Source organism: Qipengyuania sp. NPDC077563, from assembly GCF_044901345.1.
Lineage (GTDB): Bacteria > Pseudomonadota > Alphaproteobacteria > Sphingomonadales > Sphingomonadaceae > Qipengyuania > Qipengyuania aestuarii.
In genome coordinates this window covers 959,448-1,014,334 of sequence record NZ_JBJDPC010000001.1, presented here as the reverse complement: position 1 = coordinate 1,014,334, position 54,887 = coordinate 959,448, and the positions used below count along the sequence as shown (strand labels likewise).

Annotated in this window: 55 protein-coding genes (2 of these 55 cut by a window edge); 29 read left to right on the top strand and 26 right to left on the bottom strand. The window is 62.3% G+C overall.

Annotated features, from left to right (window positions below):
* Together ACI2I1_RS04900 and ACI2I1_RS04895 are read left to right on the top strand one after the other, a co-directional pair.
* Positions 1-2,056, top strand: the 3' portion of a protein-coding gene (locus tag ACI2I1_RS04900) for a [protein-PII] uridylyltransferase (protein WP_404678138.1). Its footprint begins 704 nt before the window's first position; only the last 2,056 of its 2,760 coding nucleotides appear in the window; its start codon lies off the left edge, out of view; the stop codon is at positions 2,054-2,056.
* A gap of 84 nt (positions 2,057-2,140) precedes the next feature.
* Positions 2,141-4,894, top strand: a complete 2,754-nt coding sequence (locus ACI2I1_RS04895; protein ID WP_404678137.1) for a TonB-dependent receptor — start codon at positions 2,141-2,143, stop codon at positions 4,892-4,894.
* A 79-nt stretch (positions 4,895-4,973) separates the two neighbouring features.
* Here the strand turns inward: ACI2I1_RS04895 and ACI2I1_RS04890 are convergent, their stop codons facing one another.
* Complete coding sequence (locus ACI2I1_RS04890) at positions 4,974-5,636, bottom strand: YggS family pyridoxal phosphate-dependent enzyme (protein ID WP_404678136.1); 663 nt, start codon at positions 5,634-5,636, stop codon at positions 4,974-4,976.
* Here ACI2I1_RS04890 and ACI2I1_RS04885 point away from each other — a divergent pair.
* The 5 genes from ACI2I1_RS04885 to ACI2I1_RS04865 all read left to right on the top strand — a co-directional run bounded on the left by ACI2I1_RS04885 (position 5,635) and on the right by ACI2I1_RS04865 (position 13,192).
* Positions 5,635-6,198: a thiamine phosphate synthase gene (locus ACI2I1_RS04885; RefSeq protein WP_404678135.1), complete on the top strand. Its 564-nt coding sequence runs from the start codon at positions 5,635-5,637 to the stop codon at positions 6,196-6,198. The two genes, ACI2I1_RS04890 and ACI2I1_RS04885, sit on opposite strands and share 2 nt — an antisense overlap.
* Positions 6,199-6,253: 55 nt before the next feature.
* Positions 6,254-8,599, top strand: a complete 2,346-nt coding sequence (locus ACI2I1_RS04880) for a DNA translocase FtsK 4TM domain-containing protein (RefSeq protein ID WP_404678134.1) — start codon at positions 6,254-6,256, stop codon at positions 8,597-8,599.
* 9 nt (positions 8,600-8,608) lie between these two features.
* A complete protein-coding gene (locus ACI2I1_RS04875; RefSeq protein ID WP_404678133.1) occupies positions 8,609-10,159 on the top strand; it encodes a DUF389 domain-containing protein in 1,551 nt (516 codons plus the stop codon).
* Positions 10,160-10,237: 78 nt separating this feature from the next.
* On the top strand, positions 10,238-11,356 hold the full coding sequence (gene ald, locus ACI2I1_RS04870) for an alanine dehydrogenase (RefSeq protein WP_221542527.1): 1,119 nt from the start codon (positions 10,238-10,240) through the stop codon (positions 11,354-11,356).
* 144 nt (positions 11,357-11,500) lie between these two features.
* Positions 11,501-13,192 carry a diguanylate cyclase gene (locus ACI2I1_RS04865; protein ID WP_404678132.1) on the top strand — a complete coding sequence of 564 codons (1,692 nt, stop codon included), beginning with the start codon at positions 11,501-11,503 and terminating at the stop codon, positions 13,190-13,192.
* A gap of 19 nt (positions 13,193-13,211) precedes the next feature.
* On the opposite strand, the gene ACI2I1_RS04860 is transcribed toward ACI2I1_RS04865, so the two are convergent.
* Entirely contained in the window at positions 13,212-13,604 is a 393-nt protein-coding gene (locus tag ACI2I1_RS04860; RefSeq protein ID WP_404678131.1) for an acyl-CoA thioesterase, read from the bottom strand.
* The gene (locus ACI2I1_RS04855) at positions 13,601-15,724 is read right to left on the bottom strand and encodes a S9 family peptidase (protein WP_404678344.1); all 2,124 of its coding nucleotides are present in this window, start codon (positions 15,722-15,724) and stop codon (positions 13,601-13,603) included. The genes ACI2I1_RS04860 and ACI2I1_RS04855 overlap by 4 nt, the downstream gene beginning before the upstream one ends.
* A 182-nt stretch (positions 15,725-15,906) precedes the next feature.
* On the opposite strand from ACI2I1_RS04855, the gene ACI2I1_RS04850 reads away from it, so the two are divergent.
* The 4 genes from ACI2I1_RS04850 (at position 15,907) to ACI2I1_RS04835 (ending at position 20,902) form a co-directional block, all read left to right on the top strand.
* Complete coding sequence (locus tag ACI2I1_RS04850; RefSeq protein WP_404678130.1) at positions 15,907-17,712, top strand: aminopeptidase P family protein; 1,806 nt, start codon at positions 15,907-15,909, stop codon at positions 17,710-17,712.
* A gap of 263 nt (positions 17,713-17,975) precedes the next feature.
* Positions 17,976-18,662, top strand: a complete 687-nt coding sequence (locus ACI2I1_RS04845; RefSeq protein WP_404678129.1) for a hypothetical protein — start codon at positions 17,976-17,978, stop codon at positions 18,660-18,662.
* Between the two features lie 51 nt (positions 18,663-18,713).
* Complete coding sequence (locus ACI2I1_RS04840) at positions 18,714-19,448, top strand: response regulator (RefSeq protein ID WP_404678128.1); 735 nt, start codon at positions 18,714-18,716, stop codon at positions 19,446-19,448.
* Positions 19,445-20,902, top strand: coding sequence for a sensor histidine kinase (locus tag ACI2I1_RS04835; protein ID WP_404678127.1), 1,458 nt, complete (start codon positions 19,445-19,447; stop codon positions 20,900-20,902). Before ACI2I1_RS04840 ends, ACI2I1_RS04835 begins: the two co-directional genes overlap by 4 nt.
* On the opposite strand, the gene ACI2I1_RS04830 is transcribed toward ACI2I1_RS04835, so the two are convergent.
* The gene (locus ACI2I1_RS04830; RefSeq protein WP_404678126.1) at positions 20,899-22,425 is read right to left on the bottom strand and encodes a helicase HerA-like domain-containing protein; all 1,527 of its coding nucleotides are present in this window, start codon (positions 22,423-22,425) and stop codon (positions 20,899-20,901) included. The genes ACI2I1_RS04835 and ACI2I1_RS04830 overlap by 4 nt on opposite strands.
* A gap of 110 nt (positions 22,426-22,535) precedes the next feature.
* On the opposite strand from ACI2I1_RS04830, the gene pabB reads away from it, so the two are divergent.
* The 7 genes from pabB to ribA all read left to right on the top strand — a co-directional run bounded on the left by pabB (position 22,536) and on the right by ribA (position 28,574).
* Complete coding sequence (gene pabB / locus ACI2I1_RS04825) at positions 22,536-24,347, top strand: aminodeoxychorismate synthase component I (protein ID WP_404678125.1); 1,812 nt, start codon at positions 22,536-22,538, stop codon at positions 24,345-24,347.
* Complete coding sequence (locus ACI2I1_RS04820) at positions 24,344-25,000, top strand: RluA family pseudouridine synthase (RefSeq protein ID WP_404678124.1); 657 nt, start codon at positions 24,344-24,346, stop codon at positions 24,998-25,000. The genes pabB and ACI2I1_RS04820 overlap by 4 nt, the downstream gene beginning before the upstream one ends.
* Positions 24,993-25,397: an alternative ribosome rescue aminoacyl-tRNA hydrolase ArfB gene (gene arfB / locus ACI2I1_RS04815; RefSeq protein ID WP_221542537.1), complete on the top strand. Its 405-nt coding sequence runs from the start codon at positions 24,993-24,995 to the stop codon at positions 25,395-25,397. Before ACI2I1_RS04820 ends, arfB begins: the two co-directional genes overlap by 8 nt.
* Before the next feature lie 145 nt (positions 25,398-25,542).
* Positions 25,543-25,710 (top strand): 50S ribosomal protein L33, encoded by a 168-nt coding sequence (gene rpmG, locus ACI2I1_RS04810; protein ID WP_006832561.1) that lies wholly within the window; start codon positions 25,543-25,545, stop codon positions 25,708-25,710.
* Between the two features lie 88 nt (positions 25,711-25,798).
* The gene (locus tag ACI2I1_RS04805) at positions 25,799-26,461 is read left to right on the top strand and encodes an outer membrane lipoprotein carrier protein LolA (RefSeq protein ID WP_404678123.1); all 663 of its coding nucleotides are present in this window, start codon (positions 25,799-25,801) and stop codon (positions 26,459-26,461) included.
* A gap of 263 nt (positions 26,462-26,724) precedes the next feature.
* Complete coding sequence (gene xth / locus ACI2I1_RS04800; RefSeq protein WP_404678122.1) at positions 26,725-27,516, top strand: exodeoxyribonuclease III; 792 nt, start codon at positions 26,725-26,727, stop codon at positions 27,514-27,516.
* A gap of 35 nt (positions 27,517-27,551) precedes the next feature.
* A complete protein-coding gene (ribA, locus tag ACI2I1_RS04795) occupies positions 27,552-28,574 on the top strand; it encodes a GTP cyclohydrolase II (RefSeq protein WP_404678121.1) in 1,023 nt (340 codons plus the stop codon).
* On the opposite strand, the gene asd is transcribed toward ribA, so the two are convergent.
* From asd to recQ, 7 genes are all read right to left on the bottom strand, one after another.
* A complete protein-coding gene (gene asd, locus ACI2I1_RS04790) occupies positions 28,566-29,411 on the bottom strand; it encodes an archaetidylserine decarboxylase (RefSeq protein WP_224812515.1) in 846 nt (281 codons plus the stop codon). The genes ribA and asd overlap by 9 nt on opposite strands.
* A 27-nt stretch (positions 29,412-29,438) precedes the next feature.
* Positions 29,439-29,702 carry a DksA/TraR family C4-type zinc finger protein gene (locus ACI2I1_RS04785; RefSeq protein ID WP_404678120.1) on the bottom strand — a complete coding sequence of 88 codons (264 nt, stop codon included), beginning with the start codon at positions 29,700-29,702 and terminating at the stop codon, positions 29,439-29,441.
* A 75-nt stretch (positions 29,703-29,777) separates the two neighbouring features.
* The gene (locus ACI2I1_RS04780) at positions 29,778-30,026 is read right to left on the bottom strand and encodes a hypothetical protein (protein ID WP_404678119.1); all 249 of its coding nucleotides are present in this window, start codon (positions 30,024-30,026) and stop codon (positions 29,778-29,780) included.
* Positions 30,019-30,222: a toxin-antitoxin system HicB family antitoxin gene (locus tag ACI2I1_RS04775; protein ID WP_404678118.1), complete on the bottom strand. Its 204-nt coding sequence runs from the start codon at positions 30,220-30,222 to the stop codon at positions 30,019-30,021. The genes ACI2I1_RS04780 and ACI2I1_RS04775 overlap by 8 nt, the downstream gene beginning before the upstream one ends.
* Positions 30,223-30,241: 19 nt before the next feature.
* On the bottom strand, positions 30,242-31,153 hold the full coding sequence (locus ACI2I1_RS04770) for an SPFH domain-containing protein (protein WP_224812512.1): 912 nt from the start codon (positions 31,151-31,153) through the stop codon (positions 30,242-30,244).
* Between the two features lie 74 nt (positions 31,154-31,227).
* Positions 31,228-31,938: a type II CAAX prenyl endopeptidase Rce1 family protein gene (locus tag ACI2I1_RS04765; RefSeq protein ID WP_404678117.1), complete on the bottom strand. Its 711-nt coding sequence runs from the start codon at positions 31,936-31,938 to the stop codon at positions 31,228-31,230.
* Positions 31,939-32,032: 94 nt separating this feature from the next.
* The gene (recQ, locus tag ACI2I1_RS04760; RefSeq protein WP_404678116.1) at positions 32,033-33,820 is read right to left on the bottom strand and encodes a DNA helicase RecQ; all 1,788 of its coding nucleotides are present in this window, start codon (positions 33,818-33,820) and stop codon (positions 32,033-32,035) included.
* A 116-nt stretch (positions 33,821-33,936) separates the two neighbouring features.
* On the opposite strand from recQ, the gene ACI2I1_RS04755 reads away from it, so the two are divergent.
* The 5 genes from ACI2I1_RS04755 (at position 33,937) to ACI2I1_RS04735 (ending at position 38,363) form a co-directional block, all read left to right on the top strand.
* Positions 33,937-34,236, top strand: a complete 300-nt coding sequence (locus ACI2I1_RS04755; RefSeq protein ID WP_404678115.1) for a hypothetical protein — start codon at positions 33,937-33,939, stop codon at positions 34,234-34,236.
* Positions 34,237-34,331: 95 nt separating this feature from the next.
* A complete protein-coding gene (locus ACI2I1_RS04750; protein ID WP_221542546.1) occupies positions 34,332-34,538 on the top strand; it encodes a hypothetical protein in 207 nt (68 codons plus the stop codon).
* Positions 34,535-35,719 carry an acyl-CoA dehydrogenase family protein gene (locus ACI2I1_RS04745; protein WP_404678114.1) on the top strand — a complete coding sequence of 395 codons (1,185 nt, stop codon included), beginning with the start codon at positions 34,535-34,537 and terminating at the stop codon, positions 35,717-35,719. The genes ACI2I1_RS04750 and ACI2I1_RS04745 overlap by 4 nt, the downstream gene beginning before the upstream one ends.
* A gap of 3 nt (positions 35,720-35,722) precedes the next feature.
* Entirely contained in the window at positions 35,723-36,949 is a 1,227-nt protein-coding gene (locus tag ACI2I1_RS04740) for a CoA transferase (RefSeq protein WP_404678113.1), read from the top strand.
* Between the two features lie 175 nt (positions 36,950-37,124).
* The gene (locus tag ACI2I1_RS04735) at positions 37,125-38,363 is read left to right on the top strand and encodes an acetyl-CoA C-acetyltransferase (RefSeq protein ID WP_404678112.1); all 1,239 of its coding nucleotides are present in this window, start codon (positions 37,125-37,127) and stop codon (positions 38,361-38,363) included.
* Here the strand turns inward: ACI2I1_RS04735 and ppk2 are convergent.
* Entirely contained in the window at positions 38,360-39,139 is a 780-nt protein-coding gene (ppk2, locus tag ACI2I1_RS04730; RefSeq protein WP_404678343.1) for a polyphosphate kinase 2, read from the bottom strand. The genes ACI2I1_RS04735 and ppk2 overlap by 4 nt on opposite strands.
* 43 nt (positions 39,140-39,182) lie before the next feature.
* Here ppk2 and phhA point away from each other — a divergent pair, with 43 nt between their 5' ends.
* Positions 39,183-40,124, top strand: a complete 942-nt coding sequence (phhA, locus tag ACI2I1_RS04725) for a phenylalanine 4-monooxygenase (protein WP_224812505.1) — start codon at positions 39,183-39,185, stop codon at positions 40,122-40,124.
* Positions 40,125-40,202: 78 nt separating this feature from the next.
* Here phhA and ACI2I1_RS04720 read toward each other — a convergent pair whose 3' ends face one another.
* The 6 genes from ACI2I1_RS04720 to ACI2I1_RS04695 form a co-directional block, all read right to left on the bottom strand.
* Positions 40,203-40,448, bottom strand: a complete 246-nt coding sequence (locus ACI2I1_RS04720) for a hypothetical protein (RefSeq protein ID WP_221542549.1) — start codon at positions 40,446-40,448, stop codon at positions 40,203-40,205.
* A 158-nt stretch (positions 40,449-40,606) separates the two neighbouring features.
* Positions 40,607-40,882 carry a hypothetical protein gene (locus tag ACI2I1_RS04715; RefSeq protein WP_224812504.1) on the bottom strand — a complete coding sequence of 92 codons (276 nt, stop codon included), beginning with the start codon at positions 40,880-40,882 and terminating at the stop codon, positions 40,607-40,609.
* Positions 40,883-40,951: 69 nt separating this feature from the next.
* On the bottom strand, positions 40,952-41,206 hold the full coding sequence (locus ACI2I1_RS04710) for a GlsB/YeaQ/YmgE family stress response membrane protein (RefSeq protein WP_221542551.1): 255 nt from the start codon (positions 41,204-41,206) through the stop codon (positions 40,952-40,954).
* Positions 41,207-41,300: 94 nt separating this feature from the next.
* On the bottom strand, positions 41,301-42,095 hold the full coding sequence (locus ACI2I1_RS04705; RefSeq protein WP_221542552.1) for an undecaprenyl-diphosphate phosphatase: 795 nt from the start codon (positions 42,093-42,095) through the stop codon (positions 41,301-41,303).
* A gap of 80 nt (positions 42,096-42,175) precedes the next feature.
* Complete coding sequence (locus ACI2I1_RS04700; RefSeq protein ID WP_224812502.1) at positions 42,176-44,320, bottom strand: M13 family metallopeptidase; 2,145 nt, start codon at positions 44,318-44,320, stop codon at positions 42,176-42,178.
* Positions 44,321-44,447: 127 nt separating this feature from the next.
* Positions 44,448-46,175 (bottom strand): ABC transporter transmembrane domain-containing protein, encoded by a 1,728-nt coding sequence (locus ACI2I1_RS04695; RefSeq protein WP_404678342.1) that lies wholly within the window; start codon positions 46,173-46,175, stop codon positions 44,448-44,450.
* 259 nt (positions 46,176-46,434) lie between these two features.
* Here ACI2I1_RS04695 and ACI2I1_RS04690 point away from each other — a divergent pair, with 259 nt between their 5' ends.
* Complete coding sequence (locus ACI2I1_RS04690) at positions 46,435-47,670, top strand: polyhydroxyalkanoate depolymerase (protein WP_404678111.1); 1,236 nt, start codon at positions 46,435-46,437, stop codon at positions 47,668-47,670.
* Positions 47,671-47,687: 17 nt separating this feature from the next.
* On the opposite strand, the gene ACI2I1_RS04685 is transcribed toward ACI2I1_RS04690, so the two are convergent.
* The 6 genes from ACI2I1_RS04685 to ACI2I1_RS04660 all read right to left on the bottom strand — a co-directional run bounded on the left by ACI2I1_RS04685 (position 47,688) and on the right by ACI2I1_RS04660 (position 51,537).
* Positions 47,688-48,221: a hypothetical protein gene (locus ACI2I1_RS04685; RefSeq protein WP_404678110.1), complete on the bottom strand. Its 534-nt coding sequence runs from the start codon at positions 48,219-48,221 to the stop codon at positions 47,688-47,690.
* A 96-nt stretch (positions 48,222-48,317) separates the two neighbouring features.
* The gene (gene fghA / locus ACI2I1_RS04680) at positions 48,318-49,157 is read right to left on the bottom strand and encodes an S-formylglutathione hydrolase (RefSeq protein ID WP_404678109.1); all 840 of its coding nucleotides are present in this window, start codon (positions 49,155-49,157) and stop codon (positions 48,318-48,320) included.
* Positions 49,154-49,657 carry a prolyl-tRNA synthetase associated domain-containing protein gene (locus ACI2I1_RS04675; RefSeq protein WP_404678341.1) on the bottom strand — a complete coding sequence of 168 codons (504 nt, stop codon included), beginning with the start codon at positions 49,655-49,657 and terminating at the stop codon, positions 49,154-49,156. The genes fghA and ACI2I1_RS04675 overlap by 4 nt, the downstream gene beginning before the upstream one ends.
* A 2-nt stretch (positions 49,658-49,659) precedes the next feature.
* Positions 49,660-50,052, bottom strand: a complete 393-nt coding sequence (locus tag ACI2I1_RS04670; protein ID WP_221542557.1) for a VOC family protein — start codon at positions 50,050-50,052, stop codon at positions 49,660-49,662.
* Between the two features lie 22 nt (positions 50,053-50,074).
* On the bottom strand, positions 50,075-50,428 hold the full coding sequence (locus ACI2I1_RS04665; protein WP_404678108.1) for a cupin domain-containing protein: 354 nt from the start codon (positions 50,426-50,428) through the stop codon (positions 50,075-50,077).
* Positions 50,428-51,537, bottom strand: a complete 1,110-nt coding sequence (locus ACI2I1_RS04660; RefSeq protein WP_404678107.1) for an S-(hydroxymethyl)glutathione dehydrogenase/class III alcohol dehydrogenase — start codon at positions 51,535-51,537, stop codon at positions 50,428-50,430. Before ACI2I1_RS04660 ends, ACI2I1_RS04665 begins: the two co-directional genes overlap by 1 nt.
* Positions 51,538-51,637: 100 nt before the next feature.
* Between ACI2I1_RS04660 and ACI2I1_RS04655 the strand changes: the two genes are divergently transcribed.
* From ACI2I1_RS04655 to ACI2I1_RS04640, 4 genes are all read left to right on the top strand, one after another.
* On the top strand, positions 51,638-52,003 hold the full coding sequence (locus ACI2I1_RS04655) for a hypothetical protein (protein ID WP_247710760.1): 366 nt from the start codon (positions 51,638-51,640) through the stop codon (positions 52,001-52,003).
* Between the two features lie 67 nt (positions 52,004-52,070).
* The gene (locus ACI2I1_RS04650; RefSeq protein WP_404678106.1) at positions 52,071-52,538 is read left to right on the top strand and encodes a hypothetical protein; all 468 of its coding nucleotides are present in this window, start codon (positions 52,071-52,073) and stop codon (positions 52,536-52,538) included.
* Between the two features lie 76 nt (positions 52,539-52,614).
* On the top strand, positions 52,615-53,286 hold the full coding sequence (locus ACI2I1_RS04645; RefSeq protein ID WP_224813152.1) for a glutathione S-transferase family protein: 672 nt from the start codon (positions 52,615-52,617) through the stop codon (positions 53,284-53,286).
* A 13-nt stretch (positions 53,287-53,299) separates the two neighbouring features.
* Positions 53,300-53,668, top strand: a complete 369-nt coding sequence (locus ACI2I1_RS04640; RefSeq protein WP_404678105.1) for a hypothetical protein — start codon at positions 53,300-53,302, stop codon at positions 53,666-53,668.
* A gap of 255 nt (positions 53,669-53,923) precedes the next feature.
* Here ACI2I1_RS04640 and ACI2I1_RS04635 read toward each other — a convergent pair whose 3' ends face one another.
* Entirely contained in the window at positions 53,924-54,211 is a 288-nt protein-coding gene (locus ACI2I1_RS04635; protein ID WP_404678104.1) for a hypothetical protein, read from the bottom strand.
* A gap of 77 nt (positions 54,212-54,288) precedes the next feature.
* A protein-coding gene (gene mutM / locus ACI2I1_RS04630; protein ID WP_404678103.1) for a bifunctional DNA-formamidopyrimidine glycosylase/DNA-(apurinic or apyrimidinic site) lyase crosses the window boundary here: on the bottom strand, positions 54,289-54,887 show its 3' portion. It continues 217 nt past the right edge of the window; the window shows 599 of its 816 coding nt (coding positions 218-816); its start codon lies off the right edge, out of view; it ends in the stop codon at positions 54,289-54,291.

Genomic DNA, 54,887 nt, shown 5'->3' with positions numbered 1-54,887 from the left:
GGACGGCAAGGGCGGTCTGCGCGACCTGCAGACGCTCTATTGGATCGGCAAGTTCATCCACCGCGTGTCAAGCGCGTCGGAACTGGTCGATGTCGGCCTGATGACGCGGAACGAATATCGCAGCTTCCGGAGGGCCGAACGCTTCCTGCTCGCCGTTCGCAGCCACATGCATATTATCACCGGGCGGGCGGAAGACCGCCTGACCTTCGATCTGCAACGCCAGGTCGCGACCCGCATGAATTTTGCAGACCGGCCGGGCCAGCGGGCCGTCGAACGCTTCATGCAGTTCTATTTCCTGCAGGCCAAGCGCGTCGGCAGTCTGACCGGCGTGTTCCTGGCCCATATCGAGGACGATCTGGCCCAGCGTTCGGCGAGGCGGGGCTTCTTTGCCGGGTTCAAGCCCAAGCCGCGCATGGTGAAGGGTTACCGCGTCTTCGGCGGCCGGATCGCCGCGCCGTCCGACGACTGGTTCGCCAAGGATCCTGTGCGGCTGATCGAGCTGTTCCAGCTGGCCGAGGCCGAGCAGCTGGAAATCCATCCCGAAACCATGCGGCAGGCAGGGCGCGACGCCAAGCTGATCGATGCCGCCATCCGCGAGGATGCGCGCGCCAATGCGCTGTTCCTCGATCTGCTGTGCGGGCGCAACGATCCCGAAATGGTGCTGCGCTGGATGAACGAGACCGGCGTGTTCGGTCGCTTCGTCCCGGATTTCGGCAAGGTCAATGCGCAGATGCAATTCGACATGTACCACCATTACACGGTGGACGAGCACACGATCCGCGCCATCGGCCTGCTCAACCAGATCGAGAAGGGCGAACTGAAGCAGGATCATCCCCGCGCCACGCGGCTGATCCACAAGGTCAATTCGCGCCGGGTCGCCTATGTGGCGGCGCTGCTGCACGATATCGCCAAGGGCCGCGGGGGCGATCATTCCGAACTCGGCGCCGAAATCGCCGAGGAGCTGTGCCCGCGCTTCGGCCTGTCCGACGGCGAGACCGAGCTAGTGGCCTGGCTGGTGCTCAACCATCTGCTGATGAGCCACACGGCGCAGAAGCGCGATCTGACCGATCCCAAGACGATCGAGGATTATGTCGGCCAGGTGCAGAGCATCGAGCGGCTGCGGCATCTGGCGATCCTGACGGCGGTGGACATCCGCGCGGTGGGGCCGGGCACGTGGAACAGCTGGAAGGGGCAGCTGCTCGGCGAACTCTACGATGCCTCGGCCGAACGGCTGCGGCTCGGCCACATGCGGCACGGGCGCAAGGAAAAGGTCGCCGCGCGCAAGGCCGAGGTCGCCCAGCTGCTGGGCGACAAGGCCGCGCTCGTGGAGGAGCATGGCAACAGTTTCGGCGATGCCTACTGGATCGCCGAGCCGGTCGATATCGCCGCGCTCAATCTGGTGCATTACGATGCTGCACGGAAGATGCAGCACGAACTGTCGGTCCACTGCGAATATTACGAAGCGCGCGGGGCCACGCTCGTCACCGTGATCGCGGCCGATCATCCGGGGTTGTTCTACCGCATTGCCGGCGGAATCCATCTTGCCGGCGGCAATATCATCGACGCGCGCATCCACACCTCGCGCACCGGCTGGGCGATGGACAATTTCCTCGTACAGGACCCGCATTGCGCGCCCTTCCGCGAGGAACAGCAGCTCGACCGGCTTAAGAAGAGCATTGCCGATGCGCTGGCCAACCGGATCGACCTGATGCCCAAGCTGGCCCAGCGCCCGCTGCCGCACAGCCGGTCGAAGGCGTTCGACGTGTCGCCGCGGGTGCTGTTCGACAACAAGGCATCGAATCGATTCACCGTGATCGAGGTCAATGCGCGCGATCGTCCGGCACTTCTCAACAGGCTCGCGCGGGTTCTTTTCGAGCAGCGGCTGGTGGTCCATTCGGCCCATGTGACCAATTACGGCGAGCGCGCCGCGGATACGTTTTACGTTACGGATCTGACGGGTGACAAGCTCGCCGAGGGGGAGCGGCAGAACCGTCTCGAGGCCCGGCTGGTAGAGGCGGCGGGTGATGCAATGCAGGCACGGTTGGAAGAAGCCTAGCATACGTTTGCAGAAAGAATGTTGCGTCAGTGGCGCAAATCCGGCATCGAATCCGTCGAGAGAATACCAGGAGAGAGGGTTCCCATGAGGACGACTACGCTATCATTGCGCGCGCTGGCGATACTTGGCGCGGGTTTCACATTACTGCCGCAGGCCGCCATGGCCCAGTCGACCGCCGACGACGGCGACATGATCGATAATGCCGATGTCGACAGCACCACGCCGGTGATCGTCGTGACCGCACAGGGACGCGAGCAAAATCTTGCCGATGTCCCCGTCGCGATCTCGGCAGTCTCGGCGGAAACGCTCGAGAATTCGGGCACCAGCGACATTCGCGAACTCAACCAGGTCGCGCCCTCGCTGCTGGTCTCCTCGACGGGCAACGAAGCCAATGGTTCGGCCCGTATCCGCGGCATCGGAACCGTGGGCGACAACCCCGGTCTCGAAAGCTCGGTTGCGGTCTTCGTCGACGGTGTCTATCGTTCGCGTTCGGGTAACGCACTGTCCGAGCTTGGCCCGCTCGACCGGATCGAAATCCTGCGCGGCCCGCAGGGCACGCTGGGCGGCCGCAACTCCTCGGCCGGCATGATCTCGATCTACACGGCCAAGCCCGAATTCGATTTCGGCGGCTATGCCAATTTCACCTATGGCAATTACGATGCGATCCGCGTCGAAGGCGGCGTGACCGCTCCGGTGGGTGATACGGTCGCCGCCCGCGTCGACGGCGTCTTCTTCCGCCGTGACGGTTTCTACAACGACGTGATCAACGACACCGATGTCAACAATCGCGATCGCTATCTCGTCCGCGCCCAGGCGCTGTTCGAGCCCACCGATTCACTGACGTTCCGCCTCATTGGCGATTATTCGAAGAAAGACGAGGCATGCTGCGCGGCGACCTTCGTGCAGCCGAGCTTCGCCCCGCTCGCCCGGCTCAGCGACGATCTGCCGCCGGTTTCGGCTGATGCGAAATTCGATTATCCGGGCACTGCGACGCCGGCGCTTACTGACCCTGCCAACCCCATCATCCCGATCCTGCTCGGCCTCGGTCAGAACCCGGCAGCGCTCAACCAGTCGACCTTCAACCGCAATATCTATGTCACGCCGGGCCGCAGCTATGCTGGCTCGACCGAGGATTACGGCATTTCGGGCGAGCTGAACTGGGATTTCGGCAACGCCACGTTGACCTCGATCACCGCCTATCGCGAATATGAGAACACCCAGGCGTCCGACACCGATTACACCCAGGTCGATATTCTTTACCGTGCCCCGGGCGACTTCGCCGGTGCGCGTGAGTTCAAGACCTTCACGCAGGAACTGCGTCTCAACGGAACGGTCTTCAACGATCGTCTCGACTGGCTCGTTGGCGGTTATTACGCCAACGAAGACCTGCAGACCCGCGACAATCTTCGCTTCGGCACGCAGTATGGCGCGTTCGCACCCTGCCGCATCGTGAATGCGGTAAATCCCGCACTCGCCAATCCTCTGGCAACCGGATGCATCGGTGCAGGCGGCCGTGCCGTTCTACAGGGGGCCAATGGCGGTGCCGGCGCCTTCGGGCCTGCCACGCCGCTGATCTTCGCAGGTCTCGACCGGCTTTCTCAGATCAACGATCTCGGAAGCACGGGCGATGTCTACAACCAGACGAGCGAGAACTTCGCGCTCTTCACGCACAATATCTTCCACGTCACCGATACGCTCGATCTGACCCTTGGCCTTCGCTACACCAACGAGACCAAGGATTTCGACGCATCCTTCGCCAATGACAACGTCATCTGTCCGCAGAACCGTGCCTTGCTCAACGGGCTTCTCGCTGTGCCGAGCCTAGCCGGTCTTGCCGGAGGCATCATCTCGCTGTCCTGTCAGGGCAATTCGACGTCCGAACTGGACGGCGTGACGCTCGAAGACAGCCGTGACGAGGACGAATTCACGGGCACTGCGATCCTCAGCTGGAAGCCGGTAGACGACTTGCTTGTCTACGGATCCTATTCGCGCGGCTACAAGGCGGGCGGTTACAACCTCGACCGCTCGGCGCTTGCGCTTCCCGTGGCGTTCAACGTCAACACGATCAATCCTGCCGCGCTGCAGTTCGAGGAAGAAACGGTCGATGCCTATGAAATCGGCCTGAAATACCAGGAGCGCATGTGGGGCGCGAGCCTTTCGCTCTTCCGTCAGGAATTCAGCAATTTCCAGCTGAACACCTTCAACGGTTCGGTGTTCGTAGTCCAGAACATCAATGGCTGCGACACCGATCTCGGCGGGCTCGATCGTGACAACAGCGGCACCACCGGCGCCTGCGATGCCGACAACATCGCCCCCGGCGTGGTTTCGCAGGGCTTTGAATTCGAAGCGAATCTGCGTCCTGCCAATTCGCTGGTCTTCACCGTCGGCCTGACCCGTGCGGACACCGAATTCGCCGACAATCTGGTGGGTAGCGAAGATGGCACCCCGCTCGATCCGGCGCTGCGGCTGCTTCCCGGCGATCAGATGTCGAATGCCCCGGCATGGGTCGCGACGAGCTCGCTCACTTGGACACCGGACATCGGCACCAGCGGCATGAAGGGCCTGTTCTACATCAATGCCCGCACCACCAGCGATTACAACACCGGTTCCGACCTGCTCTACGGCAAGGAACAGGATGGCTACACGCTGGTGAATTACCGCGTCGGCCTGACCAATATCGCCGACCGGTTTGCGATCGAAGGCTGGGTGAACAATCTGTTTGACCAGAACTATTCGCAGGTTGCCTTCAATACGCCGTTCGTGGCCGAACAGCAGACCTACTCCGCTTATCTCGCGGAACCACGCACTTACGGCGTTACCCTGCGCGCAGAATTCTGAGCGTAGTCCACATGAAACAGAAAAGGGCGCTTTCGGGCGCCCTTTTTTGCGTCCTCAGCCGGAAAGTGGGGGATTTGCCCTAGTCGCGCTCGCCGAAGAGCGCGGTGCCCACGCGCACATGGGTTGCACCCATCATGATGGCGGTCTCGTAATCGCCGCTCATACCCATGCTCCTGCCGTCGAGACCATGGTCGCGCGCCAGCTTGTCGAGGAAAGCGAAAAAGGGCGCAGGCTCGATCTCGGCAGGGGGCAGGCACATCAGCCCGGCAAGCGGGATATCCGCATCGCGTGCCTGCCGCAGCAAGTCCGGCAATTCGCCTACCGGGCAACCGCCCTTCTGCGGCTCGTCGCCCACATCGACCTGCACGAAGCAGGGGACCTGTCGGCCGGTCTTGTCGAAGGCCTTGGCCAGCGCTTTCACGAGGCTCGGCCGGTCGAGCGAATGGATAACGTCGAACAGAGCCGCGGCGTCCTCTGCCTTGTTCGATTGAAGCTGGCCGACAAGGTGAAGGCGAACGCCGGGATGTTCCTCGCGCAAAGCGGGCCATTTCTCCTGCGCTTCCTGAACCCGGTTCTCGCCGAAATGGCGCTGCCCTTCGATCAGTAGCGGTTCGATGGCAGCGGCGGGATGGCGCTTGCTAACCGCGACTAGAGTAACTTCGCCGGGATCGCGCCGCGTACGTTTGCAGCTGGCCTGAATATTGTGGAGGACCGATTGAAGCGGAGTGTCTGCCTTTTCCATGGCACTGCGCTATAGCGATTGCATGACCGCGCGCCAGACCCTGCCCCTGCTTTGGCTGCTTTCCGACCTGCGGAACGATGCCGGATTGGAACGCGCTTTGGCAAATCTTCCCCGGGGTTCGGGTTTCGTCTTCCGCCATTATCACCTTTCCGGCTCTCAGCGGCGGGGCCGTTTCGATACATTGGCCGATGTGGCTCGCAGCCATGGCCATACGGTCGTGCTCGCCGGCAATGAGGCCGGGAGCGGAGAGTGGAGCGCGGACGGCTTTTACGGTGCGCAGCGCAGCGACCGCCCAGGCCTGTGGCTGGCGACAGCCCATGATGCCGACGAGATCCGCGCGGCGGAAGAAGGGCGCGCGGACGGCGTGTTCCTTTCGCCGGTCTTCCCGACTGCCTCGCACCCCGGCGCGCCCACGCTGGGAGTGGACGCATTCCGCAAATTGGCTACACGGACGTCGGTGCCGGTGATTGCGCTCGGGGGCATGACCCATGATCGCGCCGCCCAATTGCAGTGGCCGCGCTGGGGCGCCATCGACGGACTCGCTTCGGCGAACGCTGCTTGACGCAGGAGTCCTGCTGGACTCATACTGGGCATCAAGACGGAAGAAGGGAATTTTCATGGCTTCGCGCGCAAGCGCCCGACCCGATTGGCGTGCGGCTTTTCGCCGTTCGCTGCGCCGCGCCACCCACATGGCCGGGGCCGGTGCGCTGTTCGCGCTGCTCGTCTTTCTGACCCTGGCGCTGGCAAGTTACAGTCAGACCGATCCCAGCGTATCTACGGCTGCTTCGGGCGAAGAGATTTCGAACTGGATGGGTGCGAGCGGGGCCTGGGCCGCCGAACGTGCGCTCTTCTACTTCGGCCTTCCCGCGTTGCTGCTGCTGCCCATGCTCTGGATTTCCGCCCGCCGGCTGTGGACCGGGGTGGAGGATCCCGAAGAGGAGGAGACGCCCGGCAAATGGTGGCCTACATTCGGCCTGCTGCTGCTTGCCATGCTTTTGCTCGGTTCGGTGGTGTCGCTGCTGTTCGAAGAAAGTCCGGGTCCGTTTCCGGCGGGCGCGGGCGGTCTTGCCGGTCTGCTGGGCGCAGGTGCGATCGAGGCCGTGGCCACGCGGTTCGGCGGAAGTTTTTCGGGCTGGATCATCGCGCTGCTGGGCCTTGTCGCGCTGGGCGGCGGGCTGGCGCTGGTCACGCGCGTCTTCGCCATCGACTGGGCGCAGTTCTTCACTTTGCCCGAAATCCTCAAGCGGCGCCCGCAGCTGTCGGACATCGATTTGCCGCTGGGCCCGAAAAAGCAGAAGCGCGCCAAACCGCCGATTGCCGAGGACGAAGACGACCTGCCCGCCGAAGAGAGCGAAACCAGGGCCGCCCGGCGCGTGCCTGAAATCGCCGATCCCGTTGCCGCGCCGGTGCAATCGGGCACTGCCAAGCCAAGACAGCGCGACATGTTCGCCAATTACGAACTGCCCAGCAACGATCTGCTTGCCGATGCGCCCGAACAGAAGGCCGCCAAGCTCGACAAGATCGCGCTGGAACGCAATGCGCGGCTGCTCGAGAATGTGCTCGACGATTTCAACGTAAAGGGCGAGATCACGGCCGTTCGCGCCGGGCCGGTGGTGACGATGTACGAACTGGAGCCTGCGCCGGGCATCAAGGCCAGCCGCGTGGTCGGCCTGGCCGAAGACATCGCCCGCAATATGAGCGCGATCAGCGCGCGCGTGTCGCCCATTCCGGGCAAGACCGTGATCGGCATCGAACTGCCCAATGCCGACCGCCAGATGGTCAGCTACAAGGAACTGGCGACCTCGAGCGCCTTTGTCGACCATAAGGGCAGCCTGCCGATGATCCTGGGCAAGGACATCGCCGGCGAACCGATCATCGCCGATCTGGCCGCCATGCCTCACCTCCTCGTCGCAGGTACGACGGGTTCGGGTAAGTCGGTTGGGCTGAATGCGATTCTCTTGTCGCTGCTCTATCGCTTCACGCCCGACGAGTGCCGCCTGATCCTGATCGATCCCAAGGTGTTGGAGCTCAAGACCTACGACGACATCCCGCATCTTCTCAGCCCCGTGGTGACCGAGCCCGCCAAATCGGTGCGCGCGCTCAAATGGGCGGTCGAGGAGATGGAGAAACGCTATCGCATGATGTCCTCCGTCAACTCGCGCAACATCGCGGGGTTCAACGACAAGGTGCGGGCGGCGGCGGCCAAGGGCACGCCGCTCGGCCGCCGGGTCCAGACCGGCTTCGATCCGGAGACTGGCGAGGAACTCTACGAGGAAGAGCAGCTCGATTACGAACCGTTGCCGCTGATCGTCCTGATCGTCGACGAACTGGCCGACCTCATGGTCACGGTAGGCAAGGAAATTGAAGTGCTGATCCAGCGCCTTTCGCAAAAAAGCCGCGCGGCGGGCATCCATCTTATCATGGCGACGCAGCGTCCGTCGGTCGACGTCATCACCGGCGTCATCAAGGCCAATCTGCCGACCCGGATCAGCTTCAAGGTGACGAGCCGGATCGACAGCCGCACCATTCTGGGCGAACAGGGCGCCGAGCAATTGCTGGGCAAGGGCGACATGCTCTACAAGCCCAACACGGGCGCGGTAGTGCGCGTGCATGGCCCCTTCGTGGCCGACGACGAGGTCGAACGCGTGGCGGATCACTGGCGCGAACAGGGCAAGCCCGATTACGTCGATGCCGTGACCGAAGAGCCCGAAGAAGGCGGCTTCAATTTCGAGGACGAATTCACGGCGAGCGACAATCCCGAAGAACGCAAGTACCGCCAGGCCTGCCAGATCGTGATCGAGAACCAGAAGGCGAGCGGAAGCTGGCTCCAGCGCCAGATGGGCGTAGGGTATAACACTGCGGCCAAATGGATCGAACGGATGGAAAGCGAAGGGCTGGTCGGCCCGGCCAACCATGTCGGTCGGCGCGAGATTTTCCGCGACCAGGACGGCAACCCGATTTAAGGGCAAGTGATGGACGCCGTTACCCGCAATCCATCCGCCGACGAAGAGGCTGAACGCGCCGCCCGCTGGGTATTCTCGCCCATCGGCCGGGGCGTGGCACAGGTGCGCCACTATTGGCGGACCAATGTGCGCACCGGTGTCGATCATCAGGAAGTGATCGCCAAGATCGCACTCGAGTGCCCGATGACCGCGCGGTACATGCTGATGACGATGATGTCGGCGGGTATCGCCATCCTCGGGCTGCTGCTGTCGTCAGGAGCCGTGGTCATCGGCGCCATGCTGCTTTCGCCCCTGATGAGCCCGATCCTCGGGGTCGGTTTCGCGCTGGCGACCGGCAAGCAGAAATGGCTGCGCATCAGCGCCAAGACCTTGGCGCTCGGGAGCATTGTCGCGGTTCTGTTCGCCGCGCTGATCGTGCTGGTGTCGCCGCTGCAGACGGTGACGGAAGAAATCGCGTCGCGCACCCGGCCGAACCTGCTCGACCTGCTGGTGGCGCTGTTCTCCTCCATCGCCGGATCCTATGCGATGATCCGCGGACGCGAAGGCACCATCGTCGGCGTGGCCATTGCAACGGCCTTGATGCCGCCGCTGGCCGTGGTGGGCTTCGGGCTCGCGACGCTCAACTGGACGGTTTTCTTCGGCGCGCTCGGCCTATTCGTGACCAACTGCCTGACCATCGCGCTGACCGCCACGATCATGGCGCGCCTCTATGGCTTCCGCACTAGCCTCTCCACGCGGCAGGGCTGGTTCCAGAATGTCGGCATCTTCATGATCTTCGTTGCTCTGGCGATCCCGTTGGGCTTGTCGCTGCGACAGATTGCGTGGGAGACCAATTCCCAGCGGATCGTGCGCAATGCGATCCAGGCGGAATTCGGTTCGCGCGCCAGGATCAGCGAACAGACGATCGACTGGGACAGCGAACCGCTCAACATCACGGCCACGGTCTTCACCCCCGATTTCGATACGGGCGCGAACGGTGATCTTTCCAAGACACTTCAGCAAGAGCTTGGCCGCGAGGTCAGCGTAAACGTCGAACAATTGCGCGTCGGTGCCGACCCGGGGGCCGCCGAGCAGGCCGAACTGGCCCGTGCCCGCGCCGCCGAGCAGGCTGCCGCGACCGAGCGCCAGATCTCCACGCTGGTCGACCGTATGGCGATGGCCGCCGGCGTCGATCGTTCCGCCGTCCTGCTCGACCGCGATACGCGCATTGTCTCTGCCAATGCCAAACCTCTGCCGGGCCTTGCGCTCGAAGGCTATCGCGATCTCGAAGAACGCGTAATCGGCGATACGCCCGGATGGCAGGTCAGATTGCGACCCCCTCTACTTGCGCTACCCTCCGTTACGCTGGGCGAGGATGGTCCGGACGATGCCGGGATCGCGGCGGAAAAGACCGTGCTCTGGGCCGCACGGCGAATCGATCTGCCCTTGATATTGAGCGGGCCTGCACAGCAGACAAAGGCGCTGGCCACGCGCCTGCGCGGAGAGGGAATCGAGATTGCGCAAGTCGATGAGGCTGATGGCGAGCAGATCGCAATCCGCTGGGCCCCTGTTCCGCAATAAGCTTGCGTCCGTGCCTCCTTTGCTTGCTGGGCGATAGCTAGGCTTGTACCTCCCTCCGCAAGAGAAGGAGTTCGCCTAATGCGTGTCGGTTGCCCCAAGGAAATCAAGAACCACGAATATCGCGTCGGCCTGACGCCGGAGAGCGCGAAGGAGCTGATTGTTCAGGGCAATGAGGTCTGGATCGAGACTCAGGCCGGCTGCGGCATCGATGCGACCGATGAACAATATATCGAGGCGGGGGCAAAGATCGTCGACACGGCGGACGAGATTTTCGCCGAATGCGAGATGGTGGTGAAGGTCAAGGAACCGCAGGCCGTAGAACGGGCCAAGCTGCGCGAAGGTCAGATCCTCTATACCTACCTTCACCTCGCGCCCGATCCGGAGCAGACAAAGGATCTCGTCGACAGCGGCGTGACGGCGATTGCCTATGAAACCGTGACCGGGGCCAACGGCCAGCTTCCGCTCCTCAAGCCCATGAGTCAGGTGGCCGGGCGCATGAGCGTCCAGGCTGGGGCGAGCGCGCTCGAGAAGGCCCATGGGGGCCGCGGCGTTCTGTTGGGCGGCGTACCGGGCGTGATGCCGGGCAAGGTCGTGGTGATCGGCGGCGGTGTCGTCGGTTTCAACGCGGCGCAGATGGCGGCCGGTCTTGGGGCGGACGTCACCATTCTGGACCGCGATCCCGATGTGCTGGAAAAGGTCGGCACCCATTTCGAATCGCGCGCCAGCACCCGGTTCTCCAACCAGGCGAATCTTTATGATGCGGTCTGCAGCGCTGATCTGGTGATCGGTGCCGTGCTGATACCCGGCGCGGCGGCTCCCAAGCTGGTGACCCGTGAAATGCTCAAGGACATGCAAACCGGGGCAGTGCTGGTCGACGTCGCGATCGATCAGGGCGGATGTTTCGAGACATCCAAGCCGACGACGCATGCCGACCCCACTTACGTGGTGGATGACATCGTCCATTATTGCGTCGCCAACATGCCCGGTGCCGTAGCGCGCACGAGCACCTATGCCTTGAACAACGTAACCCTGCCGCATGCCTTGCGCATTGCCCGTCTGGGATGGAAGAAGGCGCTCGCTGCGGACCCTTATCTGGCCGAAGGACTGAACGTCCATGCCGGCGAAGTTACCTATGAAGCGGTCGCGCGCGAACTGGGTTATGGCTATCGCCCCGTCGCCGAGGTCCTGACGGCCTAAAATCGCGGTTTCATGCGGCAACACAAGTTTAACGTGCCATTAGGAAAATAATGCGTATCGGGGCTCTCAATGGGAAGGGCCCTGATCGCAGTCTTGCGGTCTGCTTCATGGCGGGCTGCGGCAATCACCGTGCTTTGCGCGGCGATGCTGCTCGTCCCGGCCAAGCTTCGCGCGGTCGAAGAATTCCCGCCCGGATCGATATGCCGTATCTCTGTCGAGACTGACGTATCCTATAGCGAGACAGCTCAGAGGCCTCGAGACTGGGATTGTGGCAGCGATCCATACCGGTGGGATACCCAACGCGATATCATCCGGTATGATCTGCGCAATTTCTCCGGCACCGCCGCGTATCCGCGTTATGCGACATTCGAGCGGTTCGAGTTCGACCGGCTGACCATCATGGTTGAAGCTGTCGATGGAAAAATAGTGTCACGCAGCTTTGGTTTTCACGATGTGCCATTAGGTTCGTCGAGCCTTCAGGCAGTGGTGGAACTGCCCGATACCGGGGGGCCACTGAAAACAATCGCGGTGATTCACGACGGCGAATATTCCCCCGATGCCTTGCTCGACCTCAAATTTTCTCAAAAGAACGATGGGTCCGCAGTCGTCGGCTACTTTCAACTGCTGGCGGTACTCATCTGCGGATTGCTGCTCACACCGGCCATTTTCGACCTGATATTTTCTAGGGCTCTGCGCGAGCCGTTCCTGCTTTACCACAGCCTTTTCTGCGTTATGGCCGTGGTCCAGACCGCTGCCGTATCCGGCTTGCTGCCGCTGTTGATCGACCTGTCTTATGACGCCGAACTGACGATCACCTATCTCAGTCTCGATTTCATGATCGCTGCGACCATCCTGTTCGCTTACCATTTCATCGAACCAAGAAGGCTGGCCGCCGGGAGGCGTCGCTGGTTGCTTGTCCTGTCGGCTTTTGCGGTTCTGAACGGTCTCGGCGGGACGTTCCTCATCGACTGGATTCCAGATCTGATCGATTATCTGTATTTTGGAGGTCTGATGCTGACCTTCGGGGCCTATTTCGCGCTGCTCCTGACGGCTCGCGGAAATGGGAGCAGGGTTGCGCCTTATCTCCTGTGGGGAATCGGCCCGCTATTTCTCGTTATTCTGGCGCAAACCTTCAACGTTTACGTATTCGGCGCCTCGGCCCATTTCGATGAAACCTGGCTGCAAAATCTGGCTTTGTTGTTCGAGGTCCTGGCGACGGCTCTTGCGGTCGCGGACCGCTTCCTCATTATCCGGCGTCAGCGCGATCGCGCTCTTGTGACCGCACGCGATCTGGAAGCTATCACCGAGCATGACGAGCTCACCGGGCTACGGAATCGCCGATCGCTTGAAATTCGCTATCCAGACTTGGTCAAAGAGGGTTTTACTGCGCTTGCGCTGGTCGATCTGGACGATTTCAAGGCCATAAACGACGATTTCGGCCACCCCGTGGGGGACCGCGTCATTCAAAGCGCTGCCTGGGCGCTTAGCCCGGGAGACGACGACGACCTTATCGCTTTCCGGATGGGCGGCGAGGAATTCCTGCTGTTTCTTCGCGGAAAGGATGCGGCAGAAAAAGCCGCGGCGCGGCGCAAGGCAATGACGGCTCGCATCCTGGCGGAAGTGGATGAAGTCGACCGGCCAGTAACGGCGAGCATGGGCTTCGTGGATTTTGGCGATCTCGCCAGCGCCGAAGCGACGGAAAGCTTCGGCAAGCTCTACGTGTTGGCCGATCGATTGCTGTACGATGCCAAATGTTCGGGACGCGATGCGGCAGAGATGGAGAAGCTGCGTGCCGAAGACCCTATTCCCCGCTTCTCGCACCAGGCGGCGGAATGACCTGCGGCGCGTAAGGCGATCAGCGAAAAGGCTCCAGGATTTCGGGGCGCACACGGACCAGGCGGTTGCTTTCCCGATCGAGCATCGCCCAGGTCGTCGCTGCGGAGATGATGACTTTACCGGCGGCATTGCGGAAATCGACCCTGCGGACCGAAGTCGCGCCCTTGGGCTGGCCCTCGATCCAGGTTTCCGCAGTCACTGTCTCGCCTTCTGCCACATTGCCGCGATAATCGATCTCGTGCCGGGTCACGACCCAGAAGAAGCGCGCGCTATCCTCGGGTGCGGCGACCTCTTCCCAATTGGTGACCGCGATGTCCTGAATCCAGCGTACCCAGACGGCGTTGTTCACATGACCAAGCTCGTCGATATGTTCGGCAAGGGCGGTGAAGGTCCTCTCGAAACGCCTGCTCATTTCGCCTCGCCCATCTGCCACAAGATGAAAGCGTATTCTTCCGCCACTTCATAAATCGACGCGAAGCGGCCCGACTTGCCGCCGTGGCCTGCGCCCATGTTGGTCTTGAGCAGCAGTTCGTTATCGTCGGTCTTGAATTCGCGCAGCTTGGCAACCCACTTGGCAGGTTCCCAGTAAGTCACGCGCGGATCGTTCAGGCCAGCGGTGACCAGCAGCGGCGGATAATCCTGCGCAGCCACCTGATCGTAGGGCGAATAGGACAGGATATAGGCGAAGGCCTGTTTGCTCTCGATCGGATTGCCCCATTCGGGCCATTCGCCCGGGGTGAGCGGAAGGTCCTTGTCGAGCATGGTCGAAAGCACGTCCACGAAAGGCACGTGTGCGACCACCGCTCCCCACAGCTCCGGATTGGTGTTGAGCACTACGCCCATCAATTCGCCGCCCGCCGAGCCGCCGCTAGCGCTGATGCGGCCTTGCGCCGTGTAGCCTTGGGCAATCAGCCCCTTCGCCACATCAACGAAATCGTTGAAGGTGTTGGTGCGCTCGTTGAGCTTGCCCTGCAGATACCAGTTGCGCCCGAGATCGTCGCCGCCGCGAATATGCGCGATTGCGAAGGCATAGCCGCGATCGACGAGGCTGAGGCGCGTGGTCGAGAAATTGGGCGGATAGGCAAAACCGTAGGCGCCATAGGCATAGAGATGCAGCGGCCCGCCGGCCTCGCGATCCTTACGGCTGACGATGGATACCGGAACCGGCGTGCCGTCGCGTGCAGCAATCTCGATCCGCTCGACCTGATAGAGGTTCGCATCGTAGCCGCTCGGGATTTCCTGCTGCTTGAGCAGTTCCAGCTGGGCGGTATCGACATGGTAGTCATAGACCGAACCGGGCGTGACCATGCTTTCATAGGCAAGCCGCAGCCGGTCGGTTTGATATTCAGGATTGTTCGACAGGCCGGTCGAGAAGCTCGCTTCGGTAAAGGCGATGGGCTTGACCAGATTGGGGTCGGTGTAACTGCGCAGCTGAATCTGGTCGAGCCCGCGCAGACGGCCTTCGGTGACATAGAAATCCTTGAACAGCTCGAACCCGTCGAGATAGAATTCGTCCGACCCCGCGATCAGCGTGGTCCATTCACCGGGTGCGTCGAGGCTAGCCGTGGCGAGGCGGAAGTTCAGGTGATCGTCATTGGTGTGGACATAGAGGACTGCCTCGTCATCCTCGGTGCGGAGATCGACATCGTATTCGCGGCCCGTCTTGCGCGGGGCCACAAGGATCTGCTCGCCGGTCGGATCATCTGCCCGCACCAGCCGCACTTCGCTGGTCTCGTTGTCACCGGTTGAAATGATCAGCCAGTCTTCCTGCGCCGACAGCCCCGCATCGACGCGAAAGCCATCATTTTCCGTTTCACGGTAGAGTTCGACATCGTCCGCGATCGGCGTGCCGAGCACATGCATCGTCGCATCGTGGACGCGCCACTGGTCATTGGCCAGGCCATAGACGACCGCCGTGTCGTTCATGACCCACGCAAGCCCGGTCAGCGTGCCGGGGATTTCGTCCGGCAGAAGCTCGCCAGTCTCCAGATCCTTGATACGGGCGGTAAAGCGTTCCGACCCATTGGTGTCCGCCGAATAAGCGAGAAAGCGACCGTTCTTGGAAACGGAGAAGGCGCCGAGGCGGAAATATTCGTGCCCTTCCGCCAGTTCGTTCTCATCCAGGATCAGCACGGGCTCTCCGCCCGCCACCGGTTTTCGGTAGTATTTGCGGTATTCCTTGCCCTGCTCGAATTCGGACCAGTACAGCCAGTCGCCATCCTTTTGGGGGACGCTGCTCTCGTCTTCCTTCACCCGCGCCTTCATTTCCTCGTACAGCTCGTCGACCAGCGCCTGCTGCGGGGCCATGCGTGCCTCGAACCACGCGTTTTCTGCCTTCAGATGCTCCAGCACCTCCGCGTCGTCGATGGTGGGATAACTCTCGTCCTTCAGCCAGTGATAGGGATCAGAAATCGTGATCCCGTGGTGCGAATAGGAATAGTCGCGCTTTTCGGCGGTCGGCGGAGAGGTGGGGGCAGTCACGGATGTCCCTTCGTTGGATTGGGCATGGATTGGTGCGGCCTGGGCCAGCACGGCGACAGATAGGCATGCGACCAGTCGGTTGAAAGTCACGGAACACCCTTCTTGAATGGCACAAAGCTGGAAAGACCGGCGGTAAGCGCCTATTGACGAAGATGTGATTATGCGCGGCCACTGTCGGCCGCAAGTGCTGCTTCGCTTCTGCGCCCGGCAGCCCGATGAAAGGATTATCGCCCATGCTTATGCAGACCCATGAAGCCCGTCTCGACGCGCTGCGCACCGAACTCGACAAGCGCGGCCTCGACGGTTTCGTCATCCCCATTTCCGACGAACATATGAGCGAATACGTCGGCTCCTACGCCCAGCGCCTGCACTGGCTGACCGGCTTCGGCGGCAGCGCCGGTAGCGCGGCGGTCCTGCGGGAAAAGGCCGCCATGTTCACCGACGGCCGCTACACTGTGCAGGTGCGCGAACAAGTCGATGGCAAGCTCTACGACTATGAAGACGTGCCGGCGACCTCGCCTGCCAAATGGATCGCTGCCAATGCACCCAAGGGGGCGAAGATCGGCTACGATGCCTGGCTTCACGGTGTCGATTGGGCGGAAAATGCGGAAAAGCTGTTCGCCAAGAAAGGCATCGAACTGGTCGCGGTCGATGGCAATCCGATCGATGCGGTCTGGGCCGATCGCCCGCAGCCTTCGCTGGAACCGGGCGTTCCGCATGATGACAAATTCGCGGGCAGATCCAGCGCCGACAAGCGCGCCGAAGTGGCCGACTGGCTGAAGAGCGAAGGGTACGATGCGACGGTGATTACCGCGCTCGATTCGGTGGCCTGGCTGCTGAACATGCGCGGCGTCGATGTCGACAATACGCCCGTCGCCCTTTCCTATGTCCTTGCCCATGCAGACGGGACGGCGGAGCTCTTCATCGCGCCGGAGAAGGTTACACCGGAACTCACCCAGCATCTCGGCAATGCCGTGCGTGTTCGTGACCGCGCCGATTTCCAGCCCGCGCTGGCAGCGCTGCAGGGCAAGACCGTCGCAGTCGACCCCAAGCATGCCGTGGCCGGTATCTTCCACGCGTTGGAGCAGGGCGGGGCCAAGATCGTGCGCGACGCTGATCCCGCGGTTCTGCCCAAGGCGATCAAGAACCCGGCGGAACAGCAGGGCCACCGCGATGCACAGGCGCGCGACGGCGCTGCCGTGGTGAAATATCTGCGCTGGATAGAAGAGAATGCACCTTCGGGGAACGTCGACGAACTAACCGCGGCTGCCAAGTTGCGCGAATTCCGTGGCCTCAGCCCGGATATGAAGGACACCAGCTTCGACACCATCAGTGCCGCTGCCGGCCACGCCGCGCTGCCGCATTACAAGGTCGACGAGGATAGCAACATCACAATCCCGCCCTCCAGCATCTATCTGTGCGATTCGGGCGGCCAGTATCCTGACGGCACCACCGACATCACGCGGACCGTCTGGGTTGGTCCCGGCGAACCGAGTGCGGAAATGATCGATCGCAACACGCGTGTGCTGAAAGGTCACATCGAACTCGACCGGGCCCGTTTCCCCGACCAGACCACCGGCGGTGCGCTCGACGTGCTCGCGCGTATGCATCTGTGGGCGGCCGGCGTCGATTACGGCCACGGCACCGGCCATGGTGTCGGCAGTTACCTTGCCGTGCACGAGGGCCCTCAGCGCATCTCCAAGCCCGGCGGCGCCTTTCCCGGCACGGAAACTCCGCTGAGCGAGGGCATGATCCTTTCGAACGAGCCGGGTTATTACAAGGCCAATGAATTCGGCATCCGGATCGAAAACCTGGTGCTGGTCGTCGATGCAGAAATCGATGGGGCTGAAGGAAAGTATCTGACCTTCGAAACGCTGACCCATGTGCCGCTGGACCGCCGTCTGGTCGACAAATCGATGCTGACCCCGCAGGAAATCGAGTGGTGGAATAGCTACCACGCCAAAACGCGGGAGATCCTTGCGCCGCAGCTCGAGGGCGAAGATCTGGCATGGCTCGAACGCGAGTGCGCGCCCCTCTAGGAGACTGCTCCTTTCATGATGTCCCCTGGCCGCGTCTTGCGGGCAGGGGATGTTCGCCGTCATGCGGGGTTGGCGGACCGGTCGGGCCTTTCGCCCAAATGAACCGTCCTTTCGATGCGCGACATTCCGTTACAATTCATTGGGTCTTCGGGATAATGCTGCGACAATGGCAGCCTAGAAGAGTGGCATGAGCTGCGACGGGGACGTTGATTTCCTCCCCTCCCGACGGACCCGCGCAGCTCTCCCCTGTTTTGGAGAGCATCATGAAGAAGACCATTTTCGCACTTTCCGCTGCCGCCGTAGCTCTGACCGGGACCGCCGTCCTGGCTCAGGGTTCCATCGGCAAGGCTGCCCCGGCTGCCGACGTCACTCGCGGTGAAGCCATCTCCCATGCTACCGCTCGCTTTGAGCGCATGGACGTGAACAAAGACGGCGTTCTCGACGCCGCCGACCGCGCGGCACGTGCCGAGCAGCGCTTTGCCAAGGCAGATACTGATGGCGACGGCGAATTGTCGCAGAGCGAAATGACCGCGATGCATCAGGCCCGCAAGAACCGGCGCAGCGAAGCGAATGATGCACGCGCCGAGCAGCGCCAGGCGCGCATGGCCGAGCGTTTCGCCAGAATGGATGCCGACCAGTCCGGAGGCCTCTCGCAAGCTGAACTGCAAGCGATGCACGAAATGCGCAGCAAACGTGGCGGCGAAGCGCGTGAGGGACGACGCGGCAGCAAGCGCGGCCACCATGGGCGTGGAGGCATGCGGATGCTTGCCATGGCCGATAGCAACGGAGACAAGGCGATCAGCCGGACCGAGTTCACCGCGGCAGCGACTGCCCGTTTCGACAGGGCCGATGCGAATGGCGACGGAACGGTAACCGCTGCCGAACGCAAAGAGGCCCGCGAGGCACGCCGCGCCGAATGGCAAGCGAAACGCCAGGCGGCGGGCGAGTAAGACCCTTGTCCCAAAAGCCTAACTCAAGATAGGCGCGACCAAGAGGATTTGATGACCGACATCGCGCCTACCACGATCTTGCTCGTCGATGACGAGAGTTCCCTGCGTGAACCCCTGGCCGAATATCTGATCGGCCAGGGGTTCGCCGTGATCGAAGCGGACAGCGCGGCTGCGGCCCGTAGCCGGATGCAGACAGAAGCTCCGGACCTCGTTCTGCTCGATATCATGATGCCCGGTGAAGACGGATTGTCGCTTTGCCGCCATCTGGTCGAGGCGCGGAATCTGCCGGTTATTTTACTGACCGCCAAGGGCGAGGCGATGGACCGCATCATCGGGCTGGAAATCGGGGCCGACGATTATGTCGCCAAGCCCTTCGAGCCGCGCGAGCTGGTGGCGCGGATTCGCTCCGTCCTTCGCCGCGCCGAGCGATCTCCCAACGCTCCGGCAGAGGAGCTAGCCTATCGTTTCGAGGGCTGGACTCTCGACCCTCTCAAGCGCCGACTGATCGATCCCGAAGGCACGCTAGTGCCGATCTCGACCGCCGAATTCCGCATGCTGCAAGCATTTTGCGATCGGCCCCGCCGCGTGCTTGACCGCGACCAGTTGCTGGATATCGTTCAGGGACGCGAGGCGCATCTGTTCGATCGCGCCGTCGACAATCAGGTCAGCCGTTTGCGCCGCAAGATCGAAGCCGACAGTCGCCACCCGCATTTCATCCAGACCGTGCGTGGCGGCGGATACCGTTTCGGCGCCGAGGTCGAGCGCGTATCGCTTGGACAATCATGAGGCGATTCCTGCCGAAAAGCCTGCTCGGCCAGGTCACGCTGGCAGTCGCTCTCACCCTGTTTCTGGTTCAGGGCATCAATGGCTTTCTGACGTATCGGATAGAGAAGGATCGCGCCGAAACCGAGCTGGTCAACAGGCTCGGCCTGCGTCTCATCGCGTCGGCCAAACTGCGCGAGGCGGAGCTGCGGGGCCCGCTCATGAGGATACACACACGTCTCCAGCCAGATAGTGAAGGAGCTTCGAACGACAGAGTTCGGAACGGGGGCAGGGAATGGGGGCGGCGCGGCGGACGACGTTTTGCCGGGACCGATTTTACCCGCGCCGCCGCTTTCGAAGTTCTGACGGGCGACCGCGTTTTACCGGAACTTGAAGACCGCTTGGCCGAAACCTTGCGCGATAACGGGCGCGAATTCAGCGAAATCAGGCTGGTCTCGCGCCCGGCCGCCTCGGATCCTGCCGCCCAGCGCTTTCTGCAGCGTTTCGCAAGGCGTCGGAACCTCAAGGATAGCCAGCTTCCGGACTCCGTGGCCGTTGCGGGGATACGGGATGATGAGGGCTGGGACATCGTCCGCGCACCGATCCGCCCCACCGATGACCGACTCGGTCCGGTCCTGCCCCTCGCCCGGGCTGCCGCGCTCACCTTGTTGCTATCGCTGGTCCTGTGGCTGGTTCTGCGCCGCATCACGCTGCCGCTTGCCGATCTGACCCGGCGGACAGAGGAATTTGCACAGGCTCCTGGCAGCAGCGAACCGATGGACCCGCGCGGGCCGGAGGATCTGCGCCGACTGATCTCAGCCCATAATGTGATGGAGGCACGGATCGGGGCCATGATCGAGGAAAAGGACGTGATGCTCGGGGCGATCGGGCACGATCTCAAGACGCCGCTCGCCGCGCTGCGTGTGCGGGTGGAGAGCGTCGAAAACCAAACCGCCCGGGCGCGGATGGTCGATAGCATCGAGGATATTACCCGCACGCTCGACGAAATCCTGCTGCTCGCCCGGCTGGGCCGGGCTCAAAAGCCGGCCGAACGGACCGATCTCTACGCCTTGCTGGTTTCGGTGGTCGAGGAATTCGAGGATATGGAACTGCCCGTCTCGCTCACGGAAGGCGACCATGTCGCCGCACCCGTGCATCTGACATGGGCCAAGCGAGCAGTGCGCAATCTCGTGTCGAATGCGCTGCGGTACGGCGGTACGGCGAAAATCACGCTGGAAAAGCGGGGCGGCGAAGCCATCATCAGCGTCGAAGACACCGGCCCGGGCATTCCCGAAGACCGTATCGCGGAAATGATGGAGCCGTTCACTCGCGGCGAGACCAGCCGCAACCGGGCGACGGGCGGCGCAGGGCTCGGCCTTACTATCGCCCGCGCCATTGCCGAGCAGCATGGCGGAAAGCTGGCGCTGGCCAATCGCTCGGGCGGCGGTCTGCGCGCGGAATTGCGCTTGCCGCTCTAGCGCATCAACCCGCCCACGATATTGCGCACGAAAGCGTTGAGGCCGGTGCGGACCGGATCGGCGCTGGACTTCTTGCCCAACACCGTGGCGACCGCCACCGAGGTCAGCGATCCGGCGGCGGCGGTCGCAGCGGCCTTGCCGGCCCTCGTCCACATGCTGGTCGTCTTGCGTTCGCGTTTGCCGACCTCGGCGCGGCCCTTCTGTTCCACCTCTGCAGCGGTCGCTGCCGCATCGGCCGTCTTGGCGGCGAGCACCTCCTCCGCGCTTTCCCGGTCCACGGGATCATCGTATTTTCCGTCCAGATCGCTCACCGAATTGACGATCTTCCGCTCCTTCTCCGTCACGGGGCCGAGGCGCGAGTGAGGCGGCTTGATGAGGGTGCGCTGCACCACCGACGGGGCGCCATCCTCCCCGAGTGTCGAAACCAAGGCCTCGCCCACTTTCAGTTCGGTGATTGCCTGCTCGACATCCAGTTCGGGATTGATGCGGAAGGTTTCCGATGCCGCCCGGATCGCACGCTGATCGCGCGGCGTGAAAGCGCGCAGGGCATGCTGGATGCGATTGCCCAGCTGCCCGGCGATCTTTTCTGGAATATCGATCGGGTTCTGCGTGACGAAATAGACGCCGACGCCCTTCGACCGGATCAGGCGTACGACCTGTTCGACCTTGTCCTCCAGCGCGTCGGGTGCATCGTCGAACAGAAGATGAGCTTCGTCGAAGAAGAACACGAGCCTGGGTTTTTCAGGGTCGCCGACTTCCGGAAGGGTTTCGAACAGTTCGGCCAGCAGCCACAGCAGGAAGGTCGCATAGAGCTTGGGGCTGCGCATCAACCGGTCGGCGGCAAGCACGTTGACGATGCCCCGCCCGTTCTCATCAAGCTTGATGAAATCGTTTATTTCCAGCGCAGGCTCGCCGAAAAACATGTCCGCACCCTGCGCTTCGAAGCTCAGCAGCTGGCGCTGGATCGCGCCCACGCTGGCCTTGGATACGTTGCCGTATTTACCCGACAGATCTTTCGCGTTGTCGTAAGCGAAAGCCAGCATCGCCTGCAAGTCACCCAGATCCAGCAACAGCAAATTGTTCTCGTCCGCATGGCGGAAGACGATATTCAGCACACCTTCCTGTGTGTCGTTGAGACCGAGCAGCCGGGCGAGCAGGAGTGGTCCCATCTCGGAAATGGTCGTGCGGATGGGGAAGCCCTTTTCCCCGTATAGGTCCCAGAAGACCGCCGCGTTATCGGCATAGGCATAATCTTCCATACCCAATTCCCTGGCACGGCTTTCCAGTTTGTCGGCATGCTTGAACTGGGGCGAACCGGCCATCGAAATGCCTGCCAGATCGCCCTTCACATCGGCAACGAACACCGGAACGCCTGCAGCGGAGAAGCTCTCTGCCAGGCCTTGCAGCGTCACGGTCTTGCCGGTGCCGGTCGCTCCCGCAATCAGACCGTGGCGATTGGCTTGTCCCAGCTGCAGATGCTGCGGCTCGCCATTTGCGCCAAGTCCGAGGAAAATCCTGTCCATATTCATTCCAGCCCTTGCCACCCTTCCGTCGGCGACTTGGCGCAGTGGCGGGCGCAAGGTCAAGCTATCGCTCGACTTGCACGCTAAGGAATGTAAAGGCTTTCTGCAGAATGGCGGGCCGACATCCCTTTGTATTGCTGGACGATGCGCGCGATAGCGGCGCCGCCGATGCGTTATTCTATGAAAACCCGCGCGCGCTCTTCGTCGCCAGGCGCCCCGAAGAGGTCGACGGCGTACTTGCCGCTGCCGAAGCGGCTCGCAAGGAAGGCGGCGAACTTGCCGGCTATATTGCCTATGAGGCAGGTCTGGCGCTGGAGCCGCGTCTGGCCCATCTTGCCGCTGCAAGAACCGGTGGCACCGGACCATTGGTCTGGCTCGGCCTGTTCGACGGAGCGGAGCGCATCGCCGCTTCCGACATGCCGCGATGGCTTGCCGGACGCTCGACGGGCCCGGGCAGCGTCGGCCCGCTCGAGCCGCAGCTTTCCCTGGGCGGATATGCTGAAGCTTTCGCGCAGCTTCAGGACGCGATTCGCGGCGGCGACATCTATCAGGCCAATCTGACCTTCCCGCTGGCGGGCGGTTTCACTGGCGATCCGCTGGGGCTTTATGCGGCGCTCCGGCCTGCTGCCCGAGCCGGCTATGGCGGAGTGATATTCGATGGCTCGCACTGGCTGCTCAGCCTCTCGCCCGAACTCTTCGTTTCGCTGAAAGACGGGGAGGCGAAGGCCAAGCCGATGAAGGGGACGCGTCCGCGATCCGCCGATGAGGATCAGGATCGCGCCCTGGCCGACGAACTGGCAGCCTCGGTGAAAGACCGTGCAGAAAATCTCATGATCGTCGATCTCATGCGCAACGATCTTTCGCGTGTGGCGCAGGCCGGCAGTGTGCGCGTCGACGAACCCTTCGCCATAGAAAGCTATCCCACCGTCCATCAGATGGTCAGCGTGGTACGGGCCAGGCTGCGAGAGGATATGAGCGCGATCGATCTCGTACGGGCTCTTTTCCCGTGCGGATCCATCACCGGCGCTCCCAAGATCCGCGCGATGGAACTGATCGATCAGCTAGAGCCTGCCGCGCGCGGGCCCTATTGCGGCGCGATCGGCCGGATCGGCAGCGATGGCGATGCGGCTTTCAATGTCGCCATTCGGACGCTGAGGCTGACCGAGGTGGAAAACGGCCGCGGCAAGGCCGTGCTCGGTGTCGGCGGGGCCATCGTCGCCGATGGCAACATGCGAACCGAATGGCGCGAAGCGCTGCTGAAGGGAGAATTCGCGCGCACTTCCTCACCCGAACATCAGGCGGCGCAGTTCGATCTGATCGAAACCATGCGCTTCACGCCCGAACAGGGCATCGAGATGCTGGAAAAGCATCTTGAACGCATGACGCATGCGGCGAACGATTTGGGATTCCGATTCGACCGGCACGAAGCGCGCAATCAACTCCATGCTTCGTGCTTCGTCCTCGACAAGCCGAGCAGGATCCGCCTGCTCTCGTCGCGCAGTGGGGCAGTCGCGCTTCAGGTCGAAGATATGCCTGCCCCGTGGCCCAGTCCTGCTCCGTGCATTGTGCTCCCGCTGCCTGTCGATCCTGATGATTGGCGCCTGCGCTACAAAACCACCGATCGCGGCTTTTATGAGGACGGGCAGGCCGTCGCGCGGCAGAACGGCGCAAGCGAAGCGCTGTTCGTGCGCGAGGACGTGTTGCTGACCGAAGGCTGCGTGACCAATATCTTTATCGAACGCGACGGCATCCTGCTCACACCGCCAGCGCGCCTCGGCCTGCTGCCCGGCGTTTTTCGCCAGTCGCTGCTCGATCAGGGCAAGGCACGCGAAGCCGAACTCACGATTGCCGATCTCGAGGACGGTTTCTTCCTCGGCAACGCGCTGCGCCAACTGGTGCGCGCCGAATTGAAGACTGCATGACCCCCATCCCGATTATTTTCGAAGACGGCGAAGCGCTCGTCATCGACAAGCCCGCCGGTCTCCCGGTCGATCGCCCGAAGCGCGGCGGTCCGTGTCTCGAAGATCATTTCGAGCAATTGAAACTCGGTTTTCAGCGCGCGCCTTCGCCGGTCCATCGGCTCGATACCGATACCAGCGGGTGCCTGCTGCTTGCACGCAATCCCAAGGCGCTCAAGCGATTCGCCAAGGCCTTCGAGGATCGGCTGGTTACCAAGCGCTATCTCGGCATCGTTGCCGGAGTGCCCGCTGAGGAAGAAGGCACGATCGAATTGTCGCTTTCCAAGATCAGCAGCGCCGGGAAGGGCTGGCGCATGATCGCTGCGAAGAAGGGCAAACCGTCGGTCACCCATTGGCGCAAGCTCATGGAACACGATGGCAAGGCCTTGCTGGAATTTCGCCCGGAAACCGGCCGCACCCATCAGATCCGCATTCATTGCGAAGCGGGGCTGGGTCTGCCGCTGCTCGGCGATCCGGTGTACGGCACGGGGAAGGGTGCGCCGCGCACCATGCTCCATGCCGCCGGCCTGGCTGTCCCACGCGAAGGCAAATCGCCCATCGAGGCGACCGCGCCCCTGCCGCGCGATTTTGCCGCTCTCGGGTTTGCGGATGGGTAGAATTGCCGACCGTGCGCTGGAAATAGCGGAGGAGAAATTCATCGCCTCTTCCGGTCCGGGCGGTCAGAATGTGAACAAGGTAGCCACTTCGGTGCAGCTGCGAGTCGATGTCTTCCAGCTCGGCATGCCGCCCGAGGCCTTCGAGCGGCTGAAAGAGATTGCGGGCAGCAAATTCACGAAGGCAGGGGAGATCGTCCTCACCGCGAATGAATACCGTACACAGGAGCAAAATCGCGAAGCGGCGCGCGAACGGCTCGTGGCCATGCTCGGCGAAGCGCTGACGCCGCCGAAAAAGCGCAAGAAAAGCCGTGTCAATCGGGTGGGCAAGGTCAAGCGGCTCAAGGCGAAGAAGGTCCGCGGCGCGGTAAAGGCCAATCGCGGCAAGGTAGATTGGTAAGCCATCGGCGTCCCGGCGCTTGACTTTTTCCCGTGAATCACACAAAGGGCGCGCCGGAACGGCGGTGCTGCTCGCGCCGCCCTTATTTTTTCGGCTTGTCCCGCTCGTCGGGTCGGCCCCTCAGAAAGATCTTTAGGAACACGCCATGGCGAAGCCCGCAACAGTCAAGATCAAGCTCGTCTCGACCGCCGATACGGGCTTCTATTACGTGACGAAGAAGAACCCGCGCAACCACACCGAAAAGTTCGTCTTCAAGAAGTACGACCCGGTGGCGCGCAAGCACGTTGAATTCAAGGAAGCCAAGATCAAGTAATCTTGGCGGGGCGTGCGCTCCGGAAGCTGAACGGCGGGAACGCCCTCAGTTCACTGTCAGTTCAATGCTCCGACCCTATCTCAGGAGCATGAACACCTTGTCTATCTTCAAGAATCGCCCCGTCGCATCGGCCCTCGCTCTGGCGATGGCCGTCGGCGTTCCCGCGTCCTTCTATGCCGCACCGACCCCGGTCGAGGCGGCTGCAGGCGATCTCGACCAGGCGGTCGCGGCGCTGCGCGGCATTTCCACCATGAAGGCGAATTTCGTCCAGACGGACCGCAACGGCCAGGCCGTTTCGGGTGTCATGACGCTCAAGCGCCCCGGCAAGATCCGCTTCGAATACGAAAAGGGCGTGCCGCTCCTTGTCGTCTCGAACGGCAAGTCGATGTATATGATCGACTACGAGGTGAACCAGGTCCAGCGCTGGCCGATCACCAATTCGCCGCTCGGCGCGCTGCTCGATCCCAGCCGGGATGTGAAAAAATACGGCAAGCTGGTTCCGACCAGCCACAGCGATGTCGTCAGCATCCAGGTACGCGATCCCAAGCGTCCGGAGTTCGGCGTCATCACGCTGATCTTCGCCCGCGATGCCTCCGCTCCCGGCGGTCTGCGCCTTACGCACTGGGTTGCGCTCGATTCGCAGAATCACCGCACCACCGTGCGCCTCAGCAACAACCGCTACGGCGTGTCGGTTGCCGACAGCGCGTTCACCTTCAAGGACCCGCGCCGCTCGTCTCGTCGCCCGGGCTGAACGGAAGGGCGTCAGGCCGTTCGCCTTTTGCGATTCTCTGACGGTTTGCGTTCATTGAGTAGCAATCCGCAGAGGCCTAAAAATGATTTATCGAAGCGGCGGGCGGCAATTTCCCCCCTGTTGATTGCCCCGCTTACTTAACCGCTTCGTCAAAGCGTGACGAACGCTCACAAGGAACCCTCGAGCCAATGCCCCCGGCTCGAGGGTTTTTTGTTGCCCGCTGCGGGTAGACCGTCGAGCCTTGGCACCCTATCTCCCGCGCCATGGTTTCTGTAGCTACCTGGAACATCAATTCCGTTCGCCTGCGCATGCCCATCGTGGAGCGTTTCCTGAAAGAAATGGCACCCGATATCCTGTGCCTGCAAGAGATCAAGTGCCAGGAACACCAGTTCCCCTATGAGGCATTCAGGCAGCTGGGCTACGAGCACGTCGCAGTCCACGGCCAGAAGGGGTATCACGGCGTGGCGACGGTGAGCCGCGTGCCGATCCGCGAATTCTCGCGCCACGACTGGCAGGACAATGGCGAGGCACGCCATGTCGGCGTCGAACTTCCCGAGCATGACGGCATGATCGTTGAGAATGTCTATGTCCCGGCGGGCGGCGACGAGCCCGACCGCGAAGTGAATGCGAAATTCGGGCAGAAGCTGGACTTTCTCGAACGCATGACCCGCTGGGCCGATGCCGTCGATCGGCCGACGCTAATCGTGGGCGATTTCAACATCGCCCCGCTCGAAAGCGATGTGTGGAATCACAAGCAGTTGCTGAAAGTCGTCAGCCACACGCCGATCGAGGTCGAAAGCCTCCAGCGCTTCATGGATGCGCATGGCTGGTCCGATATCGGGCGCGAACATATCAAGGCGCCCGAGCGCTATTACAGCTGGTGGAGCTACCGCTCGAAGGACTGGAAAGTGAACGATCGGGGGCGCCGTCTCGATCACATGTGGGCGAGCCCCGAACTGGCGCAGCAGGCGACCGGTCATTCGGTCCACGAATACGCGCGTGACTGGGAAAAACCGTCCGACCACGTCCCGCTGGTGACGGAGTTCGACATCTGAGCGAGCCTTCCCCTTCGCGGCGCGCGGCGCTGGCGGTGGATGCGCTGCGCCACGGCTGGCCGCTCGCGATCGAGGATGCGCCGTTGCTGCAGCCGGTCGAAACCGCGTTTTCCGACGTCGCGGGCGAGACGATGCTGGTGTCCGCCACACGAGCCGCCACGCTCAAGCTCGCCAATCAGCGCGAGGCTGCGGTGCCTAGCACGCCCGTTCTTCTCCGCGGCGCAGAAGCATTCGACCTGCCAGCTGCGCTTGCCGTCGCGGATCCCGCGCTCGATCTGCAAAATCCGCTGAAAGGTCCGTTCAAGGCGCTCTCCCTCGAATGGGAAGAGCAGGCCCGCGCTGCGCTGGAGCTGGCCCGGATCGCCGGTATCCTGCCCGCCTTCCTTGTCGATCCAAGCGGAGCAAGCGAGGCCGCGAGCCTGAAGCCAAGCGACCTAAGCGAATTCACCGATCCTGCGCGCCTGCGCATTGCCACGCGCGCCAGGCTTCCGGTGGCGGCGGCGGAAGGGGCCCGCATTGTGGCCTTTCGTTCGCCTGACGACACGCGCGAGCATGTCGCGCTTATCATCGGGCAGGAAAATACCGATAAGCCGCCGCTGGTCCGCCTGCATTCCGAATGCCTGACAGGGGATATTCTCGGCAGCCTCAAATGCGATTGCGGTCCGCAATTGAATGCCGCGCTGCACGCCATGGCGCATGAGGCTGAAAAGGGCGGCTGGGGCGTGCTGCTCTATATGCGGCAGGAAGGGCGCGGGATCGGATTGGTGAACAAGCTGCGCGCCTATCGTCTGCAGGATCAGGGCTTCGACACGGTCGATGCCAATACGCGCCTGGGCCTGCCCGATGAAGCGCGCGATTTTCCCACGGCGGCGCGCATGCTGGAGTTGCTCGGCATCAGGGCGATCCGGCTGATGACCAACAATCCGGCGAAGGTCGATGCCCTGTCGGCGCAAGGAGTCGGCGTGGCGGAACGCGTGCCGCATTCGCTGCCCGACAATCCGCATAATGCCCGTTACCTCGCGACCAAGCGCGACCGGGCGGGGCATCTATTACCCTAACCTACGGCCGATCGCCTGGCCCATGCGGACGGAGTCGCCCGCCTTCAGGCCCGCGCTCCATTCGACTTTGCCCGGCTCGAACAACAGCACCACGGTGGAGCCGAGGATGAAACGGCCCATCTCGTCGCCAGCAGAGAAGCTGTGCTGACCCGGGGCATAATCGGCACGCACAAGCTCCGGGTTGTGTGTCTCGATCAGACCCGACCAGACCGTCTCGATGCCGGCCACGATCATGGCGCCGACCATCACGCTGGCAAAGGTCCCATCGGGGCCTTCGAATACGCACGCTAGCCGTTCGTTACGCGCGAACAGGCCGTCGACATTTTCCGCAGTGACCTGATTGACCGAGAAAAGCTCGCCGGGCACGTAAGTCGCGTGGTCCAGCGTACCTGCGGCAGGCATGTGGACGCGGTGATAGTCTCGCGGCGAAAGATAGATGGTGGCGAAATTTCCGCCGTCGAATTTGCGGGCAAGCTGCTCGTCGCCGCCCAGCAATTGCGCTGCGGTAAAATGGCGTCCCTTCGCCTGGAAGATGCGTCCTTGCTCGATCCGTCCGATCTGGCTGACCGCTCCATCCGCGGGGCTTAGGATCTGGGTGGAGCCATCGGCCAGCGGACGTGCGCCTGGCTTCAGTTCGCGGGTGAAGAAATCATTGAAGCTGGCGAATTGTTCGATGCTGCGGGCAGCTTCGCTCATGTCTACATCATAGGCGTCGATGAACCGCCGGATCAGCAGGTTCTTGAGCCACGGCGTCCGGCTGGACGCGATCTTCCCCGCGCCGCGCGAGACAAGGTGATGGGGCAGGGCGTGCTGCAGCCAGATGAAAGGTGATGTCATTGCGCTGGCCTTGAACCGGGCGGCGCCTCAGCGCAACTGGCTGTCCTTGCTTCCCCGGCGGTTGAAACCGGACTGTCGTACGGAAGCGTCGCGTCCCGACTGGCAGGCAACGCAAGTTCTGACGCCGGGCAAGGCTGCGCGGCGTTTCTCCGGAATCGGTTCGCCGCACTCGTCGCAATATTCCGCGCTTTCCCCGCGCGGCATACGTGCGCGGGCGGCGCTGATCGCATCGCTCACCGTATCGTCTATCTGATCCTGTACGGCGCCGTCGCGCGCCCATCCGCCTGCCATTTCACACTCCTTTCCTTACCAACGATAGGAGGGGGTCGGGCGTTCCTGAGCGCGGCTTATCGCTTGCGGTTCAGGTCAGGGGCGCCAGCGCCAGCCGCCGCGGGTCTTGGCGCGGCTCACTGCGATCAAGGCAATCGTCGCGCCTATGAACAAGATCACCGCTGCCATTTCATAGACGTCGTCCTGGCTCTCCCATAGCAGGGCGGCGATCATGGCAGTGCCGATGTAGAGAGCGAGAACCAGCCAGCCTTGCCAGGCGATCGGCCAGCCTGCGCCATAGCCGAATTTCTTCTGCCTGAACCAGGCACCATCCTTTTTATCCATCGCTGCTTTCCTTGGGTGGCCGCCCCCGCTTCGGCGCCGCGCTTTGTTTCACATCAATGCCCCGGCGTTTCAGCGCCTCGCGCAGCAGCATCTCGATCTGGGCATTGGCGCTGCGCAGTTCGTCTGCGGCCAGGCGCTCGACCGCGGCATGGACTGCCGGGTCGAGACGCAGGGCGAAGGCTTTTTTCTGAGGCATGAAAGTTACAAACGAATGCTCAGTAGAGCGATCCCGCATTGACCACGGGGTGCGCTTCCTTCTCGCCGCAGAGCACCACCATCAAATTGGACACCATATTAGCACGGCGTTCATCGTCCATCTCGACAATGCCGTCCTGGCTGAGCTTGGTCAGCGCGTCTTCCACCATGCCGACCGCTCCCAGCACGATCTTGGCGCGGGCCGCGATGATGGCATCGGCCTGCTGGCGCTTGAGCATCGCGCTGGCGATCTCGCTGGCATAGGCAAGATGCGTAAGCCCGGCCTCGTCCACGACCACACCGGCGACTTTCAGCCGGTCGTTGAGTTCTTCCAGCAGCTCTCGATTGACGACATCGGCACTGCCGCGCAGCGTGACTTCCTCGCTTTCGAAATCGTCATAGGGATGGCGCGAGCCCACGGTGCGCAGTCCGGCCTCGATCTGGATGTTTACGAATTCCTTGTAATCGTCGACGTCGAAGCTCGCCTGCGCCGTATCGCGCACGCGCCAGACCACATTGCAGGCAATCTCGATCGGATTGCCGCGCAGGTCGTTGATCTTGACCCGCTCGGAATGGATGTTGTGGGCGCGGGCGGAAATCTTCGTCTTGCCCATCCACGGCCAGACCCAGCGCAGGCCCTCCGTCCGTTCGCTGCCGCGATAGGCACCGAACAGGGTAATGACTGCCGCCTGATTGGGCTGGATCATGAAGAAGCCGATGGCGAGAATGAGAACGCAGATCGCCGAAACGAACAGCATGGCGACGAAGCCGATCTTCGCCGCTTTCGCGGCTCCGTCTCCCGGTGCCATGCCGGGAATGATGAAGGCCAGCGCAGCGACGACAACCACAAGGATGCCCAGCATGACGTAGCCATTGTAGCTGGTGGCCGCATGCTCGCGGCTCGTCTTCATTCCGGTCAATTCTACTGACATTCCCGATCACTCCTCCGATATAATTATGATATCATATTTATATCGATGCCGGCGAGGGTCAAGCAAAACCGGTATCAGGCCAAGGCGAGCGCTCCCGCGGCAGCGAAGAGATGAACGAGGATATGGCCGAACATCGCCGATTCCAGCCCGCGGCGCATGAAGAGCCAGCCGAAGGCCAAGCCGAGCGCCGCATTGCCGACAATCACCGTGGTGACGATCCACGCCGGCGGTGCGGCTACGACTGCATAGAGCGTGGGCAGGTGGCCGAGGCCGAACAGAACGGCCGCGATGAGATTGGCATTCCACAAGGCGGCCGGTCTCGTGATGGGCAGCTTTGCCAGCCCCACCGCCAGCAGTGACATCAGGCCCCAGCGGACCATGATCTCCTCACCGATTCCGCCATAGAGTACGCGCGTCATCAGCGGCGGTGCCAGCGTCACATCGGCATCCGCAAAAAAAGGCGCCGTGACCAGGCCATAGGCGCCCAGCACCAACGCACCCGCGATGCCCACGGCGAGGGAGGGAAGCAGAGCGCATCGCAAGTGCGCTTTGTATGGCCGCCGGCGGACCAGCCCTGCGATGATGGGCGCTTTCAGATCGACTTTCGGCGCTGCCCACCAGCCCACGACCGCGGCAAGGAGCAGGAGGACGGTCGGCTGGATGATCAGCACGGCCCGCGGCAATTCGAGACCGGTGGGCAGTGCCGTTTTCAGCGGCACCAACAGCAGCGAGGATGCCGCAATCAAAGCCAGCAAGATGAGGATCAGAAGACCCTGTAACTTCATGCGGCGAGGGGGCATGCAATACTCTCTAAAGAAAAAGGGCCATATCTACGCGATCAAAGCGTGGCCTATTCGTCTCTAGGTGTAAACACTTGTCTTAATGGCGCCCGATCTCATCGACGAAGCGTTTGCCGTAAGCTTCCAATTTCTTCGCTCCGACGCCGCCAATACGTCCCAACTCGCCAAGGCTCGCCGGCCGCGCCGCGGCCATTTCGCGCAAGGTGGAATCGTGGAAGATGACATAGGGTGGGACCTGCGCTTCGGTCGCCAGTTCCCGCCGCAATTCGCGCAGCGCCTCGAACAGCGGATCGCCCACCGGATTTGCCTCCGCATTTCCGCCGCGTCCGCGCCGGGTGCGCTTGGGCGGAACCACTATGGCCACATCGCGCTCGCCCTTGAGAATTTCCCGGGCGCTGCCGCCAAGTGCCAGGCCGCCGTGCTCGGTCGGCACCAGATCGCCGCGCGCCTGGAGCGCGCGGCCCAGCGGCTGGAGCAGGCGCGCGTCGTCGCCTTCCACGATCCCAAACACGCTCAGCCGGTCGTGCCCGCGCTGGAGCACCCGTTCGTCCTGCGCGCCGGTGAGCACTTTCTGTAGATGGCCCATGCCGAAGCTCTGGCCGGTGCGATAGACCGCGGAGAGCAGCTTGCGGGCCAGTTCGGTGGCATCGGTGACGTCGGGCGCGTCGAGGCAATTGTCGCAATTGCCGCAGGTCTCGGGCGGGTTCTCGCCGAAATGACGCAGCAGCACGGCCCGGCGGCAATGCGGCGTCTCGACCAGCCCGGCCAGCGCATCGAGCCGGCTGCGTTCGGCATTGCGCCGGTCCTCGTCCACCTCGGCCAGCCGCATTCTCGCGGTGGCGAAATCGCCGGCGCCCCAGAACATCGTCGCGGCCGCAGGATCGCCATCGCGCCCGGCGCGGCCCGTTTCCTGGTAATAGCCCTCGATCGACTTGGGGACGCCGACATGGGCGACGAAGCGCACGTCCGGCTTGTCGATCCCCATGCCGAAGGCGACGGTGGCCACGATCACCATGTCCTCGCTCGCCACGAAGGTGGCCTGGTTCGCGGCGCGGATCTCCGGGGCGAGCCCCGCGTGGTAGGGTTTCACGGCGCGGCCGGTGGCGTCGCCCAGCTTCTGGGCGAGATCCTCAACCTTGCGGCGGGTCTGCGCATAGACGATGCCGGGGCCCGGCCGATCCGCCATCAGCGCGGCGATCTGGCGCACCGGATTGTCGCGGTGGCGGATCGCATAGCGGATGTTGGGCCGGTCGAAGCCGGCCAGCACCAGCCCGTCATCCGGAATGCCAAGCTGCGCCATCACGTCCGCACGGGTTTGGCGGTCTGCCGTGGCGGTCAGCGCGAGGCGCGGCACGGCGGGGAAGGCATCCATGAGCGGGCGCAGCATCCGGTAGTCGGGCCTGAAATCATGGCCCCATTCGGACACGCAATGCGCCTCGTCGACAGCGAACAGCGCCAGCTTCGTGCTGGTCAGAAAATCCCGGAAGGCGGGCAGGCTCGCCCGCTCCGGCGCGACATAGAGCAGGTCCAGTTCCCCGGCGCGGAAGGCATCCTGCGTCTCGCGCCAGTCGGCATCGGCGCTGGTCAGCGTGGCGGCGCGGATGCCGTTGGCCCGCGCGCTGCGCAACTGGTCGTGCATCAGGGCGATCAGCGGGCTAATCACGACGCAGGTGCCCTCCAGCACGACAGCGGGCAGCTGGTAGGTCAGCGATTTGCCCGCGCCAGTGGGCATGACCGCCAGGCTGGAGAGCCCCGCCAGCGTCCGCCCCACCACATCGGCCTGCCGCCCGCGGAAATCATCGAAGCCGAACGTCGCGCGCAACGCCTCGCGCGCATGCTTCAAACTGGTGGTATCGCTGGCGACCATCGGTCCCTGTTGCCGCACCGTGCCGCCAGCGCAACCGCCCAGAGTGCATTTTCCCCTTGGCGTGAGGGCGGGGGAGCGATTAACCAGCCCCGCGATCCAATTCGAAGGAGATTACCATGAAGTTCCGTATCACTGCCGTCCTCGCCACCAGCCTCGCGCTCGCCGCCTGCGGCAGCAATGACAACGCCTCGACTGAAGCCGAAGCGGAAACCGTCGAAGTGTCGGCCGACGAAGCGATGGCCCCGGTCGAAGAAGAGCCGGTTGCCGATCCGGCTGCCAGCGTCACCGCCAGCGAAAACGACAGTGCCGGCACGGTGACCGAAGCCGAAGCGGCCTCGGTTGAAGCCGCGGGCGACAATGCCGCTGCTACTGCCGAAGCGGCGATGGATGCCATGGGCGAAGATCAGGCCCAGTAAGACCGTTGCTTAGGGTACGGGCGGGCTGTCGCGGCCTGCCCGCGCCTTGCCGTAACGGCTTTGGCGATGGCGCTGCGGGGAGCTAGCATCCAGTCATGAACCGACTCGCAGCCCCGCTCGCCCTGATCGGACTTGCCGCCCTTGCGGCGTGCAATTCCTCGACCGATGGGGCCGATCCCGGGCCCGTGACCGAGCAGGAAGCAGAGGCGCTCGAGGACGCCGCTTCCATGCTCGACGAACAGCGGATGCCTGCGGAAGAATCACAAGAAAACAGCCCCACGACCGACGGAGAGAGCGAATGAGTGCCGGCCCCAATCCCGGAATGGACCAGGATACTTTCGAGCAATTCCACGAACAGCTCGAACGCTACGTGCGCGAACGCCTGATCCCGGCGGAAAAGGACATGATCGAGCATGACAAGGTGCCCGACGATATCCTTTCCGAAATGAAGGACATGGGTCTGTTCGGCCTCACCGTGCCCGAGGATTTTGGCGGTGCGGGGCTCAATATTACGCAATATGCCAAGGTCGTGCAGACCATGGCCTATGCCGCGCCTGCCTTCCGGTCGATCTTCTCGATCAATGTCGGCATGTTCAATTCCGCCATCAAGAACGGCGGCACCGAGGCGCAGAAGGCCGAATGGTGGCCGAAGATTGCGGAAGGGGCGATCGCCTGCTTCGGCCTTACCGAACCGGGCAGCGGCAGCGACAGTGCCGCCATGCAGACCATGGCGAAACCCGATCCCGATGGGAACGGCTGGATCCTCAATGGAACCAAGCGGTACATCACCAATGCCCCGCATGCCGATGTCGCGCTGATCATGGCGCGCACGGAAAAGGACGCATTGCCCAAGAACGCGCATGTCAGCGCCTTTATCGTACCGATGGATACGCCCGGTGTGTCGGTCGGCAGTCCGGATAAGAAGATGGGCCAGGCGGGCAGCCACATCGCCGACGTCATGCTCGACGATGTGCATGTCCCGGGCGAGGCGCTGCTGGGCGGCGAACCGGGGCAGGGCTTCCGCTTCGCCATGATGAGCCTGGACAATGGCCGCATCTCGGTCGGCGCGGCCAGCGCGGGCTATGCGCGCCGCGCGCTCGACAGCGCGACCAAATATGCCACCGACCGGCAGGCCTTCGGGGAATCGATTTCCAACTTCCAGCTGATCCAGCAGATGCTGGCCGAAAGCTGGACGGAGATTTACGCCGCCGAAGCCATGATGGCCGATGTGACGGCGCGCGTGGACCGGGGCGAGGATACGGTGAAGCACGCCGCCGCTTTCAAGGTATTTGCATCAGAAATGTGCGGCCGCGTGGTCGACCGGGTGGTGCAGATCTATGGCGGGGCAGGCTATCTCGCCGAATATGATGCCGAGCGGTTCTTCCGCGACGCGCGCATCTACCGCATTTACGAAGGCACCACACAGATCCTCCAGCTGCAGATCGCCAAGCGCATGCTGCGCGAATATGCGGCGGGCCTCTGAGGGGTGTATAACCTCCTCGACGATCTCTCGATCATCGAAGCGTCCAGCTTCGTCGCCTCGCCCACCGCCGGGCTTTACTGCGCGCAGATGGGCGCGGAGGTCATCCGCGTCGATCACAAGGCGGGTGGGCTCGATTACGATCGTTACATGCTCACCGAGCAGGGCCGCTCGCTGAGCTGGGAAAATCTAAACCGCGCCAAGAAATCGGTCGCGCTCGATTTGCGCAGCGGCGAGGGGCGCGAGCTGCTGGTGGAGCTTTCGGCAAAGACCGGGAATCTCATCACCAATTTGCCCGAAAAGAGCTTCCTCTCCCATGCAGCGGTGGCGGCGAATTGCCCCGATCTCGTCAGCGTACGCATCATGGGCTGGCACGATGGGCGCCAGGCGATGGATTTCACCGTCAACGCGGCCAGCGGCTATCCGCTGATGTGCGGCCCGGAAGAATGGGATCAGGACACCGCTCCGCCGGTCAATCAGGTGCTGCCCGCCTGGGATTTCATCACCGGCGCTTACTGCGCCTTCGCCTTGGTTTCTGCCATCCGTCACCGCGACAGAACGGGGCAGGGCAGCGAACTGCGCGTGCCGCTGGGCGATGTCGCCATCGGCACGGTCGCCAACAGCGGGGCCCTGGCCGAAATGCTCTATCGGGGCGGGGACCGCGAACGGCTCGGCAATGCGATCTGGGGCGCATTCGGGCGTGATTTCCGCAGCGAGGACGGCACGCGTTTCATGGTTGCGGCGCTCACCGCCAAGCAGTGGACGGGCCTCGTCAAAGCCTTCGGTCTGGAGCAGGAGATCGCCGCGCTCGAAGAGACACGCGGCGTGCGTTTCGCCGATGGCGACCGCCCGCGTTTCGAACATCGCCATGCTCTGTTCGACCTTTTCCAGACCCGCGCAGGGGCGACGGATTGGGCACAGCTTTCCGCTGCCATGGGCGCGGAGGGCTGCACATTCGAACGCTATCGCACCATGCATGAGGCCGCGAACGATCCGGAGCTTGTGGGGGATAATCCCCTGTTTACCCCCAGCGCGGGCAATCCCAGCGGTTTCGAATATCCCGCCACCCGCAGCTTTGCCAACATTCCCGGGCGCGACGCGCGCGATCCGGCCCCGGCTCCCTTCCTCGGTCAGCATACCGAGGAAGTGCTGGCCGAACGGCTTGGCCTGTCGTCGGGCGCCATCGGCGATCTGATCGACCGGGATGTCGCCCGCCTCTCGGATGGGGAATAGGGGCGGCTTGCGAATATGGGCTGTCCTACAGGCCTTGGCCTGTGCGATGACGGCGGGATGGACTTCGCCGCACCCTCTCATTTCCCCGTCTACAGCGCCGCTTTGCAGCGCCTTCGGTTTTAACCCCAGGACACTGTCAACTGTGTCAACTTCATTCAAGAATGGACCAGCATAGATGAACGAAACCAGCCTTCGCCGAGTCGCCATTTGCAAGCCGCTGCGCACCCCCGTGGGCAAGTTCCTGGGCAGTCTTGCCCCAATCGAGGCAGGGGAACTGGGCGCGATCATCATCCGGGCGCTGGTCGAAAGATCGGGCATCGATCCGGCCCGCGTCGACGATGTGGTTTTCAGCCAGGGCTACGGCAGCGGTGAAGCGCCCGCCATCGGCCGCTGGAGCTGGCTTGCCGCAGGCTATCCCATCGAAGTGCCGGGCTTCCAGCTCGACCGCCGCTGTGGTTCGGGCCTGCAGGCCGTCGCCACGGCTGCGATGATGGTCCAGACCGGCGCTGCCGATTGCGTGCTGGCAGGCGGTGTCGAAAGCATGTCCAATGTCGAACATTACACGACCAAGGCGCGCCACGGGGCGCGGCTGGGCGACATGGTGCTGTGGGATCGGCTTACGCGGGGCCGCCTCATGAGCCAGCCGATCGAACGGTTCGGCGTCATTACCGGCATGATCGAGACGGCGGAAAATCTGGCCAAGGATTACAGCATCAGGCGCGAAGCCTCGGACGAGTTTGCCGTCCGCTCGCATCAGAACGCGGCCACGGCCTGGGCAGAAGGCAAGTTCGACGAGCAGATCGTGCCGGTCGAAATCCCTCAGCGCCGCGGCGATCCGGTGATTTTCGCAAAAGACGAAGGCTTCCGCGAGGATGCCGATATGGAGAGCCTGGCCAAACTGCGCGCCATCGATGGCAAGCGCGATCCAGAGGCCATCGTTACGGCGGGCAATGCCAGTCAGCAGAACGATGCGGCCGCCGCCTGCCTCGTGGTTGCGGAAGACAAGGTGGAGGAACTGGGCCTCGAACCCATCCTGTGGTTCCACAGCTGGAGCGCGGCGGGCTGCGATCCTTCGCGCATGGGCATCGGACCGGTCCCCGCAGTGTACCGCCTGTTCGCGCGCAGCGGGCTCGGCTGGGACGATATCGGGCTGATCGAACTCAACGAGGCCTTTGCCCCGCAGGCGCTGGCCGTGATGAAGGGCTGGGGCTTTGCCGAAGACGACAGCCGCCGCGACATCGTGAACGTCAATGGCTCGGGCATCTCGCTCGGCCACCCCATCGGCGCCACTGGCATCCGCATCCTGGCCGATATGGCGCATGAAATGCAGCGCCGCGAAGTACGCTATGGCCTGGAGACCATGTGCATCGGCGGCGGGCAGGGCATGGCCGCCGTCTTTGAACGCGCTGTTTAGCTTTCCGGTAAGGTCGCGATCGGCTGGAGGACGCCGTAGCTTTCCTCCAGCGGCGCGTGGCCGAGATCGGGAAAGTCCATTGCGGCCGCATCGCACTGCGTGTCGGGCAGCCGGTCAAGCAGGTCGCGCACCAGCGTCAGCCGCCCGCGCTTCTGGTCATTGAAATCGACCAGCGTCCAGGGGGCATGGTCCGTATGCGTCCGCGCGAGCATGGCTTCGCGGGCCCTGGTGTAGGCATCGTATTGGTCTCGCGCGGCAAGATCTATGGGCGACAGCTTCCAGCGTTTCAGCGGATCGTCCAGCCGCTCGCGCAGCCGCTCCTCCTGCTTTTCCTGATCCGCGCCCAGCCAGTATTTGAACAGGAGAATACCGTCGTCGACCAGCATCTTCTCGAAGGTCGGCACCTGATCGAGGAAATGGTCCACTTCATCTGGCGTGGCGAAGCCCATCACCTTCTCCACCCCGGCGCGGTTGTACCAGCTGCGGTCGAACAGCACGATCTCCCCGGTGGTCGGCAGGTGGGGGACATAGCGCTGGAAATACCACTGGCCCTGCTCGGCCTCGGTCGGCTTTCCCAGCGCCACCACATGGCATTGGCGCGGGTTCAGCTTTTCGGAGATGGTGCGGATGGCGCCGCCCTTTCCCGCCGTGTCGCGTCCCTCGAACAGCACCACGATGCGCTGTCCGGTCACCCGCGCCCAGCGCGCCATGGCTACCAGCTCCTCCTGCATCGGGGCCAGCAGAGCCTCGTACCGCTTGCGTTTCACCTGCGAAATCTCCCCATTTGTAACCGCCGGACAATGCGCTTAAATAGGATGTATGGCTACACTCGCAGAACCAGAGCACGACTTTACCCGCCTGCCGGAAATGCCGGCGGATGTCTTCACCGCGCCGCTGAAGAAGCCCGCCCATATCGGCGACGACTGGCTCGAGCCCAAGCAGACCGAATACGACAGCGACGACGATGCGATCTGGAACGATCTGTTCAAGCGCCAGATGGAGATGCTGCCCGGCCGCGCCGCGACTGCGTTCATGGAAGGCACCGAAAAGCTCGATCTGGGGCGCGGCGGTGTGCCCGAATTCGGCAAACTGTCGGAAGAACTGGACAAGCTCACCGGGTGGAGCGTGGTGCCCGTGCCCATGCTGATCCCCGATCACGTGTTCTTCTGGCATCTTGCCAACCGGCGCTTTCCGGCAGGAAACTTCATCCGCACGCGCGAGACATTCGATTACATCCAGGAACCCGATGTCTTCCACGATGTCTTCGGGCACGTGCCCATGCTGACCGATCCGGTTTACGCGGATTACATGCAGGAATATGGCAAGGCCGGCTGGAAGGCGATGCGCTACAACCGGCTGAAGGCCTTGGGCTCGCTCTATTGGTATACGGTCGAATTCGGCCTGCTGGAAGAAACGCCGGGTGATATCCGCGCCTATGGCGCTGGCATTCTCTCCGGTCCGACCGAAGTGGTCTATTCGGTCGAGGCGGAAAGCCCGAACCGGATCATGCTGAACGTCGACCGGGTCATGCGTACCGACTACGTGATCAGCGATCTCCAGCCGACCTATTTCGTCATCTCCAGCTTCGAGGATCTCTACCGCCAGACCGTGGAGCGCGATTTCGACAAGCTGTACCGCAATCTCGGTCCCGGCTTCACCTATGCCAATACGGCGGTGATCGACGTGGACAATGTGGTGAACCGCGGCACGCTGGAATACACTTTGCGCGGCGGTCGCGGCAGCGGCGCCAAACCTGTCTGACGCAAGTCTATGTGACACATAAAAACGGGCGCCGGATTGCTCCGCCGCCCGTTTTCTTTTCCGTAAGTACGGAGAAGATTACATGGTTTCGTCGACCTGGTCTTCCATGTTTTCTTCCATGGCGTCGGTCTGATCGTCCATCGCGTCAGCCTGTTCGTCGGTGATTTCACCGCTGGCTTCCATTTCGTTGACCTGAGCGTCGCGGTTATCTTCCATCTGCTCGATGTTGTCTTCGGCCTGGTTTTCAGCAGCGCTGTCACATGCGGCAAGGCCCAGCGACATAGCAGCAGCCGAAACGACGAGAGCGGTCTTGTTGAACTTCATTTTGATTCCCCTTGGTTAATCACGAGCCACATGACGGCGGGTCCGCATGCGACTTTCATGGCCAAAATGTGTCAGACCGCTCTATGGTTCCCGTTTTCTTAAAAGAAAACGGCCCTGGATCGCTCCCGGGCCGCTTCCAGCATAATTCAAACGTTCGATTACATCGTCGATTCGTCGACGGTGCTGCCGATGGGTTCGTCATTGGTGCCCATGTCGGTATCGCCTTCAGCAGCGTCTTCGACACGGTCGGCCTGCTCTTCCATCACATCTGCTTCGGCGTCGGTGATCTGGCCGGCATCTTCCATAGCGTCAGCCTGGTCTTCCATAGCTTCGGCCTGCTCTTCGGCGGCTTCTTCTTGGGGGCTGTCGCAAGCGGCGAGGCCGAGGCTGAGGGCTGCAGCAGAAGCAACGATAGTAGCTTTGGTGAACTTCATGAGATTTCCCTTTACGCGGATGCGCACCCCACGGCCGCTATCCGGCTTTCTGGATAAAAGGAACTTCGCTTAACGCAAGGCCTTCTGACGAAAGAGATTATAAGCTGTTATCAGCACTACAGCGCCGAGCGTTGCCCACAGCAAAGTGATGCCCTGGATCGAACCGAGGAACATGCCTCCCGAAGTGGCGACCCCGACCACGACCGAACCGATGGTGCCTGCAAGTATGTTCCTGACGACGCTGCGACCATCTTCGAGCCGCAAGAATATGGTCGCGAGCCAGCCGAGCAATGCTCCGGCAACTATTAGAATTATCAGGCCCATTTCGGTACTCGCAAAAATATTCTGTCGCGCTCAGTGTCTTAAATTCCGGCACATGGCAGATGGTTCCTGAAATGCGCCGGAGACTAATTATGAATTACAGGAAGAGCAGCAGCGCGGAGCCGAGGATGACCCGGTAAATGACGAAGACCAGCATTGAGGCTTTCTTCAGGAAATTCATCAGGAACATCATCGTGGCCAGCGCGGCAAAGAACGTCAGCACGCCTGTCACCAGCGCATCCTGCTGCATCTGTGCGGTCGCATCCGCGAGGTCGAGTGCGGCCAGCAGGCCCGCACCGGCCACTGCTGGAATGGCCAGCAGGAACGAGAACCGTGCCGATTCGACCCTGGTATAGCCCAGCGCCCGCGCCGCGGTCATGGTGGAGCCGGAGCGGCTGGTGCCCGGAATGAGGGCCAGCGCCTGTGCACAGCCGACCAGGATCGCGTCTCTCAGCGTCATATCCTCGTAAGCCTTGGTTTGCTTGCCGAAGCGATCTGCGAGACCCAGCAGGATGCCGAAGATGATCAAGTTGGTCGCAACCAGATCAGTCGAGCGGAAGCCTTCTAGATAACCGCCCGTCTTGATGAAAAGCCCAACGGCGACGGCCGGGATGGTGCCGATCAGGACGAACCAGAACAGGCGGCGCTGTTCATCGTCCTTGCCCAGCCCCACGCTGGCGAAGCCGCCCCGGGCCAGGCCGAGGACATCCTTCCAGAAATAGAGAATGATCGCGAGCAGCGAACCGACATGCACGGCCACATCGATGAGCGGGCCCTGGTCGGGGAAGTCGGTCAGCTTGGGAATCAGGATCAGATGGCCCGACGATGAAATCGGGAGGAATTCCGTGATGCCCTGGACGATCGCGATGATCAGTTCTTGGAGGAAGGTCATGGGGTCCGTTCCATGAAGAAAGGGCGGAGCAAGTCAAGCGACCTTCTCCGCCCATTTCCTTTTTCACGCCGTGCTGCGGCTTACCAGATGCTGATGCGCTCTTCCGGCGGGAGGTAAAGTGCGTCATCCTTGGTCACGTTGAACGCCTTGTACCAAGCGTCCATGTTCCGCACGATGCCGTTCACGCGGAACTCTTCGGGGCTGTGCGGATCGGTGGTGAGACGCTGACGCGCGGCAGCTTCGCGCTGCTGCGAACGCCAGACCTGCGCCCAAGCCAGGAAGAAGCGCTGATCGCCGGTCAAGCCGTCGATTACCTTGTCTTCCTTGCCGTTCAGCGAGAGCTTGTAGGCACGGTAGGCCAGGCTCAGCCCGCCAAGATCGCCGATATTCTCGCCGAGCGTCAGGCGGCCATTCACACAGGTTTCGCCATCGTCCAGCGGGCAGTAGGAATTATACTGTTCCACCAGCGCATCGCCCAGCTTGTCGAAGGCCTGGCGATCGGCATCGGTCCACCAGTTGCGCAGCATGCCGGTGCCGTCCGACTTGGAGCCCTGATCGTCGAAGCCGTGGCCCATTTCATGGCCGATCACGCCGCCGATACCGCCGTAATTCACCGCCGGATCCGCACTGATGCCGAAGAACGGCTGCTGAAGGATGGCGGCGGGGAAAACGATCTCGTTCTTGGTCGGATTGTAATAGGCGTTTACCGTCTGCGGCAGCATGTACCACTCCGTCCGGTCGATCGGGCCGCCAAGCTTGCTCAGCATGTCGTTCCAGGCCCATTTCGAAGCCTCGATACGGTTGGCAATCGGCGAGGCTGGCTGGATCGTCAGACCTTCGTAGGTTTCGAGATTGTCCCTGTAGCCGATCTTGGGATCGAAAGCGTCAAGCTTGGCGATCGCCTGCTTCTTGGTGTCGCGGCCCATCCAGTCGAGTTCCTCGATGGAGTTTGCCATCGCCCGGCGCAGATTGGCGACGAGTTCGTCCATCGCTGCCTTGTTTTCCGGCGGGAAATAGTCGGCGACATAGGATTTGCCGAGCAGTTCGCCCATCAGGCTTTCGGTTTCACCGATGGCGCGCTTCCAGCGGGGGCGCTGTTCGGGAGTGCCGTTGAGCAGCGTGCCGTAGAAAGCGAAGTTCGCATCGTCGAACCGCTTGGGCAGTACTTCGGCGTTGCTGGAAAGGAAGCCCTTGGCGGTCCACGCCTGCAGCACATCCATCGGCGTTTCGAGGATAAGCTGCATCGCGGCGGGCATGCCGCCGCCGATCTTGGCGAGGGTTTCCGCATCAAGGCCCAGCTCTTCGGCGCGTTCCTGGCTCGGCGGGAGGTCGGTCACGATGAAACGATCGACATCTTCGAAGCCGCTGGCAGTCAGCATTGCTGCAAGCGGGAAGCCGCCAGCCTTGGCGTTGAGCTCTTCCGGCGTCAGCGCATTGTAGGTCAGGTCGTCATTGCGGCGCGTCGCGCGATCCCAAGCGACCTTGCGGGCCAGCGAATCTTCGAAGTCATAGACCTTCTGCGCCATGCCTGCGGCATCAGAATAGCCAGCTTCGCCGAGCAGGAAGCCGAGGTATTCGCGATATTTCGCCTGGATGTTCGCACCCTTCTCGCTCTCGTCGAGATAATAGTCGCGGTCGGGCAGACCGAGACCGCCGGATCCGGCATGGACCGAATAACGCGTCGGCTCTTTCGCATCGACTTCGACATAGGCGAAGAGCGGCGAGGAATAGCCCGGGCTACCCCAGAGCTCTGCCAGGCTGGCCAGCGTTTCGGCGCCCTTGATTTCTTCCAGATAGGGCTGCGCCGGAGCGAGGCCAGCTGCTTCGATGGCGGCCGTATCCAGATAACCCTCGTAGGCATCGACAATGCGCTTTTCATTGGCGGTCAGCGTGGCAGGGTCTTTCGCAGTCAACCGGTCGACCAGCGTCTTCACGTCCGAAGTCGACTTTTCGCGCAGCAGGTTGAAAGCGCCGAAGCGGCTGAATTCTGCCGGCAGCGGATTGGCATCGAGCCATTTCTGGTTGGCATAGGCGAAAAAGTCGTCGCCCGGATCGATATCCTGCGAGATGGAGGCCGGATCGAAGCCCCAGTCGCCGAATTCCATCGTGGGCAGCGGGGTTTGCTCCGTGGCCGGTGCCGCCTCGGCGGCTTCTTCCGCCATGGCAGGTGCGCAGATGGCGAGGGCCAGTGCCGATGCGCCAAGCGTCAAAATTCTCGATTTCATGAGTGCAGTCTCCTTCAGGCAGCCGACCGCGCTCGTAGGAGAGCAGGCGACCTCGTGCAGTTTGGATAGCATATCGAGGCGACGGGAGTCGCCGTTCGTCGGATGGACGGCGAATTTGGTCGAACGGTCAGGCCGCTTCATCGCCGAACTGGAGCTTCGACAAGCGCGCATACAGGCCGCCATTGATGGCCAGCTGATCATGCGTTCCCTGCTCGACCATTCTGCCCTGATCCATGACCACGATGCGGTCCGCCGCCCTCACCGTGGCGAGCCGGTGAGCGATCACCAGCGTCGTGCGGTTTTCCATCAGGCGGTCGAGCGCATCCTGCACCAGCCGTTCGCTTTCCGCATCGAGCGCGCTGGTCGCTTCGTCCAGCAGCAGGATCGGGGCATCGCGAAGAAGTGCGCGCGCAATGGCGAGGCGCTGGCGCTGCCCGCCCGAAAGCTGCGTCCCGTCCTCACCCAGATGGGTATCGAGCCCTCGCGGGAGATTTTCAAGGAAGTCCGCGGCGTTCGCGGCCTTTGCAGCCTGCCAGATTTCTTCCTCGGTGGCGTCCCATTGGCCATACCGCAGATTGTCCCGCGCACTGGCGGAAAACAAGACGCCTTCTTGCGGGACAAGGGCGATACGGCGGCGGATTTCCGCCGGATCCGCCTTTGCGAGTGGAATTCCATCGAGCCTGACAGTGCCCGCCTGCGGGTCGTAAAAGCGTTCGGCCAGCTGGAACAGCGTGGACTTGCCCGCGCCCGATGGGCCCACGATGGCCACAGTCTCGCCGGGTTCGACCTCCAGCGTGAAATCTTCGAGCGCGGCGGTTTCGGGGCGCGTCGGATAGCGGAAGGTCACATTGCGGAAAGACAGGCCGCCGCGTGCCGGCTTTGGTAGCGGCATGGGGCTTTCCGGCGCGGAAATCTCCGGCTCGGCATGAAGCAGCTCGGCGAGCCGACTGGCCGCGCCCGCTGCGCGCAGCAGGTCGCCCAGAACTTCGGTCAGCGCGCCGAAGCTGCCCGCAGCGATGACGCCCGCGAAGACAAAAGCCGCGATGGTCCCGCCCGTGATGACGCCTTCTTCCACCAGCAGGGCGCCGCGCCACAGCAGAACGGTAATCGATCCGAAGACCAGCGTGATGAGGATCGCCGTCATGACCGCCCGGATCAGGATACGCTGCCGCGCGATGTCGAACGTGCGTTCTACGGCGTCGCCGAACCGCTCGCCTTCGCGCGCCTGCTGGCCGAAGGCCTGTACGATTTTGGTCGCCGACAGGACTTCCGTCACCATCGAGCCGACGTCGGCAACGCGGTCCTGGCTGGTGCGGCTGACCTTGCGGAGCCGGGATCCGAAGATGGCGATAGGGATGATCACTACGGGAATGCCGATGACGAGATAGAGCGCAAGCTGCGGCGCGAGCCAGAAGAGATAGCCGACGCTGAGGACGGCCATGATGAGGTTACGCAGGGCGACCGAGAGCGTGGTGCCCACCGTCTGCTCGATGATCGCGGTATCAGCAGTCATCCGGCTCGAGATTTCCTTGGGACTGTTGGTCTCGAAGAATGAAGGAGAAAGGCGCAGCAGATTGGTGTGCACGGCCTTGCGCACATCCGCGACAACGCGTTCGCCCAGCCAGCTGACGAAATAGAAACGCAGGGCGGTAAAGATGCCCAAGGCGCCCACCAGGATCAGGAGATAACGGAACCAGCGCCCGATATCCGCCCCGCCTTCAGCCGCAAAACCGCGGTCGATGATGAGTTTCAGCGCGCTCGGCAGCGCCAGCGAGCTGATGATCGCGGTGATCAGCAGGGCCGCGGCGGCCAGGACCAGCTGTAATGGATAGGCCTTGGCAGCATCGTACACCATGCGCAGCGGTTTCAGGCTGCGGTTTTCGCCGTCGCGTCGCCGCCCGAATATCCGGCGGCGAGCTTTCTCAGGTGTACCCGTCTCGTCCATGGGCGCCCAGTTAGGCGCGGGGAGCGCTAAAATCCACACCGCTGCGCCGTAAACGGCACTTTTACACTGTTTGTGCATTGCACAATCGCCAACCAATCGTCACATTGTGGCAAATCGGACGTGCCGCAGAAAAAGCCATAACAGTGCGGCCAGCAGGGAACGCCAGCATATGCTCTACCACCTTCACGAACTCCAGAGGAGCTGGCTTTCCAGCGCCAGCACCTTCGCTTCGATCGGCTCGGAAATGCTTTCGAATCCGGCGCTGGCGATGGGTTACATGGGGATGGGCCAGATGGCCGCCAGCGCGCTGGAAGTCTTCGCCCATGCAACGGCGACTTATGGCAAACCGGCCTGGGGGATCGAACACGTGACCGTGGATCGTGACCAGTATCCGGTGGTGGAATCCACCGTGCTGAACAAGCCCTTCGGAAATCTCAAGCGATTCCACCGCGAAGGTCTTCCGGAAGATGCGCCGCGCCTGCTGGTGGTCGCGCCGATGAGCGGGCATCACGCCACGCTTCTGCGCGGTACGGTCGAACGCATGCTGCAGAACTACGTGGTGTTCGTCACTGACTGGGCCGATGCGCGCGATGTCCCGCTGCACGAAGGCGAGTTCGATCTCGACGATTACATGGAATATGTGATCGAGTTTTTGGAGCATATCGGCCCGGGCAAAAACGGCGGCGGCGCGAATGTGATGGCGGTGTGCCAGCCCTCGGTGCCGGTTTTCGCTGCCACCGCGATCATGAACCGCGACGGCAATGAATGCGCTCCGAAAACGTTGACCATGATGGGCGGGCCGATCGATACGCGGTGTTCACCCACCAGCGTCAACGATCTGGCGATGGAGCGGCCGATCGAGTGGTTCCGCCATAATGTCATCGCCACGGTGCCGGTGCAGTATCGGGGATCGGGGCGTAAGGTCTATCCGGGCTTCATGCAGCTGGCCGGCTTCATGACCATGAACCTCGGCAATCACATGATGAGCCATTACGAGATGTTCAAACACCTCAACAAGGGCGACGATGCGAGCGCGCAGGCGACGAAGGATTTCTACGACGAATATCGCAGCGTCTGCGACATGACGGCGGAATTTTATCTGCAGACGGTGGTGGAGGTGTTCCAGAAACACTCCATCCCCAACGGCACCTTCATGCACCGCGGCAAACGCGTGGATCTGGGCGACATCACCGAGACCGCGCTGCTCGCCATCGAGGGCGAACGAGACGATATTTCTGGCCTTGGCCAGACCCGTGCCGCTTTAGAGCTGACGCCCAATCTCGATGTCTCGAAAAAGCGCTACTACATGGCGGAAGGGGCCGGGCATTATGGTATCTTCAACGGCAGCAAATGGCGCGACCGGATCGCGCCAGTGGTGGAGGAATTCATCGCCGCGCATGGGTGAGGCGAATAGGCGACTTTCTACTGACCAAGGCCGCCGAGCATTCCATCGAAACCAGGATCGTATTTGAGCGCAACGGCGCGAAATTCGGACGCAATTTCGTGCAGTTCCGATTTTGGTGCGCAGCTGTGTTGAGAAAAGCTACGCCTCTTGCCGTCGGCGCCGATCGCAATTTCCGTCGTCGCTCCGTCGGTGCAGATGACCAGAGGATCCCCATAAAAGGATAGCTGTGCCAATCGATTCGACGCATTTTCAATCCGGTCGATAAGCGTCTGGGCGTCCGCGGTAGGTATTTCCATAACGTTGCGACGTGTGGTGACGAGCCCAGTCCCGGGCTGCCAATCATAGCCGGCTATCTGGAGAATCCATCCTTCTTCTCGTTGGAAGAGGGTGATCTGCTGCGCCGCAGGTGGCGGCGACATGCTGGCCTCAAACGTCACCGAATAGGCTGGCTCGCTGTCGATCGAAAAATCGCACACGTCGAGCAGGTGGCTCGAATCCAGTTCTTCTTGCGAGGGGCAGGGGACTGCGTCGCCGCTCGCCCCCGATGCCATTAGCATTGCGAGAAATATACTTAGCACGGCCGCACCCTACCCTATGATCGCGGTGAGACTGCGCCTAGGCTGAAGCGAAAGCAAGCCCGCTGTCAGCTACATCAAACGCGCGGCATGCCAGGCCACATGCTCGGCCATGAAGGTCGAGATGAAGTAGTAGGAGTGGTCGTAGCCCTCCTGCATGCGGATGTCCGCGGGAATGCCGGCCTTGGCGCAGGCCATCGACAGAAGGCCGGTCTTGAGCTGGTCCTCGAGGAAATTGTCCGCCGTACCTTGGTCGACCAGCAGATGATCGACCCGCGCGCCGTTCTCGATCAGCGCGACTGCGTCATATTCTGCCCATGCCGCGCGGTCCTCGCCCAGATAGCGGGCTAATGCCTTTTCGCCCCATGGCACCTTGCTGGGCGCGACGATCGGCGCGAAGGCGCTGATGGAGCGGAAGCGGTCCGGATTGCGCAGTCCGATGGTCAACGCACCGTGGCCGCCCATCGAGTGGCCGGTGATCCCCTGCCGCGCCGGGTCGACCGGGAAATTCGCCTCGATCAGGCCGGGCAATTCGTCCTCGATATAGCTTCGCATCCGGTAATGCTGCGCCCAAGGGGCCTGTGTCGCATCGACATAAAAGCCTGCGCCCTTGCCGAAATCATACTCGTCTTCCGCATCGGGCACATCCTGCCCGCGCGGGCTGGTATCGGGGGCGATGAAGATCACGCCGTGCTCCGCGCAAGCTGCGCGGTATTCGCCCTTTTCGGTGACGTTGGCATGCGTGCAGGTCAGGCCCGACAGATACCACAGCACCGGCAGTTTCGCGCCGTCGGCATGCGGCGGCACATAGACTGAGAAGGTCATCTCCGTGCCGGTGCTTTCGGAGTGATGCGAGAGAACGAACTGTTCGCCGCCAAAGGCCTTGTTCTGCGAAAGGTATTCGAGTGTCATCGGGTTTCCTGTGCGGGTATGTCTGCGACCAGCGGCGCATGCCCCCAATGTTCGAGCAGCCGCAAGCAGTCCGCGCCGGACAGACCGATGGTCGCGGTATTGCGAAGAGGGTGGACGTTGATCCGGTCTGCCTCTGCCAGGGTCCGGTCGAGGACCACGGTGATGCTTCCAGGCGCGGCGTTGATCGCGCCCAGCGGCGTGACCGAGCCGGGCGTCAGGACCAGCAGCCGGTCCATGTCCTCGGGCTTGCCGAAGCTCACCCGCTTGCAGCCGATCGCCCGCGGCAGAGCCTTCAGGTCCACGCGCATTTCGGCGGGCACAGTCACCAGCCAGAACGCGCCGCCTGCATCTTTCAGGAACAGATTCTTGGTGTGCTCGCCGGGAATGGCGTTTTTCACGCCGCGGCTTTCCGCCACGGTGAAGACCGCTTCATGATCGTGATGTTCGAAGGGGATCGCGAGCGCGTTCAGATCGGCCCGCAATCCCGCTTCGCCGCGCATGCTCACTTGGGGCGATAGATGCCGCAAATCTTGTGGCCGTCGAGATCGCGGAAATAGGACAGATGCACATCACCCATGCTGGTCTGACGAAGGCCGGGGGCATCCTCGCATGTCGTCCCGCCCGCGGCGATGGCGACGTCGTGGAGTTCCTTCACCTGTTCCGGCGAAGAACATTTGAACCCGAGCGTGAAGCCATTGGCGCAGGTCGCCGCCTCGTCGTTGATCGGCTGCGACAGCGCCAGCACGTTGCCGTCATGCATGAAGAACACGCGCTTGTGGCCGCTGTCGGACGTGTTGTCCATCGAACCGGCCGCCCCCAGCACGCTGAGGACCTTCTCGTAGAAAGCCTTCGATTTCTCGATATCGTTGGTGCCGATCATGACATGATTGAACATGGGTACTCTCCTCGCTTTGGTTTCAGGCGTCGACCGCAATCGTAGCGGTCTCGGGATCGCCGGTGTTGGGGGAATCTGCCGGGTCCAACATCAGGACTTGAACCTCTCCCTTGCGTGCGTTGGGCCTATGTTCCTCCCCCGCCTCGATCAGGAGCAGGTCGCCCGGCTGCAGAGTTTCGGTGCGGCCGCGAAACTCGATGTCGAGCTCGCCGTCGAGGCACAGGAACAGCTCGTCATGAGTGTGCCTGTGCCATTCGAACTCCCCCTCGAGCCTCGCGATACGCACCTCGTGACCCTCGTATCGCGCGACAATGCGCGGCGCCCATCGTTCGGTGAACGTGCCGAACTTTTCGGCGAGGGTCACTTTGCTGGCCATCAGTCGTAAACCACCACGCTGCGGATGCTTTCGCCCGAATGCATCAGGTCGAATGCCTTGTTGATTTCTTCCAGCTTCAGAACATGCGTGATCATCGGGTCGATCTGGATCTTGCCGTCCATGTACCAGTCGACGATCTTGGGCACATCGGTCCGGCCCTTCGCGCCGCCGAAGGCCGTGCCGCGCCAGTTGCGACCCGTGACCAGCTGGAACGGGCGCGTCTCGATGGTCTTGCCGGCTTCGGCAACACCGATGATGATGCTGGTGCCCCAGCCCTTGTGGCAGCATTCGAGCGCCTGCCGCATCACCTCGGTATTGCCGGTGCAGTCGAAGCTGTAATCTGCGCCGCCGTCGAGCATTTCGACCAGCGTCGCCACGACATCGTCGACATCCTTGGGATTGACGAAATCGGTCATGCCGAAATGTTCGGCATAAGGCTTCTTGTCGTGGTTGATGTCGACGCCAACGATCCGGTCTGCGCCAGCCATCTTCGCGCCCTGGATCACGTTGAGGCCGATTCCGCCTAGGCCGAAGACCACCACATTGTCGCCCGGGCGCACATCGGCGGTATTGACCACCGCGCCGACGCCGGTCGTGACGCCGCAGCCGATGTAACAGCTGGTGTGGAAGGGCGCGTCCTCGCGGATTTTCGCCACTGCGATCTCGGGCAGGACCGTGAAGTTCGAGAAGGTCGAACACCCCATATAATGATAAATCGGCTTGCCGTTATAGCTGAAGCGCGTGGTGCCATCGGGCATCAGTCCCTTGCCCTGCGTTTCGCGAATGGCGCTGCACAGGTTGGTCTTGCCCGACAGGCACATTTTACACTGGCGGCATTCGGGCGTGTAGAGCGGGATGACATGGTCGCCCGGCTTGACCGAGGTCACGCCCTTGCCGACTTCGCGTACGATGCCCGCGCCTTCATGGCCGAGCACGCTGGGGAAAAGCCCCTCGCTGTCGAGTCCGTCCAGTGTATAGGCATCGGTATGGCAGATGCCGGTCGCCTTGATCTCGACCAGAACTTCGCCCTCTTTCGGGCCTTCCAGATCGAGTTCGACGATTTCCAGCGGCTTCTTCGCTTCAAATGCTACGGCTGCTCTGGTTTTCATGGCGCGTATATCTCCTTTGGCGACCGGGCCTAGGGAAGGGCGCTTGCGCTCGCAAGACGTGTTGCTTGCCGTTCAGCGCGCAGGATATAGAAGTGGCCGCATGAAACTGCTTATGGCCCCGCTCGCTGTCCTCATGCTCTCTCCCGCCGCACAGGCGCAGGAGACTGCGGCAACGCCGCAGCTCACCGCCCAGCAATCCGCCACGCTGCGCTGCTCGGCCGCCTTCGCCATCGTGGCGCAGGGGCAGAGTGAAGGCGTCGAGGCTGCTCTGGCCTATCCTCCGATGAACAAGCGGGGGCGCGAGTTTTTCGTGCGCAGTACTGCGCGATTGATGGATGAGCTGAGCCTTGACCGCACCGCGTTGCAGGAACTCGCGGCGAAGGAAGCGCGTGACTTGCAAAATGAAGGTGCGGTGGACGAGGTGATGCCCGCCTGCCTCATGATGCTGGACGCTTCGGGGCTTTAGGCGGTGTTCAGGCCCCTGTCAGCGGCAGCGGCCTATCGATCCCGTAAACTGCCGAATGGGGACAGCAATGCGTAAACTTATCTTGGCAACCATGGCGACTGCGGCTCTTGCCGCACCGATGTCGCTGTCGGCTCAGGAAGTCGTGGAGATTGGCGAGCCGATTCATGACCAGGACGCCTCGCAAGATCTTTCCGGCTTTGCCGAACGCATGCAGGATCCAGACACGCAGCGCGAGCTGGCGCTGATGGTCCGCACCATGGGCGAAATCCTGCTCGACCTGCCGATCGCCCCGCTGGTCGCTGCAGCGGGGGAGATGAGCGAAGACCTGACCGGCAAGGATCTGCCCCCAGTCGATCCGGATGCGACGCTGCGCAAGATTGCGCCGCTCAGCAGCCGCGCCCCGGAAGAGATCGAACGCAATCTTCCGCGCGCCCTCAATGCGATGGGATCGATGGCGAAGGCGCTCGAAACCATGGCGCCCACTCTCAGGGACATGGCCGCCCGGATGAAGACCATCACCCCGCAAGCCGATTGAAAAACGTCGCAAAACTTTGACCGCGCAGTGTCTGCCAGTGGACGCGGGCGCGCGGCTGATGCATGAGCGCTCCAGCATGTGGCAGCTGCACCAATTCCCTTTGTGTCCCTTCAGCCGGAAGCTGCGTCTCCTCATGGGGGAGAAAGCGGTCGCCTATGAGCTTGTTCGGGAAAATCCCTGGGAAGCGCGCGATGCGTTCTGGCAGCTCAATCCGGCGGGGCGGACCCCCGTGCTTCACGATCCCGCGCGCCGCGTAACCCTGTGCGATAGCCAGGCGATCTGCGAATTCTTCGAAGAAACGGTCGAGCGCGTGCCGATGATTTCGGGCAATGCGATGCAGCGCGCCGAAATCCGCCGTCTGACGGCCTTGTTCGATGAGAATTTCTATCACGATGTGACAGAGCCCGCCCTGCACGAGAAGATGAAAAAACGGCTGGTCCTGCGCCAGCCGCCCGATGGGCAGGTGCTGCGCCAGATGGGCCGGTTGCTGCATGGCCACCTCGATTATATCGACTGGCTGGTCGATACGCGGCAATGGCTCGCGGGTCCGCAGCTGAGCCTCGCCGACCTGACCTGCGCGGCGCATCTCTCGGTTGTCGATTACCTCGGCGCGGTCGACTGGCGCGGGCACGAGCAGGCGCAGGGCTGGTACATGGTCATGAAAAGCCGCCCCAGCTTCCGCCCGCTGCTGAGCGAGAAGATGGACGGCCTGCCCCCGCCACGGGAATATGCCTCGCTGGATTTGTGAGGAATTTGGTGGGATGAGGCTTCTAGGGCAGCGCTGGCGTTTTCAGCTCGAAAATTCAGAGATATTCGTAGACAACGCTTTCAGCTTGCTTGGTTGGGCTCAAGAACGCCTCGTGGTGAACGGTGATCCTGTTCAACAAGCGGGGCAATGGTTCGCCTTTCGCCGTTCATTCGCTGAGGACTGGCTGACGGCTACCGGTGACGGTGTCTTGGAAATAAGAATGCGCTCGACGATAAATGCTGTGAACTGCAAGGTCGTTCTCGACGGAAAAGAAATTGAACCTGATGGCTTTTATGAGGCCACATGGAAAGGCAAACTAAGTTGGCCTCTTGAAGTCGATTGGCAAGAAGTCGAGAAGTTCACCTTCGGCAACAAAGTCTAGCCTGCATACGGCATCATTTCTGACAAACCGGACAAACCATGTGCTGCGTCCGCTATGCACGAGGCGGCGGGCCGTGTCGCCGTCCTCGTGGTAGGAGGGCTCGCCTTCACCCTCACCGCCGTGGAAGCTTGTAACGCGGCATGAGCAGGCGCAGGGTTTTTACATGGTCATGAAAAGCCGCCCCAGCTTCCGTCCGCTGCTGAGCGAGAAGATGGACGGCCTGCCCCCGCCACGGGAATATGCCTCGCTGGATCTCTAGTGATCGGTTTGCGCTATTGGTGAGGAGAACAAACCCCTTCTTTTCGCAAGAATGAAAAGAAGCACGGCGAGAAGCAAAGCGGTCGCGAAGCCAATCATTCGTTGCTCCAAGACTAATTGCGATTTGAACATCAGTCCAAGAAAATTTGCCGCCAGAGGTATCAGTATAGCGAGGCGGGCGGCCAGCGCCTTACCTTTGGAACGCGCTAACATACCGTAAATAATCCCGCCGAATACGAGTGTGTTTAATGTATCGGATATTACTAGGCCAATATTCGAATCCATTTCGCTTTGCTAACTGAAATTCACTGGATTTCCAAACGCCGACTTTAGGGGGGCGGGTTATACTTGGGTGAATTGCATCATCTCTGACAAACCGGGCAGAACCACGTGCTTCTCCCGCCCTGCACGATGCGGCGAATGGTACCGCCGTCCTCGTGGTGGCAGGGCTCAGCCTCGCGGCCGTAGACGTGGAAGCGGGTGGCGAAATAGCCGAGGTTTCCGTCGGGCTGGGCGAAATCGCGCAAGGTGCTGCCGCCGTCGCGAATGGATCGCTCCAGCACGTCCTTGATTGCGGGGACGAGGCGGCGCAGCTGCGGCATGGTCACCTTGCCGCCCGCCTTTCGCGGATGGATGCCAGCATGCCACAGCGCCTCGCAGACATAGATATTGCCGAGGCCGGCCACGATGCTCTGGTCGAGCAGCACCAGCTTGATGGCCTGTTTGCGCCCGCGCGTCGCCTCGCGCAGGTGTTCGGGGGTGAGGTCTTCCCCTAGCGGCTCCGGCCCCAGCGCGGCGAAAGGTTTCCATGTCACCAGCTCTTGCGCCGTCATCAGATCGACCGAGCCGAAGCGGCGCGGATCGTTCAAGGCGAAGCGGTGGCCTGCGGTCTCGATCACGAGATGGTCGTGCTTCTCGTCCTCTGCCGGGTCGATCCGCCAGCGACCGCTCATGCCGAGGT

What these genes read in the sequence shown, in the direction of transcription:
- ACI2I1_RS04845 (WP_404678129.1), top strand. Translation starts at nt 17,976, where the DNA reads ATGAAGAAGACCATTTTCGCACTTTCCGCTGCCGCCGTAGCTCTGACC.
- ACI2I1_RS04690 (WP_404678111.1), top strand. Translation starts at nt 46,435, where the DNA reads ATGCTCTACCACCTTCACGAACTCCAGAGGAGCTGGCTTTCCAGCGCC.
- ACI2I1_RS04775 (WP_404678118.1), bottom strand. Translation starts at nt 30,222, where the DNA reads ATGCCTCAGAAAAAAGCCTTCGCCCTGCGTCTCGACCCGGCAGTCCAT.
- ACI2I1_RS04640 (WP_404678105.1), top strand. Translation starts at nt 53,300, where the DNA reads ATGAGGCTTCTAGGGCAGCGCTGGCGTTTTCAGCTCGAAAATTCAGAG.
- ACI2I1_RS04805 (WP_404678123.1), top strand. Translation starts at nt 25,799, where the DNA reads ATGAACACCTTGTCTATCTTCAAGAATCGCCCCGTCGCATCGGCCCTC.
- ACI2I1_RS04865 (WP_404678132.1), top strand. Translation starts at nt 11,501, where the DNA reads ATGCTGCTCGTCCCGGCCAAGCTTCGCGCGGTCGAAGAATTCCCGCCC.
- ACI2I1_RS04720 (WP_221542549.1), bottom strand. Translation starts at nt 40,448, where the DNA reads ATGAAGTTCAACAAGACCGCTCTCGTCGTTTCGGCTGCTGCTATGTCG.
- ACI2I1_RS04705 (WP_221542552.1), bottom strand. Translation starts at nt 42,095, where the DNA reads ATGACCTTCCTCCAAGAACTGATCATCGCGATCGTCCAGGGCATCACG.
- ACI2I1_RS04685 (WP_404678110.1), bottom strand. Translation starts at nt 48,221, where the DNA reads ATGGCATCGGGGGCGAGCGGCGACGCAGTCCCCTGCCCCTCGCAAGAA.
- ACI2I1_RS04850 (WP_404678130.1), top strand. Translation starts at nt 15,907, where the DNA reads ATGCTTATGCAGACCCATGAAGCCCGTCTCGACGCGCTGCGCACCGAA.
- pabB (WP_404678125.1), top strand. Translation starts at nt 22,536, where the DNA reads ATGGCGGGCCGACATCCCTTTGTATTGCTGGACGATGCGCGCGATAGC.
- ACI2I1_RS04765 (WP_404678117.1), bottom strand. Translation starts at nt 31,938, where the DNA reads ATGAAGTTACAGGGTCTTCTGATCCTCATCTTGCTGGCTTTGATTGCG.
- ACI2I1_RS04650 (WP_404678106.1), top strand. Translation starts at nt 52,071, where the DNA reads ATGCGTAAACTTATCTTGGCAACCATGGCGACTGCGGCTCTTGCCGCA.
- xth (WP_404678122.1), top strand. Translation starts at nt 26,725, where the DNA reads ATGGTTTCTGTAGCTACCTGGAACATCAATTCCGTTCGCCTGCGCATG.
- ACI2I1_RS04835 (WP_404678127.1), top strand. Translation starts at nt 19,445, where the DNA reads ATGAGGCGATTCCTGCCGAAAAGCCTGCTCGGCCAGGTCACGCTGGCA.
- ACI2I1_RS04875 (WP_404678133.1), top strand. Translation starts at nt 8,609, where the DNA reads ATGGACGCCGTTACCCGCAATCCATCCGCCGACGAAGAGGCTGAACGC.
- rpmG (WP_006832561.1), top strand. Translation starts at nt 25,543, where the DNA reads ATGGCGAAGCCCGCAACAGTCAAGATCAAGCTCGTCTCGACCGCCGAT.
- ACI2I1_RS04755 (WP_404678115.1), top strand. Translation starts at nt 33,937, where the DNA reads ATGAAGTTCCGTATCACTGCCGTCCTCGCCACCAGCCTCGCGCTCGCC.
- ACI2I1_RS04665 (WP_404678108.1), bottom strand. Translation starts at nt 50,428, where the DNA reads ATGGCCAGCAAAGTGACCCTCGCCGAAAAGTTCGGCACGTTCACCGAA.
- asd (WP_224812515.1), bottom strand. Translation starts at nt 29,411, where the DNA reads ATGACATCACCTTTCATCTGGCTGCAGCACGCCCTGCCCCATCACCTT.
- ACI2I1_RS04895 (WP_404678137.1), top strand. Translation starts at nt 2,141, where the DNA reads ATGAGGACGACTACGCTATCATTGCGCGCGCTGGCGATACTTGGCGCG.
- ACI2I1_RS04820 (WP_404678124.1), top strand. Translation starts at nt 24,344, where the DNA reads ATGACCCCCATCCCGATTATTTTCGAAGACGGCGAAGCGCTCGTCATC.
- ACI2I1_RS04660 (WP_404678107.1), bottom strand. Translation starts at nt 51,537, where the DNA reads ATGAAAACCAGAGCAGCCGTAGCATTTGAAGCGAAGAAGCCGCTGGAA.
- ACI2I1_RS04735 (WP_404678112.1), top strand. Translation starts at nt 37,125, where the DNA reads ATGAACGAAACCAGCCTTCGCCGAGTCGCCATTTGCAAGCCGCTGCGC.
- ald (WP_221542527.1), top strand. Translation starts at nt 10,238, where the DNA reads ATGCGTGTCGGTTGCCCCAAGGAAATCAAGAACCACGAATATCGCGTC.
- ACI2I1_RS04655 (WP_247710760.1), top strand. Translation starts at nt 51,638, where the DNA reads ATGAAACTGCTTATGGCCCCGCTCGCTGTCCTCATGCTCTCTCCCGCC.
- ACI2I1_RS04785 (WP_404678120.1), bottom strand. Translation starts at nt 29,702, where the DNA reads ATGGCAGGCGGATGGGCGCGCGACGGCGCCGTACAGGATCAGATAGAC.
- ACI2I1_RS04700 (WP_224812502.1), bottom strand. Translation starts at nt 44,320, where the DNA reads ATGAAATCGAGAATTTTGACGCTTGGCGCATCGGCACTGGCCCTCGCC.
- ACI2I1_RS04860 (WP_404678131.1), bottom strand. Translation starts at nt 13,604, where the DNA reads ATGAGCAGGCGTTTCGAGAGGACCTTCACCGCCCTTGCCGAACATATC.
- ACI2I1_RS04710 (WP_221542551.1), bottom strand. Translation starts at nt 41,206, where the DNA reads ATGGGCCTGATAATTCTAATAGTTGCCGGAGCATTGCTCGGCTGGCTC.
- ACI2I1_RS04780 (WP_404678119.1), bottom strand. Translation starts at nt 30,026, where the DNA reads ATGGATAAAAAGGATGGTGCCTGGTTCAGGCAGAAGAAATTCGGCTAT.
- ACI2I1_RS04635 (WP_404678104.1), bottom strand. Translation starts at nt 54,211, where the DNA reads ATGGATTCGAATATTGGCCTAGTAATATCCGATACATTAAACACACTC.
- ACI2I1_RS04830 (WP_404678126.1), bottom strand. Translation starts at nt 22,425, where the DNA reads ATGGACAGGATTTTCCTCGGACTTGGCGCAAATGGCGAGCCGCAGCAT.
- ACI2I1_RS04770 (WP_224812512.1), bottom strand. Translation starts at nt 31,153, where the DNA reads ATGTCAGTAGAATTGACCGGAATGAAGACGAGCCGCGAGCATGCGGCC.
- ACI2I1_RS04695 (WP_404678342.1), bottom strand. Translation starts at nt 46,175, where the DNA reads ATGGTGTACGATGCTGCCAAGGCCTATCCATTACAGCTGGTCCTGGCC.
- ACI2I1_RS04745 (WP_404678114.1), top strand. Translation starts at nt 34,535, where the DNA reads ATGAGTGCCGGCCCCAATCCCGGAATGGACCAGGATACTTTCGAGCAA.
- ACI2I1_RS04645 (WP_224813152.1), top strand. Translation starts at nt 52,615, where the DNA reads ATGTGGCAGCTGCACCAATTCCCTTTGTGTCCCTTCAGCCGGAAGCTG.
- recQ (WP_404678116.1), bottom strand. Translation starts at nt 33,820, where the DNA reads ATGGTCGCCAGCGATACCACCAGTTTGAAGCATGCGCGCGAGGCGTTG.
- ACI2I1_RS04880 (WP_404678134.1), top strand. Translation starts at nt 6,254, where the DNA reads ATGGCTTCGCGCGCAAGCGCCCGACCCGATTGGCGTGCGGCTTTTCGC.
- ACI2I1_RS04675 (WP_404678341.1), bottom strand. Translation starts at nt 49,657, where the DNA reads ATGCGCGGCGAAGCGGGATTGCGGGCCGATCTGAACGCGCTCGCGATC.
- arfB (WP_221542537.1), top strand. Translation starts at nt 24,993, where the DNA reads ATGGGTAGAATTGCCGACCGTGCGCTGGAAATAGCGGAGGAGAAATTC.
- ACI2I1_RS04885 (WP_404678135.1), top strand. Translation starts at nt 5,635, where the DNA reads ATGGCACTGCGCTATAGCGATTGCATGACCGCGCGCCAGACCCTGCCC.
- ACI2I1_RS04750 (WP_221542546.1), top strand. Translation starts at nt 34,332, where the DNA reads ATGAACCGACTCGCAGCCCCGCTCGCCCTGATCGGACTTGCCGCCCTT.
- fghA (WP_404678109.1), bottom strand. Translation starts at nt 49,157, where the DNA reads ATGACACTCGAATACCTTTCGCAGAACAAGGCCTTTGGCGGCGAACAG.
- ACI2I1_RS04715 (WP_224812504.1), bottom strand. Translation starts at nt 40,882, where the DNA reads ATGAAGTTCACCAAAGCTACTATCGTTGCTTCTGCTGCAGCCCTCAGC.
- ACI2I1_RS04840 (WP_404678128.1), top strand. Translation starts at nt 18,714, where the DNA reads ATGACCGACATCGCGCCTACCACGATCTTGCTCGTCGATGACGAGAGT.
- ACI2I1_RS04890 (WP_404678136.1), bottom strand. Translation starts at nt 5,636, where the DNA reads ATGGAAAAGGCAGACACTCCGCTTCAATCGGTCCTCCACAATATTCAG.
- ACI2I1_RS04670 (WP_221542557.1), bottom strand. Translation starts at nt 50,052, where the DNA reads ATGTTCAATCATGTCATGATCGGCACCAACGATATCGAGAAATCGAAG.
- phhA (WP_224812505.1), top strand. Translation starts at nt 39,183, where the DNA reads ATGGCTACACTCGCAGAACCAGAGCACGACTTTACCCGCCTGCCGGAA.